25 protein-coding genes and 1 pseudogene (3 of these 26 only partly in view) are annotated in these 57,671 nt (G+C 72.3%); 16 read left to right on the forward strand and 10 right to left on the reverse strand.

Translation table 11 applies throughout. From position 1 onward, the window contains the following. A protein-coding gene (locus ACFYYB_RS36360; RefSeq protein WP_389441689.1) for a ferredoxin family protein crosses the window boundary here: on the reverse strand, position 1 shows a 1-nt sliver of it. Its footprint begins 314 nt before the window's first position; only 1 of the gene's 315 nt is visible here; only part of the start codon is in view: it crosses the left edge, with 1 base visible at position 1; its stop codon lies beyond the left edge, outside the window. After that, a protein-coding gene (locus tag ACFYYB_RS36365) for an FAD-dependent oxidoreductase (RefSeq protein WP_389441691.1) crosses the window boundary here: on the reverse strand, positions 1-1,308 show its 5' portion. It extends 3 nt beyond the left edge of the window; only the first 1,308 of its 1,311 coding nucleotides appear in the window; its start codon is at positions 1,306-1,308; its stop codon lies off the left edge, out of view. The genes ACFYYB_RS36360 and ACFYYB_RS36365 overlap by 4 nt, the downstream gene beginning before the upstream one ends. Next, the gene (locus ACFYYB_RS36370) at positions 1,301-2,230 is read right to left on the reverse strand and encodes a mycofactocin-associated electron transfer flavoprotein alpha subunit (protein ID WP_389441694.1); all 930 of its coding nucleotides are present in this window, start codon (positions 2,228-2,230) and stop codon (positions 1,301-1,303) included. The genes ACFYYB_RS36365 and ACFYYB_RS36370 overlap by 8 nt, the downstream gene beginning before the upstream one ends. Further along, entirely contained in the window at positions 2,227-4,200 is a 1,974-nt protein-coding gene (locus ACFYYB_RS36375) for a mycofactocin system FadH/OYE family oxidoreductase 2 (protein WP_389441696.1), read from the reverse strand. The genes ACFYYB_RS36370 and ACFYYB_RS36375 overlap by 4 nt, the downstream gene beginning before the upstream one ends. Then, positions 4,197-6,206: a mycofactocin system FadH/OYE family oxidoreductase 1 gene (locus tag ACFYYB_RS36380; protein ID WP_389441699.1), complete on the reverse strand. Its 2,010-nt coding sequence runs from the start codon at positions 6,204-6,206 to the stop codon at positions 4,197-4,199. Before ACFYYB_RS36380 ends, ACFYYB_RS36375 begins: the two co-directional genes overlap by 4 nt. Beyond that, on the reverse strand, positions 6,203-7,408 hold the full coding sequence (mftC, locus tag ACFYYB_RS36385) for a mycofactocin radical SAM maturase (protein ID WP_389441701.1): 1,206 nt from the start codon (positions 7,406-7,408) through the stop codon (positions 6,203-6,205). Before mftC ends, ACFYYB_RS36380 begins: the two co-directional genes overlap by 4 nt. Beyond that, complete coding sequence (gene mftB / locus ACFYYB_RS36390) at positions 7,405-7,695, reverse strand: mycofactocin biosynthesis chaperone MftB (protein WP_389441704.1); 291 nt, start codon at positions 7,693-7,695, stop codon at positions 7,405-7,407. The genes mftC and mftB overlap by 4 nt, the downstream gene beginning before the upstream one ends. A 7-nt stretch (positions 7,696-7,702) precedes the next feature. Next, entirely contained in the window at positions 7,703-7,849 is a 147-nt protein-coding gene (mftA, locus tag ACFYYB_RS36395; protein ID WP_389441707.1) for a mycofactocin precursor MftA, read from the reverse strand. Between the two features lie 123 nt (positions 7,850-7,972). Between mftA and ACFYYB_RS36400 the strand changes: the two genes are divergently transcribed. From ACFYYB_RS36400 to ACFYYB_RS36420, 5 genes are all read left to right on the forward strand, one after another. Beyond that, entirely contained in the window at positions 7,973-8,239 is a 267-nt protein-coding gene (locus tag ACFYYB_RS36400; RefSeq protein ID WP_389441710.1) for a PqqD family protein, read from the forward strand. Positions 8,240-8,616: 377 nt separating this feature from the next. Then, entirely contained in the window at positions 8,617-9,465 is an 849-nt protein-coding gene (locus ACFYYB_RS36405; protein ID WP_389441712.1) for a mycofactocin-coupled SDR family oxidoreductase, read from the forward strand. Between the two features lie 6 nt (positions 9,466-9,471). After that, positions 9,472-10,845, forward strand: coding sequence for a KamA family radical SAM protein (locus ACFYYB_RS36410; RefSeq protein ID WP_389441714.1), 1,374 nt, complete (start codon positions 9,472-9,474; stop codon positions 10,843-10,845). A gap of 13 nt (positions 10,846-10,858) precedes the next feature. After that, the gene (locus tag ACFYYB_RS36415; RefSeq protein WP_389441717.1) at positions 10,859-12,115 is read left to right on the forward strand and encodes a pyridoxal phosphate-dependent aminotransferase; all 1,257 of its coding nucleotides are present in this window, start codon (positions 10,859-10,861) and stop codon (positions 12,113-12,115) included. A gap of 14 nt (positions 12,116-12,129) precedes the next feature. Further along, a complete protein-coding gene (locus ACFYYB_RS36420) occupies positions 12,130-13,089 on the forward strand; it encodes an ACP S-malonyltransferase (RefSeq protein ID WP_389441720.1) in 960 nt (319 codons plus the stop codon). 71 nt (positions 13,090-13,160) lie between these two features. On the opposite strand, the gene ACFYYB_RS36425 is transcribed toward ACFYYB_RS36420, so the two are convergent. Further along, positions 13,161-13,403: a phosphopantetheine-binding protein gene (locus ACFYYB_RS36425; RefSeq protein WP_389441835.1), complete on the reverse strand. Its 243-nt coding sequence runs from the start codon at positions 13,401-13,403 to the stop codon at positions 13,161-13,163. 128 nt (positions 13,404-13,531) lie between these two features. On the opposite strand from ACFYYB_RS36425, the gene ACFYYB_RS36430 reads away from it, so the two are divergent. Continuing rightward, entirely contained in the window at positions 13,532-15,067 is a 1,536-nt protein-coding gene (locus ACFYYB_RS36430) for an AMP-binding protein (RefSeq protein ID WP_389441722.1), read from the forward strand. 126 nt (positions 15,068-15,193) lie between these two features. Here the strand turns inward: ACFYYB_RS36430 and ACFYYB_RS36435 are convergent, their stop codons facing one another. Further along, entirely contained in the window at positions 15,194-16,747 is a 1,554-nt protein-coding gene (locus ACFYYB_RS36435; protein WP_389441725.1) for an amino acid adenylation domain-containing protein, read from the reverse strand. Between the two features lie 217 nt (positions 16,748-16,964). Here ACFYYB_RS36435 and ACFYYB_RS36440 point away from each other — a divergent pair. The 10 genes and pseudogenes from ACFYYB_RS36440 to ACFYYB_RS36485 form a co-directional block, all read left to right on the forward strand. Further along, positions 16,965-18,302 (forward strand): annotated as a pseudogene (locus ACFYYB_RS36440) (type I polyketide synthase); the annotation flags it as partial. Between the two features lie 44 nt (positions 18,303-18,346). After that, entirely contained in the window at positions 18,347-18,883 is a 537-nt protein-coding gene (locus tag ACFYYB_RS36445; RefSeq protein WP_389441727.1) for a flavin reductase family protein, read from the forward strand. A gap of 123 nt (positions 18,884-19,006) precedes the next feature. Further along, on the forward strand, positions 19,007-20,278 hold the full coding sequence (locus ACFYYB_RS36450; RefSeq protein ID WP_389441729.1) for an LLM class flavin-dependent oxidoreductase: 1,272 nt from the start codon (positions 19,007-19,009) through the stop codon (positions 20,276-20,278). 228 nt (positions 20,279-20,506) lie between these two features. After that, a complete protein-coding gene (locus ACFYYB_RS36455) occupies positions 20,507-22,084 on the forward strand; it encodes an MFS transporter (RefSeq protein WP_389441732.1) in 1,578 nt (525 codons plus the stop codon). A gap of 269 nt (positions 22,085-22,353) precedes the next feature. Next, entirely contained in the window at positions 22,354-23,550 is a 1,197-nt protein-coding gene (locus ACFYYB_RS36460) for a DUF993 family protein (RefSeq protein WP_389441734.1), read from the forward strand. Further along, entirely contained in the window at positions 23,547-24,986 is a 1,440-nt protein-coding gene (locus ACFYYB_RS36465) for an NAD(P)/FAD-dependent oxidoreductase (protein ID WP_389441737.1), read from the forward strand. Before ACFYYB_RS36460 ends, ACFYYB_RS36465 begins: the two co-directional genes overlap by 4 nt. Positions 24,987-25,124: 138 nt before the next feature. Then, entirely contained in the window at positions 25,125-34,469 is a 9,345-nt protein-coding gene (locus tag ACFYYB_RS36470; RefSeq protein WP_389441739.1) for an SDR family NAD(P)-dependent oxidoreductase, read from the forward strand. Positions 34,470-34,475: 6 nt separating this feature from the next. Then, entirely contained in the window at positions 34,476-39,389 is a 4,914-nt protein-coding gene (locus ACFYYB_RS36475; RefSeq protein ID WP_389441742.1) for a type I polyketide synthase, read from the forward strand. Between the two features lie 57 nt (positions 39,390-39,446). Further along, complete coding sequence (locus ACFYYB_RS36480; RefSeq protein WP_389441745.1) at positions 39,447-55,223, forward strand: SDR family NAD(P)-dependent oxidoreductase; 15,777 nt, start codon at positions 39,447-39,449, stop codon at positions 55,221-55,223. A 7-nt stretch (positions 55,224-55,230) separates the two neighbouring features. After that, positions 55,231-57,671, forward strand: the 5' end (the start) of a protein-coding gene (locus tag ACFYYB_RS36485) for a type I polyketide synthase (RefSeq protein ID WP_389441747.1). Its footprint extends 14,071 nt past the window's final position; the window shows 2,441 of its 16,512 coding nt (coding positions 1-2,441); the start codon lies at positions 55,231-55,233; its stop codon lies beyond the right edge, outside the window.

The following is a 57,671-nucleotide window of genomic DNA, read 5'->3' on the forward strand; positions in this document are numbered from 1 at the left end:
TCCGAAAGTCCTCAATCCGTTGAGCGCGTCGGCCAGCAGGTGGCGCGTGCGGACGCCGCGGCGGCGGGCCGCGGTGCGCAGCAGCCGCAGGACGCCCGGCTTCGGGCGGGGGTTGTCGACGTGGAACAGGCCCTGCACCACGTCGCAGATCAGGGCCGGGTACTGCTGCTGGAACCGTTCGGAGAACAGCAGGCCCGGAGCCCGGCGCAGCTTGCGGTGGTCGGCCAGGACGAACGACTCCTCCAGCATGCGCCGGTAGCCGGACAGGCCCTTGCGCGAGCTGTCGCCGAGGGCCACCGCCGCCGCGGCGGCACGGCCCGCGTACATGCCCGCGCCGAGCGCGAAGTTGACGCCCTCCAGCCAGATGCCCGCGGCCAGGCACATGGCGGCGGCGTCTCCCGCCACCAGGATCCCGTCGCCGACCAGTTCGGGGATGGTGTCGTAGCCGCCCTCGGGGATCAGGTGGGCGGAGTACTCCTTCAGCTCCGCGCCGCGGATCAGCGGGGCGATGGCCGGGTGTGCCTTGAGGCCGGACAGGAGGTCCTCGGGGCGCACCTTCGCGGCAGCGAGACCCTCGAGGCCGACGACCACGCCGATGCTGACCGAGTCGAGGTGCGTGTACAGGAATCCGCCGCCCGGAATGGACCGCGTACAGCCCAGGATCTCCAGGTCCACGCCCTCGCGGCCGGTGACGGCGAAGCGCTCCTCGATGACCTCGCGGGGCAGGGCGAGGGTCTCCTTCACTCCGAGGGTGGTGTGCTTGGCCGTCGGCCCGGACGGGTACAGGCCCGCTTCCTTGGCCAGGAACGAGTTGACGCCGTCGCAGGCGATGACCACGGACGCGGTGAGGTCGCCCTCGGGACGGTCCGTACGGACGCCCGTCACCTTGCCCCGTCCATCGCGCAGCAGCCCCGTCGCGACCGTCGAGGTGACGAGGACGGCACCCGCCTCCACGGCGAGGGAGGCGAGCCAGGAATCGAGGTCGGCCCGGTGGACGGTCGCGCCGTTGTACGGGGGCGCGCCCCAGTCCTGACTGCGGAAGTCCACGGTCAAGGCCTGGTCCGGTGTCATCACCATGGTCGAGCGGCGCGTCACCCAGCGCTCGACGGGCATCTTCTCCCACCAGTTCTCGACGAGTTCGTCGAGGATGCGGCCGTAGACGACCCCGCCGTACACGTTCTTGGAGCCGGGGAAGGGTCCGCGCTCGACCAGGGCCACCGAGCGGCCGGCGCGGGCCGCCTCCAGTGCGGCCGCGCAGCCGGCGGGACCGGCACCGACCACGACGACATCGAACATAGGGTCAGTCATGGGTGACTCCCAGGCGGCGGGCGAGCTCCTCGACGACGGCGGTCGCGTCGGCGACGATGCCCAGGTCGGCGAGTTCGGTCATCGGGCAGGACGGATCGGTGTTCACGCTCACCACGTGGCGCGGCCGGCCGAGGCCGCCGGTGTGCTGCGCGGCGCCGGAGACCCCGAAGGCGATGTACAGCTCGGGGTCGATCACCACGCCGGTCGTGCCGATCTGCCGTTCGTGGCCGAGCCAGCCCACGTCGGTGACCACGCGGGTGGCGCCGACTGAGGCGCCGAGCGCCGCACCGACCGCGGTGAGCAGCACCGCCGAGGCCTCGTCGCCCAGCCCCGCCCCGGCGCCGAACACCCGGGGCGCCTCGGCGAGATCGGCGGTCCCGGGTTCCGGCGCGAGGACCTCCCGTACGTGGACGTCCGCCACCGGCCCGGCGGCCTCGGGCAGGCTGATGACGACGGGCGCACCGGCCGGTGTCGCGGGCAGCGCCCCCCGCACGCCCGGCACGAGGGTCGCCACGAAGGGGCCGTCGACGGTCAGTTCGACCAGGGCCTGGTCCTCCCAGCGCAGCACGTCGGCCCCGCCGGAGGTGACGGTGACCGCCCCGGCCAGCAGCGGCCGGTCCAGTGCCAGGGCGAGGCGCGGGGCCAGATCGCGGCCGTCCGGCGAGGCGGGCAGCACCACGACCGGCACGCCTGCCAGCAGCGGGGCGAGGGCGGCGGCGAGCGCGCCCGGTGTCGTACGGGTGTACTCGGCCAGCCAGACGCGTTCGGCGGAGGTCAGCCCGGCGCAGGCGTGCGCGGTGCCGTCCCCGACGAGCAGGGCCGCACCGCCCGCCTCGGCGACGGCTTCGTCGCTGCCGGCCGGCAGCCGGCCGCCGCGTACGACGACCACCGCGACGGCGCCGGTGTCCACGGGCGCGCTCACAGGCCCACCGCCACGCGGTGTCCCTCGATGACCGCCGCGTGCGCACGCCGCGGGGTGACGCAGTCACCCACGCGGTGCACGGCGAACGGAGCGCCCTTCAGCTCGTGCCACAAGGAGTCCTCCGGTGTCTGGTGCGTGGCGCACACCACCCAGTCGGCGCGCACCTGCTCGGTGGCGCCCGTGGTGTGCGTCAGGACCTGCAGCTCCACGCCGCCCGCCGGCTCGGCAGCCGCGCCCAGCACGACCTGGTCCGTGCGCTGGCGGATGCCCTTGGCGTGCGCGCGGACCTGGAACGTCTCCATGTCGAGGGTGACGCCGAGGTCCTGGCCGACGACCATCGCGGAGGTGGTGACGGTGACACGGCAGCCGCGGTCGGCCAGCAGCTCGGCGACCGAGGTGGCCTGGTGGAAGCCGAGGTCGTCGACGATCACGACCTCGCCGGACGGGGCGGCCCGGCCCTCCAGCACATCGCGGACGTCCACGACGCGCTCCAGCCCGCCGGCCCACCAGGGGAGCGCGGGGCGCGCGCCGGTGGCCAGGACGACGGCGTCGGGCGCCTCGGCGCGCAGCGATGCGGCCGTCGCCTCGGTCCCGGTCCGGATCTTCACACCGCGCCGCCTGCATTCGGCGGCGAGATTGCGTACGACATCCAGGAACTCGGCTCGGGAGGGCACGGTCGCGGCGACCGCGACCTGGCCGCCCGTCGCGCTCCCGCGCTCGAGCAGTGTCACGTCGTGCCCCCGCTCGGCGGCCGTGGCGGCCGCCTGGAGCCCGCCGGGGCCGCCGCCGACGACCAGCACCCGCCGGGGCCGGCGCCCCGGTACGGGCAGGGGAAGCGGCACGGCCTCCCGGCCGGCTCGCGGGTTCTCGATGCAGCCCAGCCAGCGGTTGAGGCCCATCCGCCCGACGCACTCCTGGTTGCAGGACAGGCAGGTGCGGATCGCCGAGGTCTCCCCGGCGCGGGCCTTCGCGAGGAAGTCCGGGTCGGCGATCTGGCCGCGCACGACGCCGACGAGGTCGCAGTGGCCCTCGGCCAGCGCCCGTTCGGCCTGGACGGGGTCCTTGATCCGGCCGACGCCGACCACCGGGAGGTTCACCGCGCGCCGGATGGCGTTGGAGATGAACAGGGCGTACCCGGCCGGGATCGCCATCGAGGCCTCGATCATGTAGAGCGTGGACGTGGCCACGCCGATCGAGGTGTTGATGTAGTCGACCTTGCCGGTCGCCTCGACCATCCGGGCGACCTCGACGGCCTCGTCGATGGTGGTGCCGCCCTCGATCAGCTCGTCGCCGCAGAGCCGGACGCCCAGCGCCCGGTCGGGCCCGATGGCCTCCCGTACCGCGTCGATGATCTCCAGCAGGATCCGGGCGCGGCCGGCCAGGGATCCGCCGTAGCCGTCGCCGCGGTGGTTGGTGGCGGGGGAGAGGAAGCCGCGCACGATGGAGGAGTGGGAGCACTGCAGCTCCACCCCGTCGAACCCGCCCTCGGCGCAGTGCCCGGCGACCGTGCCGTAGCCCGCCACGATCTCGGCGATCTCGTGCGCGTCGACGGCCTTGGGCACCTCGCGGAAGAGGGGGTCGGGCACCGGTGACGGCGCCCACACCGGCAGCCGCGAGTACATGCCCGACGCCTGCCCGCCGTTGTGGTTGAGCTGCGCGATGATCGGGACGCCGTGGGCGTGCACCGCCTCGGTGATGCGCCGGTAGCCGGGGACGGCGGCGCGCCGGAAGCCGTGGATGAGCTTCTCGTACGGCCAGTCCGTCGGGTGGGTCGAGTGCTCCTCGGTGATGATCAGCCCGGCGCCGCCGGCGGCCCGGGCCGCGTAGTACGCGGCGTGCTGCTCGCTCGGCAGCCCGTCCTCGGCGTAGTTCGTCAGATGGGCCGAGAACACCACGCGGTTGGCGACGGTGAGCGGGCCGATCCGCAGCGGGCTCAGCAGATGGCGAAGCCGCCCTGGGTTGCTGCTCATGACACCACCTGGAACGCGCGGACGGGAGCGGGGGGCCCGACGGGCAGCGCGGTCGCCGCGTCGGCGCCCGAAACGGCCAGCGCGGCGCGGCGGCCCTCGAGCACCGCCTCGTACACCGTGCGGGGGGCGACGCGGTCCCCCGCGGGCACCGCACCCGCGGGCGCGGCGGTGCCGGGGTCCGGCAGCCGGTGTCCGCAGTGCACCAGCGCCGCGCACGGTATCTCCGTCCGTACGCCGGTCAGCGCGTCGGTGACCACCACGTGACCGGGGTGCACCTCGCGCAGGACGCTGCGCCGGGCCTGGACCACACCGGCCTGCTGGAGCCGGGAGTTGGCCGGGGCCAGGTCGCCGGTGATGGCCAGCTGGGTGCCGACGACCTGGTCGCGGGTGATGACGGTGACGCTGCGGCCGGCGGCGGCGAGCAGCTCCGTGACGCCGACGGCCACGGCGTCGCCCACCGTGTCGTACACCGCGACCGGGCCCTCGGGCAGGGTGCTCGCCGGGTCGGGCGCGCCGAGCACCTCGGCGACGTCGAGGACGGCGGCGCCGTCGTGCACCGCGTAGTCGTGGGGACCGGGCACCGAGCCGGTGGCCAGGATCAGGCCGCCCGTGGCGGCCGCGGCCTCCAGCTCGGCCGCGGACGGCCGGGTGCCGGTCTCGACGGTGACGCCCAGGCGTTCCACCTCGGCCGTCAGCCAGTGCGCGAGCCGCGCCAACCGCTCCCGCCCGGGGATCCGGGCGGCCAGGTGCAGCGATCCGCCCAGGCGGTCGGCGGCCTCGACGAGCCGCACCGGGTGGCCGCGCAGGGCCAGCACGCGGGCGGCCTCGAGTCCGGCGGGTCCGCCGCCGGCCACCAGCACGGGCCGGCCGCCGCGGGAGGCACCCCCGTCGGCGCCCTCCACCGGCCGGTCCTGGGTCTCGTATCCGCTGCGCGGCTCCGCGATGCACGAGACCACCGGGTTGCGGTTGTCCCGTACCTGGCAGCGTTGGTTGCCCAGGGTGCAGGGGCGGATCCGGTCGGCGTGCCCGGCGGCGAGCTTGCGGACGAGCTCCGGGTCGGCGATCTGCGCCCGGGTCATCTCGACCAGGTCCGCCACACCGTCCGACAGGGCGCGGACGGCCTGTTCCGCGTCGACGACCGAGCCCTGCAGCACCACCGCGCACCGCCCGTCGACGGCACCACGGACGGACCGGCACAGCTCCGTGTTGAAACCGGGGTCGGTGTGCGCGTCGGGGCGGGTCGCCGCCGTGCCCATCGCCGAACCCCGCACCACCACCAGCAGATCCACCTCCGGCGCGATCCGCCGGGCCAGCTCGACACCGGCCTCGGGCGTGATGCCGGCCCAGGGCGCCAGCTCGTCGCAGCTCAGCCGGAGCGAGAGGATCCGCTCGTCGCCGATCCGCTCGCGCACCGCGGCCAGCACCTCGAGCAGCAGGGCGGCCCGGTCGGTGCCGTACGCGTCCTCGCGCTGGTTGGTCAGACCCGACAGGAACTGCCGCAGCAGGGCGTGCTGGCCGGCGTTGACCTCCACACCGTCCAGACCGGAGGCGACCGCCAGTTCCGCGGACGCCGCGAAGGCGCCGACGACGGAGTCGATCTCGCCCTGCTCCATTTCCATCGGCATCTCGCGGCTGACCACGTCCGGCACCCGCGAAGGCGCCCACAGCGGCTCCTGGGAGTATGCGGACGAGCCCTGCGAGCCGCTGTGGCCGAGCCCGGCCAGCACCAGCGCACCGTACGGGCGGCAGGCCGCGGCCGTCGCCGCCCAGCCGGGACCGCACGCCGCTGCCAGTGGCGCGCGCTCGTACGGCCAGTCGGAGGCGAGCACGCTCGCGGTCTCCGTGACGACCATGCCCGCGCCGCCCGCGGCCCGCCGCTCGTAATAGGCGACGTGCCGGTCCGAAAGGGACCGGCCGGCGCCGAGGTTCGTCTCGTGCGGGCCGAACACGACCCGGCTCTGCGCGCTGCGGCCCGCGAGCACGACCGCCCCGGTCAGCTCCCTCACAGCCGGAACCCGGCGAGCGGACTGGTGTCGCAGGGCCGGGCGACCGGGGCCATCGGCTCGGCGGGCGGCCCCCAGCCGATCGCCACCGGCACCGCGGCGGACTTCGTACGACGGGTGCGGTGCGAGTGGTCCTTGTCGGGCCGGGGCCGGGCGCCCGCGCCGACCAGCTCGAGAGCGCGTTCGCCGTGGCCCTGAACGCACTCCGGGTCCGGGCCGTCCAAAGGCAGCCCGGTGAAGAACTTGGCCGCCGGGCAGCCCCCGCGGCAGGAGTCGAAGGCGGAGCACGAGGAGCAGGCCCCGGCCGGCTGAGGGCTGCGCAGCCGCGCGAACAGTTCGGACTCCCGCCACACCGAGGCGAAGCCGCCGGCGTCGCGGACGTTGCCGGCCAGGAAGTTGTCGTGGATGGCGAACGGGCAGGCGTACACGTCGCCGACCGGGTCGATCAGGCAGACCACCCGGCCCGCCCCGCACAGGTTCAGACCCGGCAGCGGCGTGGAGCCCAGCGCGTTCAGGTGGAAGAAGGAGTCGCCGGTCAGCACCTTCTCGCCGTTGGCGAGCAGCCACTGGTAGAGCACCATCTGCTGGTCGGCGGTCGGGTGCAGGTCGTGCCAGACGTCGGCCCCGCGCCCGGAGGGCCGCAGCCGGGTGATCCGCAGCTGCGCACCGTACTCCGCCGCCAGCGCGGCGAACTCGTCGAGCTGCGGGACGTTGTGGCGGGTGACGGCCACGCTGATCTTGAAATCGCGGAAGCCCGCGTCGCGCAGATTACGCATGGCGGTGACCGCCATGTCGTACGAGCCCTCCCCGCGGACCGGGTCGTTGACCTCGGCACTGGCGCCGTCGAGGGATATCTGCACGTCGACGTAGTCGGTGGCCGCCAGCCAGCGGGCTCGTTCCGGGGTGATGCGCAAGCCGTTCGTGGAGAACTTGACGCCCACCTGATGGGCGACGGCGTACTCGACGAGCTCCCAGAAATCCGGGCGCACCGTCGGTTCGCCGCCACCGATGTTGACGTAGAACACCTGCATCCGCTGCAGCTCGTCGATCACGGCCTTGCACTCGTCGGTCGTCAGCTCGCGCGGGTCGCGCCGGCCGGACGAGGACAGGCAGTGGACGCAGGACAGGTTGCAGGCGTAGGTGAGCTCCCAGGTGAGGCAGATGGGAGCGTCCAGCCCCTGCTCGAAGTGGTCGACGAGTTTCATGCGGGTACCTCACTCTCACGGGGTTCGATCGTCCCCGCGGTCAGCAGTCCGGCCAGCGCCCGGCAGTACCGGGCGTGCTGGTCGGCCGGCACCCCGGCGGCGGTGAGCGCGCCCAGTGCGTCGGGCAGTTCCGCCAGCCTGCGTACGGTGCCCACCAGCGCGGGCGTCTTCAGGAACGACAGCCGCCGGGTGCGGAAGTCGTAGGCGAGGGCGCCGAACGGCTCCGGGCGCAGGGACACGCTCGGGCTCAGGCGGTAGGGCAGCCGGGGGTCGAAGGCGGTGGTCACGGCGGGCCTAGTAGACGCCGCACATGCCGTCGATCGAGACGTCCTCGACCAGCAGCTCCGACTCGACCGCGGCATCCTGCGCGTCGTCCTGCGCAGGGGAGCCGGCGGCCGTCGCGAGGGTCCCTTCGGCGGCACTCTGGGCGGCTGGACTCATGAGGTCTCACATCCTTGACGGGAGGTGGCAACAGCACGGAGAGGGTGGCTAGCCCCATGGTCGAGTTCTCCTCGCGCCACGATGCTTGAAGCACTAGAGGCGCACTTGAACGAGGAGGACGGAATGCGGATCCTGGCAGCCGACGGAGTGAGCGGTACCGCCCTGGCGAACGGCCAGATGCGCCTGCGGAAGGCGGGCCGGGACGAATTCCGGTGCAGCCCCGTCGGTGCCGCCATGTGGATCGCGCTCCGGCACAACGACGGGTTCCTCGAACTCGCCGCGGCCTCACTGGCCGAGGCCTGGAAGACCGACGAGGGAAAGGTCCGCAGCGCCATGACCGTCTGGGCGGAGCGGATGGTGGACACCGGGATGCTGAGGGCCGCGCAGTGAATGCCGCCGTACCGACGTGCCACGCCATGCCCCCGCTTTCCCTGATCTTTCCCTGATGTCCGAGCCGCTCGCACCCGTACGAGCCATCGTCTAATGTTTCAGTGCGCACGACGCCCGGAAAACCCTTACCGCCCCCTAAGCCGATACGCCGCAGACGTTTTCTCCGGCGGTTGACGGGAATCCCGTGGCGCAGAAGAAAAAGCGCCAAACCCCTAAGGATTCCCCGTAAAAGAGCCGCTGCCGTGTAGGGGCCCCCTGACGTGGGCCTGCGGTCGCTGGTTAGGGGACAGCGCTTACGGAATTGCCCCGGCCCCGGCGGTAGAACTGCTGAGGGCGATGCATCAAGCATCGCCATCAATAAGCTAGGGAGGGCCTCAATGGGCCGGGTTGAAGGCAAGGTTGTCGTGATAACCGGCGCGGCTCGGGGGCAGGGCCGCAGTCATGCGGTCAGGCTGGCCGAGGACGGCGCCGACATCATCGCGATCGACCTCTGCGAGGAGATCGACGCCGCCACGTACGCGCTGGCCACGCCGGAGGAGCTCGAGGAGACCGTCAAGCTCGTCGAGAAGACCGGCCGCCGCGCCGTCGCCAAGCGGGTCGACGTCCGCGACGCCGTCGCGCTGCGCAAGGCCATCGACGAGGGCGTCGCCGAGCTCGGCGGCCGACTGGACGCGGTGATCCCCAACGCGGGCATCTTGCCGCTGGGCCAGGGCCCGGTGGACGGCTACACCACGACGCTCGACATCAACCTGGTCGGCGTGTTCAACACCGTCCACGCGGCGCTGCCGCACATCGGTGAGGGCGGCTCCGTCGTCCTCGTCGGCTCGGTCATGGCCTTCACGCCGTACGGCCCCGAGGACGCCATCGCCGGCCCGGGCATGGGCGCGTACAAGTTCGCCAAGCACACGATCGTCGACTACGTGACCTCGCTCGCCGGCCAGCTCGGCCCCTCCGGCCGTCGCGTCAACGCCGTGCACCCGACCAACGTCGACACGCCGCTGCTGCTCAACGACACGGTGTACCGGACCTTCCGCCCCGACCTGGAGAACCCGACGAAGGAGGACGCCCTCCCGGTGTTCGCCTCCATCCAGTCGATGCCGGTTCCCTTCGTCAGCGCCGACGACGTCTCCAACGCCGTGGTCTACCTCGTGTCCGACGAGTCCCGCTACGTCACCGGAACGAACATCCGGATCGACGGCGGCGCTCTGGTCAAGCAGGGCCGGTGACTTTCGTTGTCCCCCTTGGCCCAGGCCTCTGACGAAGCGGCGCGCTACCGCGCTTACGGGCCGCGCCACATCGACGAGATCGCGGCCCGCTACGGGCTCGACGACGCATCTCGCGAGACGGTGCGGCTCATCTCGATGGTCCTGCCCTTCAGGGTGAACGAATACGTCCTGGAGCAGCTCATTGACTGGCAGCGGCTTCCCGACGATCCGATGTACCAGCTGGTCTTCCCGCAGAAGGGAATGCTGAACACCGAGGACGAGAAGCGCCTCGCCGTGCTCGCGGACCAGACCGACGCGGCGGCCAAGAGGGAGCTGCGGGAGACGGTGCGCGACATCCGCGCCGGTCTCAACCCGCACCCCTCGGGGCAGATGAGCCTCAACAAGCCCAGTCAGAACGGGGTGGAGCTGCCCGGGCTGCAGCACAAGTACCGCGAGACGGTGCTGTACTTCCCCGGGCAGGGGCAGACCTGCCACGCCTACTGCACGTACTGCTTCCGGTGGGCGCAGTTCGTCGGTGACGCCGACCTGAAGTTCTCCGCACCCGACCCGAGCGGTCTGATCACCTATCTCGGCGACCACCCGGAGATCAACGACGTCCTGGTCACGGGCGGCGACCCGATGATCATGACCACGGACCGGCTGCGCACCCACATCGAGCCGCTGCTCGCCGTGGACACGGTGCAGACGATCCGGATCGGCACCAAGTCGGTCGCCTACTGGCCGCAGCGCTTCACCACCGACCAGGACGCGGACGACGTGCTGCGCCTGTTCGAGCAGGTGGTCGCGTCCGGGAAGAACCTCGCGGTGATGGCGCACTTCAGCCACCCCCGCGAGCTGTCCACCGACATCGCCCGCAGGGCGATCTCCCGGATCAAGTCCACCGGCGCGCTGGTCTACTGCCAGGCTCCGCTCATCGCCCACGTCAACGACGACGCGACGGCATGGCGCGACCTGTGGAAGGCCGAACTCGCCCTCGGTGCGGTGCCCTACTACATGTTCGTCGAGCGTGACACGGGCCCCCACGAGTACTTCAAGGTCCCGCTGGCCAAGGCTGCGGGCATCTTCCAGGAGGCCTACCGGCAGCTGCCGGGACTGGCCCGCACGGTGCGGGGCCCCGTGATGTCGGCAACCCCCGGCAAGGTCGCCGTGGACGGCATCCAGGACACCGCCGAGGGGCGCTACTTCCAGCTGCGCATGCTGCAGGCCCGCAACCCCGCACTGGTGGGACGGCCGTTCCGGGCCCTCTACTCGGACACCGCCGCCTGGGTCGACGAGCTCGAGCTGGACCCCGCCACCGATCTGGACATCGCCGAGGCCTTCCTCGGCTCGGCCGCCGCCCGCCTGAACAACGCCGGCCAGACCGAGAACACGCACAGCTGAAAGGAGCCGAACGATGACCGCCCGCAGAGTGTCGCCCAACCTCCTGCTCAACCAGGCAGTGGCCAGGCGTCAGGCGCAGGGTGAATCGCTCGTCCACCTCGGGTTCGGGGAGGCGCGCCTCCCCGTGTTCGCCCCCCTGGCGGAGCGCCTCGCCGCAGGATCGGCCCACAACGCCTACGGGCCCGTGGACGGCGGCGCCGAGGTCAGGGACGCCGTCGCCGGGTACTTCACCCGGCGCAGGCTTCCCACCACGTCCGACCAGGTGATCGTCGCCCCCGGCAGCAAGCCGCTGCTGATGGCGGTCCAGCTGGTCGTCCCCGGTGACGTGATGATCCCCCGACCGGCCTGGAACACGTACGCCCCCCAGGCGGCCCTGGCCGGCAAGCGGGCGTTCGGCGTCCCGATCCCCGACGACTGCGGCGGCATCCCCGATCCCGCGAAGCTGCGGCAGGAGATCCGGGCCGCCCGGGTCCTCGGCCACGACCCGCGGATCCTGGTGCTGACCCTGCCCGACAACCCGACCGGGACGCTGGCCGGCCCGGAGCGGATCCGCGAACTCTGCGCCATCGCGGAGGAAGAGGACCTGCTGATCGTCTCGGACGAGATCTACCGGGACATCGTCCACGACCCGGCCACCCCGTTCCTGAGTCCCGCCGAAGTCGCCCCCCACCGCACGGTGGTGAGCACGGGACTGAGCAAGACGCTCGCCCTCGGCGGCTGGCGCATCGGCGCCATGCGCTTCCCCGACGGGGAGTGGGGCCGCCGGATCCACGACGGCGTGGTCTCGGCCGCCAGCGAGGTGTGGTCCACGCTGGCCGCACCGATGCAGGAAGTCGCGACCTACGTCTTCAACGAGCCACCGGAGATCACGGCCAGGCTCGCCGCCAGCGCCCGGCTGCACGGCGTGGTCGCCCGCGCGGTGCACGCAATCATGACCGGGGTCGGCGCCGACTGCCGCCCGCCCACCGGGGCGTTCTACGTCTACCCGGACTTCGAACCGCTGCGCGAGCCTCTCGCGGCGAAGGGCATCACCGACTCGCCTTCGCTCTTCGAGCACCTCTTCGACGAGCACGGCATCGTGGTCCTCGCGGGGCACCAGCTCGGCGACGACGAGCGGGCGCTGCGCTTCAAGGCGGCGACGAGCCTGCTCTACGGGGCGACCCGGGCCGAGCAGCAGGCGGCGCTCGACGCGGCCGACCCGCTGCGGCTGCCGCACATCAGCGCTGTCCTCACCCGGATCGAGGAAAGCTTCGTGAAACTGACCTCGTAGGAGGCCGAACAACCATGGACACCGACGTCCGCCGCGGTACTGCGGTGGTCTTCCCCGGCATGGCGCCGTCCCCCTACAAGGACGTCGCACGCTTCATGCTGGTCAACCCGTTCGCGAGGAAGCTCCTCGCAGTGGCCGAGGAGGTCCTCGGCTACGACCTGCTGGAGCGCTTCCGGGACGACCCGGACGACTATTCGGAGTACGCGCAGGTCGCGTTCCTCGTGAACAGCGTCGCACTGGCCCAGATGTCCCAGGACGCCGCCGGCGCCCGGCCCGACGTGTGCGTGGGAGCCAGCTTCGGCGGGAAGGCCGCGGCCGTCTACTCGGGCGCGCTCGGCTTCGCCGACGCCGTGCACATGACGGCGCAGATGACGCGCTACGAGACGCAGTACTTCGCCGAACACCACACGGACATCGTCACGCAGTCCTTCGCCCGCACGCCGCGTGAGCAACTCGACCGGATCATGGCCGAGCTGACGGAGCTCGGCGAGTGGCACGACATCTCCTGCCACATCGACGACGACTTCTGGATGCTGTCCCTGCGGGACGGGATGGTCGGCTGGATCGAGGAACGGCTACGCGCCCTGGGCGGGATGCCGATCTACACGATGAACCCGCCCATGCACTCCAGCGCCTTCGGAGGGCTGAGGGACCTCATCGAGGACAAGGTCTTCCCCGACCTCACCTTCCGCGATCCCGACCTGCCGGTCCTCGCCGACCAGGACGGCCGGTCGCTGAAGAACGCCGACGACGTCCGCACCATGCTTCTCGACGGCTACGTGCGCCCTGTCGTGTGGCCGGCCGTCGTCGGCACGCTCAAGGAGCTCGGTGTGGGCACCGTCCGGGTGGCCGGCCCCGACAGCCTGTTCGGCCGGGTGCCGCTCACCACCCGCACCTTCGAGGTGGTCCGGCTCACGCCCGACATGGCCATGAGGCCCGTCGTGGCGAGGCGGCCCCGGCGGGCCGCCGCGTAGCGCACGAGACGCACGACCGCCCTTCGCCCCGCGTCTGCCGGGCGAAGGGCGGTCACGCTCGTCCCGCACGATCAGGCGGAGGTCAGGGAGGCGATGCCGCTCCACAGCACGGCCGGGGTGGCGAAGCTCTCCATCCGCATCATGTCGTCGACAAAGCGAATCTTGTAGCCGTCCTCCAGGTCGGCCATGAGGGACACCGTACCCAGGGAATCGAGACCCAGGTCACGCAAATCATCGCTTTCCTGAATGGCCTGACCCGGCGACAGGTACGGAAGGTGCTTGCGGAGAATCTCCTCGAACTGCGCATCCCACATGAAGTTCACTCCGATTCATTGATGTATCCGCGGTCCAGCGGACGATGGGCCGCACCTCCATGAGTAAGTCGGCGGCCGGAATGGGCGCAACCCTTTCCACCCCCCTATTCCGAGAAACCGGAGGAAAAATGGAAGACACCGTCGGGCAGCCGCTGTACGAGCGCTTTCTCAGCGGCCTGCAGGTCTCGCCCCGTCGGGCCGCGGTCCGGGCAGGAGGCAGGACCGTCAGCTACGAGGAGGCCCACGAGACGGCACTGGGCTGGGCCGGCGACCTCCTCGCCGGCGCCGAACGGCCTCCCCGGGCCGTCGGCGTACTGACCGGCAAGGGCGCCGACTCCTACCTCGCGGTCCTTGCCGGCCTCTACACCGGCGCCACCCTGGTACCCCTGCACGCCGACTTCCCCGCCGCCCGCACCCGCCGGATGCTGGAGGACTCCGGGGTCTCCACCGTCATCGCCGACGCCCAGGGCCTGGCCGCCCTCGGCGAGACCGGACTCGACCTCCCCGTCCTCGTCGCCGGAGACGACCAGGGCGGACCGACCGCCCTGCGTCGCCTCGCCCGTGGCACCCGCCCGCTGGACGCGCCCCGGCCCGTCACCCCGGGCGACCCGGCGTACGTGCTGTTCACCTCGGGATCGACGGGCCGCCCCAAGGGCGTGCCCATCACCCACGAGAGCGCGCGCCACTACTTCGAACTCATGGACAAGCGCTACGACTTCACCGAGGAAGACGTCTTCTCGCAGACCTTCGACCTCAACTTCGACTGCGCCATGTTCGACCTGTTCTGTGCCTGGGGAGCCGGCGGAACCGTCGACTCCGTACCGGTCCAGGGCTTCCGGGACCTGCCGGAGTACGTGGCCCGCAGCGGTATGACCGTGTGGTTCTCGACGCCGAGCGCCATCACCCTGATCCGCCGCCTCGGCGGACTGCGCCCCGGCTCCCTGCCCGGACTGCGCTGGAGCCTGTTCGCCGGGGAAGCACTGCGCCAGGACGACGCCGCCGACTGGCAGGCCGCCGCGGCCCACTCCACCCTGGAGAACATCTACGGCCCCACCGAGCTCACCATCACCATCACCGGACACCGCTGGGAACCCGAGACCTCGCCCGGCCTGTGCGTCAACGGCCTGGTGCCCATCGGCGCCGTCCACGAGGGCCACGACCACCTGCTGCTCGACCCGGAGGGCCGGCCCGCCGAGACCGAGGGCGAACTGCTCATCACAGGGCCCCAGCTCACTGCCGGGTACATCAACCCGAGCGACGACGAGGGCCGGTTCCTGGAGCACGAGGGGTCCCGCTACTACCGTACGGGCGACCGGGTCCGCAGGCTTCCCAACGGCGAGCTGATCTACCTCGGCCGCCTCGACTCGCAGGTGCAGGTGCAGGGCTGGCGCGTCGAACTCGCCGAGGTGGAGCACGCGGCCCGGGCCTGCGAGGGCGTCCAGGACGCGGTCGCGGTCACCCGGACCACCGAGGCGGGAGGGGAGCTGGTGGTCTTCTACACCGGCGCGCCCACACCTGCCGCGGCCCTCGCCCGCGAGCTGCGCACGGTGCTCCCCAAGGGCATGCTGCCCCGGCACTTCCGGCACCTGGAGGAGTTCCCGCTCAACTCCAACCGCAAGACGGACCGCAAGGCACTGGCCGAGCAGGCGGCGGCGCTGCCGTAGCCGGCCGGTGCCGTGGCCGGCAGGCCGCCGGCGCCGGAGGACCGGCGCACGCGACAGGGCCCGGGGCCCCGCCCGTACTCACCGAGTACGGCCGGGGCCCCGGGCCCTGTCGTGCGGACCCCGCGGTCAGGAACCGGCCGGCGCGTACTGCGCGGCCAGCGCCTTGCGGTCCGTCTTGCCGTTGGAGGTGACCGGCAGCTGATCCACGGGGATCAGCCGCGCCGGCACCATGTAGTGCTGCAGGGTCTTCTTGCAGAACACGGCCAGCGCCGCCTCCGAGAACCCGGTGTCCCCGAGAGCCGGGACCACGAAGGCGTGCAGCGCGAGTTCGCCGTCCGCGAGCGGGAGCGCGAGCACGGCGGCCGCCGTGACCTGCGGGAACTCCAGGATCACCCGCTCGACCTCGCCGATCTCCACACGGTTGCCCCGGATCTGCACCTGCGAGTCGCGGCGGCCCACGAAGTACAGCTCGCCGTTCTCACCCGCGTACGCGAGGTCGCCGGTGCGCAGCACGATCCGCCCGGACTCCGGATCGAGCGGGTCGGGCACCAGCGCCCGGGCGGTGGCCTCCGGGTCGTCCCAGTAGCCGGTGAAGAGCGACGGGCTGTAGAGGTATATCTCGCCGACGGTGCCCGGCTCGTCGACCGGCCGCCCCGCCTCGTCGAACACCAGCATGTCCGCGCCCTGGTGGGCGTGGCCGATGGACAGCTTCTCGGTGCCCTCGGGGATGGGGTTCGGGACGTCGGTGAACGAGGCCGCCATCGACTCCGTCGCGCCGTAGCAGTTGACGATCCGCGTCTTGGGCAGCAGCTCCTGCAGCTGCCGCAGCTCCGGAAGCGGGAAGTTCTCGCCGCAGAACAGGATGCCGGCGAGCCGGGTGAGTCCGGCCAGCTGCTCGGGCTCGTGGCGCAGCACCGGCCGCCAGATCGAGGGGACCCCGTCGACGTGCGTGACCTCGGCCTCCTCCAGGAGGCCGAGGAAGCGCCGCGGGAAGTACAGGACGGAGCGGGGTACGGGCACCACGGCGGCCCCGCTGCCCAGCGCCAGACCGATGTCCAGCAGCGAGAAGTCGAACTGCAGCGGCGAGGTGGTGGCCACCCGGTCGTCCGCGGTGACGATCCTCTCGGCGATCATGCCCTGGTAGAAGGCGGTGACGCCGCGGTGGCTCATCACGACGCCCTTGGGGCGCCCCGTGGTGCCCGAGGTGAAGATCATGTACGCGGTGTCGGTCTCGACGGGCTCACGGCGACGCCGTGTCCGCGGCCGCGGGGCGCGCTCCAGCACGATCCCGTCGGCGCCGAAGCGGCCGGTGCCGATCGACGGCGCCAGCCCCTCGCGCTTGCCCTCGGTGCTCTGCAGGTGAAGGGCCGGCGAGGTGGCGTCGGTGATCGACCGCAGGCGCTGCTCGGGCGTCTCCGGGCTGACGGGGACGAAGGTGGCACCCACCTTGGAGCAGGCGAGCAGCAGGGAGATGGCCGCGGCCGACGTGTCGGATTCGAGAACGACCTTGTCGCCGACGCCGAGCCCGATTTCCCTCAGGGAATTCGCGTACGCATCGGCCAATTCCTCGAGTCGGCGGTAAGTCGTGGTGACCAGACCACCGGATCCCGAGAGTTCCACGACGGCGGGGCGGTCGGGCGTGCTCCGCCCGGCCGCCAGCATGAATTCATGAAGCAGCATCAGAACAGCTAAGCAGCGCGGCCCTGCCCTGGAACAGGCCGGCGGAAGACCCTAGGGGGTGCCCGGGGAGCCTCGGCGGAAGGTCAGCGGTCGGGCATGGGGTGGATAGGGGTGGGTCGGCCTCCTGCCCGTCGGTACGTTCGAACCTGGCCGCGCCCGCCGTAATCGTGAATTCCTCGCCGCATCGAACAGGTAATCCGGGGGTTGAGACAGAACGATGGATGTCGACAAAGTCGTCGCAGCGCTGCGCCAGTCCTTGATGGACAACGAGCGCCTGCGCAAGCAGAACGACCAGCTGGCCGGCGCGGCCACCGAGCCCGTCGCCGTCATCGGCATGGCATGCCACTATCCGGGCGGTGCCGATTCGCCGGAGGAGCTGTGGCGTCTGGTCGAGGAGGGCCGTGACGCGATCTCGCAGTTCCCGGCCGACCGTGGCTGGGACACGGACTCGCTCTACGACCCGGAGCCCGGGGCGCCCGGCAAGAGCATCACGCGGGAGGGCGGATTCCTCCACGAAGCGGGGGACTTCGACGCCGAGCTGTTCGGTATCTCCCCGCGCGAGGCCAAGGAACTCGACCCCCAGCAGCGGCTGCTGATGCGAACGGCCTGGGAGGCCTTGGAGAACGCGCGCATCGACCCGCTGTCCCTCAAGGGCAGCCGCACCGGGGTCTTCGCCGGGCTGATGTACCACGACTACGAGGGCGCGGACGGCAGCGGAAGCCTCGTCAGCGGCCGCGTCTCCTTCACCCTGGGTCTCGAAGGCCCTGCCCTGAACGTCGACACCGCCTGTTCCTCCTCGCTGGTCACCGTGCACTCCGCGGCCCAGTCGCTGCGGACCGGCGAGTGCTCGCTGGCGCTCGCCGGCGGCGTCACCGTGATGTCCACGCCGCAGACCTTCACCTACTTCAGCGCCCAGCGCGGCCTGTCCGCCGACGGCCGGTGCAAGGCCTTCGCCGCGGCGGCCGACGGCACCGGCTGGGGCGAGGGCGTGGGCATGCTGGTTCTCGAACGGCTCTCCGACGCGATCCGCAACAAGCGCCGGATCCTGTCGGTGATCCGCAGCTCGGTGACCAACCAGGACGGGGTCTCCAGCGGCATCACGGTCCCCAACGGCCCCTCCCAGCAGCGGCTGATCCGTCGCGCGCTGGAACAGGCGGGGCTGGGGACGGACGATGTCGACGTCGTGGAGGCACACGGCACCGGCACCCGGCTCGGCGACCCGATCGAGGCACAGGCGCTGCTGGCCACCTACGGGCAGGGCCGCCCGGCCGAACGCCCCCTGTGGCTCGGGTCCGTCAAATCGAACATCGGTCACACCCAGGCAGCCGCGGGCGTCGCCGGAATCATCAAGATGACGATGGCGATACGCAACGGGGTGCTGCCCGCCACCCTCCACGTCGACGCGCCCTCGCACCAGGTGGACTGGGAGGCCGGGCACGTACGGCTGCTGACGGAGAACCGGGAGTGGCCCGAGACCGGGCGGCCGCGCCGCGCGGGAGTCTCCTCCTTCGGCATCAGCGGGACCAACGCCCACGTGATCGTCGAGCAGGCGCCGGACACCGGTGCGCAATCGGCGGCGCTCAACAAGGAGGTGGCCTGATGGCGCAGGCTCTGCGGTCCGCGGTCTTCGTCAACCCGGCCGACACCGAAGGCTTCCGGCACGTGCTGGGACGGTTCTGCAGCGGGGTCACGGTCATCACCGCGATCGACCCGGTGACGGGAGCGCCGGTGGGGTTCACCTGCCAGTCGTTCACCTCGCTCTCCCTCGATCCGCCGCTGGTCGCCTTCACCGTCTCGGACCGGTCCTCCACCTGGCCGCACATCGAGCCGTCGGGCGCCTTCTGCGTCAATGTCCTGGCGACGGACCAGCAGACGCTGTGCCGGTCCTTCGCCCGCAGCGGCACCGACAAGTTCGCCGGCGTCCAGTGGAGCCCGGGACCGGGCACCGGGTCGCCGCGGCTGGCCGGATCGCTCGCCTGGATCGACTGCCGGATCGAGGCCGTCCATCCGGGCGGTGACCACAGCATCGTCGTCGGCCGGGTCCAGGCGCTCGACGCCGCGGAACCCGGTCGCGCCACCGAGCCGCTCCTCTACTACGGGTCCGGTTTCCGCTCCCTGGCCACCCCCACCCCCTAACCCCCCGAGCCCTACCCCAACAACCCCCTGATGCCTTGCGGCACCCCCCCTGTCCTCGCTCAGAAGGCGGCAGGGCCGCCGGTGCTGCCCCTACCGTCTTGTTTGCCAAGGAGAGGAAACGACATGCGATTCGGGCTCAGCTACCACCACCAGCTGCCCAGGCCCTGGGCCGCCGACAGTGAAGAGCGGATGTTCAACGAGGCCCTCGAGCAGATCGAGCTGGCCGACCGCATCGGTCTGGACTACGCCTGGGCCACGGAGCACCACTTCCTCGAGGAGTACTCGCACTCCGGCGCGCCCGAGGTCATCCTCGCCGCCGCGTCCCAGCGGACCAAGAACATCCGCCTCGGCCACGGCATCGTCCAGCTGCCCGGCGCGGTCAACCCGCCGGCCCGCGTCGCCGAGCGCATCTCCACGCTCGACCTGATCTCCGGCGGCCGGGTCGAGTTCGGCACCGGCCAGGGCAGCTCTCAGCTGGAGCTGGGCGCGTTCAACGTCGAGCGCACCACCAAGCGCGAGCACTGGCGCGAGGCCCTCGACATAGTCGTCCGCATGATGACCGAGGAGCCCTTCACCGGTCACAAGGGCGAGTTCTTCGACATTCCGCCGCGCAACGTGGTGCCCAAGCCGAAGCAGAAGGACCACCCGCCGCTGTGGCTCGCCTGCAGCGCCCGCGACACCATCGAGAACGCGGCCCGCCTCGGCCTCGGTGCGCTCTCCTTCTCCTTCTCCTCGCCCGACCAGGCCAAGGAGCACGTCGACACGTACTACTCCCTCATCAGCTCGGAGGAGTGCCGTCCGGCGGGCCGCACGGTCAACCCGAACTTCGCCGTCGTCGTGCCGTTCATGTGTCACGAGGACCAGGAGACCGCGCTCGACCGCGGCCTGGAAGGCGCGCACTTCTTCGCGTACTCGCTGATGCACTACTTCGTCTTCGGCCAGCACAAGCCCGGCCAGACGGACGTGTGGCAGCAGTTCCAGGCGACCAAGGAGATGCTCGGCTTCACGCGCGAGATCGCGGCGCCGGACGACACCCCGAAGGCGCCCGGTGCCGAGCAGATGCTGGAGCAGATCACGTCGCTGCGCCGCGGCATCGGTACGCCGGAGCAGATCATCGACCTGCTGCGCCAGTACGAGGCGGCCGGCGTGGACCAGGTGATCTTCTCGGTCCAGATCGGCAAGAACAAGCACGAGCACATCATGGAGTCGCTCGAGCTGTTCGCCCGTGAGGTCCTTCCGCACTTCACCGAGGGCCGCGACGAGCGCGAGGCCGAGAAGGCCGCCCGCCTCGAGGTCCCGATCAAGGAGGCGCTCGGCCGCGTCGAGGTGACGACGAACGACGCCTCGGACTTCGTGATCGACAACGAGCTCGCGATCATCTCGCAGGGCTCCTGACCCGACCCTGCCCGACCCGGCGGGCTCGGCCCCACCAGCCGACCCGCCGGGTCGACCTGCTGAACCAGCGTCAACCGCGGGCGCGCCGTACCGACGGTGCTCAGGGACCGGCCTCCGCAAGGGGCCGTCCCCCGCACTCGTGACGGCAATACGTTCGTACTGGCCCTGTCCTATACGGACGACCGGATTGGCTATACGTATGGATAGGACGTGGAAATGAACCCCCCCATGACTCAAGTGCAGCCGAAGGCGGGGCGCAAGGAATGGATTGCGCTCTTCGTTCTGCTTCTGCCCCTGCTTCTCGTTTCCATGGACGTTTCGGTGCTGTACTTCGCGGTGCCGTACATCAGCGAGGAGATCTCGCCGAGCAGCACTGAACAGCTGTGGATGTTCGACATCTACGGATTCGTTCTGGCCGGCACGCTGCTGACGATGGGTTGGCTCGGCGACCGGATCGGCCGCCGCAAGCTGCTGCTGATCGGCACCGTCGGATTCGCCCTGGCATCGGTGGCCGCGGCCTACGCCTCCACCCCGCTGATGCTGATCATCGCCCGCGGTGTGCTCGGCATCGCCGGTGCGGTGCTGACGCCCACGACGGCCGGTCTGATCCGGAACATGTTCCACGACGAGAAGCAGCGCCAGACCGCGGTGGCGATCTGGACCGGCGGCCTCGCCGGCGGCATCGGTCTCGGCCCGGTCATGAGCGGTCTGCTGCTCGAGCACTTCTGGTGGGGCTCGGTCTTCCTGATCAACCTGCCCTTCATGGCGATGCTGCTGATCCTCACCCCGCTCCTGGTGCCCGAGTCCCGTGACCCGAACGCCGGCCGCTTCGACTGGATCAGCTCCTTCCTCTCCCTCGCCGCGATCCTCCCGATCATCTACGGGATCAAGGAGTGGGCGGCCAACGGCGCCAACGGCACGCGGATCGGCGCGATCGCCGTCGGTGTGGTCATCGGCCTGCTGTTCGTGCTCCGCCAGCGCCGCCCGGACCCCATGATCGACCTGAAGCTCCTCAGGCGCCGCGAGATCAACGGCCCTGTCTTCAGCAAGATGATCGCCATGTTCTGCCTGGTCGGCATGTCGGCCTTCACCGCCCAGTACCTCCAGTCCGTGTACGGCCTGACCCCACTCGTCGCCGGTCTGTGGAGCCTGCTGCCCTCCGCGGGCGTCAGCATCACCACTCCGATCGTCACCATCCTGCTCAAGAAGGGCGTACACCGCTCGATCCTGGTCAGCGCGGGCTACATCATCGGCATCGCCGCCTTCGCGGTGCTGACCCTGGCCACTCCCGACTCCGGGATCTGGGTCATCCTGCTCTCGGCGGGCATGCTCGCCGGCGGTCTGGTCATCGTGATGACCCTCGCCACGGAACTGCTCGTCGGCTCCGCCCCGCCGGAGCGCGCCAGCATCGCCGCCGCCACCCTGGAGACCGGCGCCCAGCTCGGCGGTGCCCTCGGCCTCGCGGTCATGGGCTCGGTCGCCGGCGCGGTCTACCGCGACGAGGTCGTCGGCGCCCTGCCGAACGGACTGCCGGAGTCGGCCACCGCAGCCATCGAGCAGACCCTGGGCGGGGCCGTCGCGGTCTCCGGCCAGCTGCCCGAGCAGATCGGCGACGCCGTTCTCGCGGCGGCCCGGGAGGCCTTCGCCAACGGCGTCCAGACCACGGCCTACATGTGCATGGTGCTGCTCGCCGCGGGCACGGTCTTCGCCGCGACCTACCTACGCAAGGTCAACGTCCGTCCGGACGCTGTCAACCCCGACCTGATCGTGGACGCGCCGACGCTGCAGGAAGCCCAGGTGCGCTGATCCAGCGAAACCACCGGTCGTCCCTTCAACCCCCGTGACCGGGTGGCCGGACGCATAAGCGAGGACTCCCGCCGGATTTCCGGCGGGAGTCCTCGCTTTTCCCCGGAAAACAGGCACCCCGAATCTCGGACCAGGCCGGACCTAGGGGTGCATTCGCATTCTTCAGGGGGTCTTCGCTCTGGCCCGGCCGGACCCTGCGTCAGTTGAATAAAAGATGCACTGGCGGGAAGTCCCGCGCTGGTCCGATTGAGACTTGGAGAGCCAAAAAAGTGATCAAACTCCCTGAGGTCGACGGGACGCTGACCGAATATCACCCCAATCAGTCCCCGCGAGCGGTCACTCCCGACAGCAGCCCCTTCCGCACCCGTTCCCCCCTGGCCACCGCGCACGTCCTCGGTGACCCGCTGGCCGGCAACGAGCCCTTCGGCCCGCCCATGGGCCCGCCGGCCCCGGCGGCGATCGACTGGGACGCCACCCTCGAGGTCCGCCGCAACCTCTGGAAGCACGGTTTCACCCTCGCCGAGGCGCTGGACACCGCGCACCGCGGCATGGGCCTCGACTGGCCGGCGTCCATCGAGCTGATCAACCGCTCGGCAGCCGAGGCCAAGGCCGTCGGCGGCAAGCTCGCCGTCGCCGTCACCACCGACCAGCTCAACCCGTTCGCCCCGGCCTCCCTCGAGGACGTCACCAAGGCGTACGAGCAGCAGCTCGAGGTCGTCGAGGGCGCCGACGCGTCCGCCATCATCATGTGCAGCCCCCAGCTGGCCCCGCTCGGCCAGGGCCCCGACGGCTACGCGGAGCTCTACGGCTCGCTGCTGCGCCAGGTCTCCAAGCCGGCCGTCCTGCACTGGGTCGCCTCCGACTGGAACCCGGGCCACACCGGCTACTGGGGCCACCAGGACCTCGACGCGGCGCTCGACACCCTCATCGACATCGCGAAGAACAACGCCGACAAGGTCGACGGCATCAAGATCGCCGCGCTGTTCCTGACCCCCGAGCGCCAGGTCGAGATCCGCCGCCGCCTGCCGGAGGGCATCCGCTTCTACACCAGCGACACCGAGAACTACTCCGAGCTGCTGATCGGCGACGACCAGGGCTTCAGCGACGGCCTCACCCCGGTCTTCGGCGCGTTCGCCCCGATCGCCGCCGAGGCGCTGCGCGCCGCGGAAGCCGGCGACAGCGCACAGGCCCGGGCGCTCCTGGACCCCACCCAGGAGCTGTCGCGCCACCTGTTCTCCGGCTTCGGCCGCAGCATCATCTTCTTCAAGACCGGCCTGGCCTTCCTCGGCTGGCTCCGGGGCGAGACCAGCCACTACCAGATGGTCTGGGGCGAGTCCTCGGCCCGCTCCCTGCCGCACCTGGCCACCCTGTACCGGATCGCCGACAGCCTCGGCACGCTGCCGGACCCGGCGCTCGCCGAGCGCCGCTTCCGGGCCTTCCTCGGCACGTACGGAATAGAGCAGTGACCGCCGCGGTCGTACTGGGCGGCGGCATGGCCGGCCTGCTGGCCGCCACCGTGCTCGCCGACCACGTCGACGAGGTCTTCGTCATCGAGGGCGACCAGTACCCCGACGCCCCCGGCCCGCGCCGCGGCCTGCCCCAGGGACAGCACAACCACCTGTTCATGAAGGGCGGCGCCGACGCCCTCGACGAACTGCTCCCCGGCACCACCGACCTGCTGCGCGCCGCGGGCGCCAAGCAGCGCGGCCTGCCGCAGGACATCCTCACGCGCGGTCCGCGCGACTGGTTCGAGCGCAGCCACACCGACACGTGGCTGCTGCTCATGAGCCGGGCCGCACTCGACGACGTCGTGCGCGGCCAGGCCCTGAAGAACGAGAAGCTGAAGGTCCTGCAGAACACCAAGGTCATCGGTCTCGTCGGGGATGCCCGGCGGGTCACCGGGGTGCGCATCGAGAAGGGCGGCCGCGAGGCCGGCCAGTCGGTGACGGAGGAGACGCTCACCGCCGACTTCGTCGTCGACGCCACGGGCCGCCGCGCCCGTACCCCGCAGTGGCTGGAGGAACTGGGCGTCCCCGCGGTGCCGGAGGACCTCGTCGACGCCGGCTTCGCGTACGCCAGCCGCTGGTACGAGGCCCCCGAGGGCACCCCGGAGGACTTCCCCGGCGTGATGATCCAGGTCCAGCCGGGCACCGGCCGGCCCGGCCGCGGCGTGGCCCTGCTGCCCAACGAGGGCAACAAGTGGATCGTGACCCTCTTCGGCTCCAAGGGCGGCGAGCCGCCCACGGACGAGGAGGGCTTCGCGAACTACACGGGCGACTGGGACCACCCCGTCGTCCCCAAGCTCCTCGCGGGCGCCACCCCGCTCACCGAGATCCGCTCCTACCGCGGAATGCAGAACCGCTGGCGGCACTACGAGAAGGCGACGATGCCCGAGGGCTATCTCGTCATCGGCGATGCCAACGCGGCGCTGAACCCCACGTACGGAACCGGCATGACCGTGTCGGCCAAGAGCGCGCTGGAACTGCGCACCGAACTCCGCGCGGGCGGCGGTCTCACGCCGGGCCTGGCCAAGCGGGTACAGGGCCGGATCGCCAAGATCGTGGCGTTCGCATGGCAGACCTCGGCCGGGAACGACGTGTTCTTCCCGGGCGTGCAGACCTCGGTCCCGGTCAAGGGCGAGAAGTTCCAGATCTGGCTGGCGTCCCGCATCTCACAGGTGGCGGCCCGCAACCAGACCGTCTGCAACATCGCCTTCACCGTCGGCACGTTCGTCGCCCCGGTGAGCCGGATGTTCTCCTTCGCCTATCTGTGGCCCGTTCTGCGCGGACCCCGGAAGGCGGCCCTCACGGCCGATCAGGCCATCGCGCAGTTCCCCGGATTCGGGAATCTGCTCGACGACACCCGCACCGAACAGCGGGTACCCGTGTCCCACCCCCAGTAGCACCCCGATAGGGGGCCCGCCCGTCCACATAAGGGTTGGCTCCCTACGGTGCGCTGAATAGCGTCATTTCGACGGCACCCGCAGGGTGCCGTCACGTCTTTCAAAGAGCTCTGGAACATCTCGAGGAGGGTGCCCCGCATGAGCGGCGACCAGGAATTCTCCGTTTCCGACCGGAATTCGGGGGAACACGGCGCTCCCGGCGGGGCAGCTCCGACTCCCGTGGTGATCCCCTGGGTGCTCCACGGCACCGGAGAGGCGGCAGTCCGCGCCCAAGCGCACAAGCTGAGCGCCTTCCTCTCCGGGCGCGGCCCGGAACAGGAGACACCCGACCCGCACGACATCGGCCTCTCGCTGGTGACCACGCGCGCCGCCCTCGCGCACCGCGGCGTGGTCCTCGGCACCGACCGCGAAGGTCTCCTCGCCGGTCTCGACGCCCTGGCCACCGGCGGTCTCGGCGGCACCGCGGTCACCGGTTCCGTGACGGGCGGCAGCTCCACCCCCGCCGTCTTCGTCTTCCCCGGCCAGGGTTCCCAGTGGCAGGGCATGGCCGTCGAACTCCTCGACACCGAACCGGCGTTCGCGGCCTCCCTGGCCCAGTGCTCCACCGCACTGGCCGCCTTCACCGACTGGGACCTGGAAGCGGTGCTCCGCGGCGAGGCGGATGCGCCGACCTTCGACCGGGTCGACGTGGTCCAGCCCGTGCTGTGGGCCGTCATGGTCTCGCTGGCCGCCCTGTGGCGTTCGTACGGCGTCGAGCCGGCGGCCGTCGTCGGCCATTCCCAGGGCGAGATCGCCGCCGCCTGCGTGGCCGGTGCGCTCACCCTCGAGGACGGCGCCCGGGTCGTCGCCCTCCGCAGCCAGCTCATCGCCGAGGAACTGGCCGGCCAGGGCGGCATGATGTCCGTACCGCTGCCCGCCGCCGAGCTGGAGACCCGGCTCGGACCGTGGGAGGGCCGCGTCCAGCTCGCCGCCGTCAACGGCCCCGGATCCACCATCGTCGCCGGCGAGAACGCCGCGCTCGACGAGGTCCACGAGAACCTCACCGCGCAGGGCGTCCAGGCCCGCAAGATCCGTGTGGACTACGCCTCCCACTCGCACTACGTCGAGGCGCTCAAGGACAAGCTGCACGTCCTCCTGGCCCCCGTTCGCCCCCGCCGCTCCGAGATCGCCTTCTACTCGACGGTGACCGGAGCCCTCATCGACACCACCCGACTCGACGGCACCTACTGGTTCACCAACCTGCGCCAGACCGTCCGCTTCGAAGAGGCGACCCGGGCCCTGCTCGCCGACGGCTACGGCTTGTTCGTCGAGGCCAGCCCGCACCCCGTGCTCCGCAACGGTCTCGGCGAGACCTTCGAGTCGGCCGGAGCCCAGGCCACCGCCGTGGGCTCGCTGCGGCGCAACGACGGCGGGCCCCTGCGGTTCGCCACCTCCCTGGCCGAAGCCTCGCTCGGCGGCGCCCCCGTCCGCTGGACGGACTTCTTCGCTCCCGACGCCCGCGTCACCGACCTCCCCACGTACGCCTTCCAGAACCACCGCTACTGGATCGACTCGACCACCGCGGGCACCGACGTCACCGCCGCCGGACTCGACTCCGCCGCGCACCCGCTGCTCGGCGCCGTCCTCACCTCCTCCGCCTCCGGTGAGACCGTCTTCACCGGCCGTGTCGGACTCTCCTCCCACCCGTGGCTCGCCGACCACGAGGCCCTGGGCACCGTCCTCGTCCCCGGCACCGCCTTCGTCGACCTGGCCCTGATGGCGGGACAGCACACCGGCAGCGAGACCGTCCGCGAACTCACCCTCCAGGCACCGCTGGTCCTGCCCACGGACGGCCGGCTCCAGTTGCAGGTCACCGTCGGCGCACCCGACGAGAGCGGCGGCCGCCCCGTCTCGGTCCAGTCCCGCGGGGAGAGCGGCGACACGACGTGGACCCGGCACGCGACCGGCATCCTCGACACCGACGCGCCCGCCCCCGCGGCGCCCGGCGCCGACCTGGCCTCCTGGCCGCCGCCCGGCGCCGAGCCCGTACCGCTGGACGGGGCCTACGAACGGCTCCTGGACCGCGGCTACGCCTACGGACCCGTCTTCCAGGGCCTCAAGGGGCTGTGGCGGCGCGCCGGAGAACTGTTCGCCGAGGTCGAGCTGGACGAGCAGGCGCACACCGACGCGGCCCGCTTCGGCCTGCACCCGGCGCTCCTCGACTCCGCCCTGCACGCCGAACTCCTCGCCGGGGAGGACGAGTCCGGCGAGACCGTCCTGCCCTTCGCCTGGACCGGCGTCAGCCTGCACGCCGTCGGCGCCACCTCGCTGCGCGTCCACCTCGCCAAGGCCGGCCCCGACGCCACGCGGATCACCGCCGCCGACGCCACCGGAGCGCCCGTCCTCACCGTCGACTCCCTCGTCGCCCGCGCGGTCTCCCCGGAGCAGCTCGCCGCCGCGGGCGCGGGCAGCGGCCCGGTGCCGTACGCCGTGCGCTGGGTCCCCGTCGCGACGGCCGCGGGCGCCACACCGCCCGCCACCGGCAGCTGGGGGGTGGCCGGAACCGGCGCCGCCGCCGACGCACTCGCCACCGTCCTGGGCGTCCCCGCCCACGCGGACCCGGCGGCCCTCGCGGACGCCTCGTCCGACGCCCCGCCCCAGGTGGTCGTCGCCCTGCTGACCGGATCCGCCGAGGAGAGCGACGTACCGGACGCCGTGCGCCGGACCACCCTCCGGACCCTGGAACTCGTCCAGTCCTGGCTCGCCGACGACCGGTTCGCCGACTCCACCCTCCTGCTCGTCACCTCCGGCGCCGTCGCCGCGGCCGAGGCGGGCGCGCCGGACCTGGCGCAGGCCCCGCAGTGGTCCCTGCTGCGCTCCGCCCAGGCCGAGAACCCCGGCCGGTTCGTCCTCGTCGACACCGACGCCGACCTCGCCGCCGGCGCCGTGCCCGCCGCGGGCGCCCTCGCCGCGGCCCTCGCCAGCGGGGAGCCCGAGACCGCGCTCCGCAACGGAGACGTCCTCGCCCCCCGGCTCGCCGCGGCCGACCCCGCGCCCCGCGCGGAACTCGACCCCGAGGGAACCGTCCTGGTCACGGGCGGCACCGGCGGCCTGGGCGCACTCGTCGCCCGCCACCTCGTCACCGAGCACGGCGCCCGCCGCCTGCTGCTCACCAGCCGCCGCGGCCCGGCGGCGCCCGGCGCCGCCGAACTGCGCGCCGAGCTGGCCGAACTGGGCGCCGACGCCGAGATCGTCGCCTGCGACGCCGCCGACCGCGGGGCCCTCGCCGACCTGCTGGCCGGCATCGACCCCGCCCACCGGCTCACCGCCGTGGTGCACGCCGCGGGCGTACTCGACGACGGCCTGGTCGGCTCGCTCACCGCGGAGCGCCTCGACAGCGTCCTGCGGGCCAAGGCGGACTCGGCCTGGCACCTGCACGAGCTCACCCGCGAACTGGACCTCGCCGCCTTCGTCCTCTTCTCCTCCATCGCCGGCACGCTCGGCTCGGCTGGCCAGGCCAACTACGCGGCCTCCAACGCCTTCCTCGACGCCCTCGCCGCCCACCGCCGGGCGGCCGGACTGCCCGCCGTGTCCATGGCCTGGGGCCTGTGGGCCGACGGCACCGGCATGACCGGCCACCTCGACGAGGCCACCGTGGCCCGCATGCGGCGCGGCGGCTTCCCGCCGATCGGCGCCGCCGAGGGCCTCGCCCTCTTCGACAGCGCCTTCACCGGCACCGCCGACGGAGGGGCGCTGCGCGTCCTGCTCAAGCTGGACACCGCCGCGCTGCGCGTCGCCGCCGGCTCCGGCTCCGTACCGGCCCCGCTGCGCTCCCTGGTCCGCACCCCGCCGCGGCAGGCGGCCAAGGCCGCCGACGGTGGCGAAGGCTCCTTCGGAGACCGGCTCACCGCCCTGTCCGGCGCCGAACGCACCAAGGCCCTCCTGGAGCTCGTACGCCGCCAGGTCGCCGAGGTCCTCGGCCACGGAAGCACCGACGCCGTCGACCCCGACCGGGCCTTCAAGGAGCTCGGCTTCGACTCGCTCACCGCCGTCGAACTGCGCAACCGGGTCAACGCGGCCACCGGCCTGCGACTGCCCCCCACCCTCGTCTTCGACTACCCCAGCGCGCGCGTCCTCGCCAAGCACCTGGAGGGTCAGTTCGGCGGCGCCACCGCCGGGCAGTCCGCTCCGGCCGCCGTCGCCGTCGACCAGGACGAGCCGCTCGCGATCGTCGCGATGGCCTGCCGCTTCCCCGGCGGCGTCGAGTCCCCCGAGGACCTGTGGAAGCTCGTGGCGGAAGGCACCGACGCCGTGTCCGCCTTCCCCGAGGACCGCGGCTGGAACATCGACGAGCTCTACCACCCCGAGCCGGGCGAGCCCGGCCGTACGTACACCAGGTCCGGCGGGTTCCTCTACGACGCCGCCGACTTCGACTCCGGCTTCTTCGGGATCAGCCCCAACGAGGCGCTGGCCATGGACCCGCAGCAGCGCCTGCTGCTGGAGACCTCCTGGCAGCTGTTCGAGCGGGCGGGCATCGACCCGGCCACCCTGCGCGGCAGCTCCACCGGCGTCTTCGCCGGAATGATGTACCACGACTACGCGGACAGCAGCGCGGCCGGCTCGATCGTCTCGGGGCGCCTGTCGTACCACTACGGCCTCGAGGGCCCCGCCGTCACCGTCGACACGGCCTGCTCCTCCTCCCTCGTCGCCGTCCATCTGGCCGGGCAGGCACTGCGCTCCGGCGAGTGCTCGATGGCCCTCGTCGGCGGTGTCACCGTCATGGCCACCCCCGGTGTCCTCATCGAGTTCGGGCAGCAGCGCGGCCTCGCCGCGGACGGCCGGTGCAAGCCGTTCGCCGACGCCGCCGACGGCACCGGCTTCGCCGAGGGCGTCGGCCTGCTGCTCCTGGAGCGGCTTTCCGACGCACGGCGCAACGGCCACCAGGTCCTCGCCGTCGTCAAGGGCACCGCCGTCAACCAGGACGGCGCCAGCAACGGCCTGACCGCGCCCAACGGCCCCTCGCAGCAGCGCGTCATCCGCCAGGCCCTCGCCTCGGCCGGGCTGGCCGCCGCCGACATCGACGCGGTCGAGGCGCACGGCACCGGCACGGTGCTCGGCGACCCCATCGAGGCCCAGGCCCTGCTCGCCACCTACGGCCAGGACCGGCCCGCGGACCGGCCGCTGTGGCTCGGCTCGGTCAAGTCGAACCTCGGCCACACCCAGGCCGCGGCCGGTGTCGCCGGCGTCATCAAGATGGTCGAGGCCATGCGCCACGGCGTGCTGCCCCGGACCCTGCACGTGGACCGGCCCTCGCAGAAGGTGGACTGGGACGCCGGCGCCGTCCGGCTGCTCACCGAGGCCCGCGACTGGGCCGGAGAAGGACCCCGCCGCGCGGGCATCTCCTCCTTCGGCATCAGCGGCACCAACGCCCACGTGATCGTCGAGCACGTACCCGACGAGCAGCCCGAGCCCGCCACGGCCCCCGAGGCCACGGCCCCCGAGGCCGAGCCCGCCGAGGACACCGGACCCGTCGCCTGGTTGCTGTCCGCGGCCGGTGGCGAAGCACTCGCCGACCAGGCCCGCCGTCTGGCCGACCACGTCACCCGGCAGCCCGCTCTGCGCCCGGTCGACGTCGCGTACTCCCTCGGCAGCGGCCGCCCGCTGCTCAGCCACCGCGCCGTCGTCGTCGGGGAGGACCGCGAGGAACTCCTCGGCCGGCTCGCCGCGCTCGCCGCCCAGCCGTCCGCCGCCACGGCCGCCTCCGGCCCCGCCGGGGCCACCGCCTTCCTCTTCACCGGCCAGGGCGCGCAGCGCCCGGGCATGGGCCGCGAACTGTACGAGGCCCACCCCGTGTTCGCCCGCGCCGTCGACGCCGCAGCCGAGGCCTTCGACCCGCACCTGGACCGGCCGCTGCTGGAGGTCATGTGGGGGACGGACGCCGAGCTGCTCAACCGCACCGAGTACGCCCAGCCCGCCCTGTTCACCATGGAGATCGCCCTGTTCCGGCTCGCCGAGTCCTGGGGCATCCGGCCGGACTACCTCGCCGGACACTCCATCGGCGAACTCGCCGCGATCCGCGCGGCCGGCGTCCTGAGCCTCGAAGACGTCGCCGCGCTCGTCGCCGCCCGCGGCCGCCTGATCCAGAACCTGCCGGCCGGCGGCGCCATGGTCGCCATCCGGGCCACTGAGGCCGAGGTCCTGCCGCTCCTGACGGACGCCGTGTCCCTCGCCGCCGTCAACGGCCCCAGCTCCGTGGTGGTGTCCGGCGCCGAGGCCGAGGTCCTCGCCCTCGCGGCCCGCTTCGAGGCGGACGGCCGCAAGACCAGCAGGCTCCGGGTCAGCCACGCCTTCCACTCGCCGCTCATGGAACCCATGCTCGACGACTTCCGCACGGTCGCCCGGAAGATGACCTACCGCAAGCCGGTCATCCCCGTGGTCTCCACGCTGACCGGCCGGCTCGCCACCGCCGAGGAGCTCGGCGACCCCGAGTACTGGGTCCGGCACGTACGCGGCACCGTCCGCTTCGAGGACGCCGTGCACACCCTCGAGGCCGAAGAGGTCACCACGTACCTCGAACTCGGCCCCGACGCCGTCCTCTCCTCCCTCGGCGCGGACTGCCTCACCGGCGAACGCGACGTCGCGTTCCTGCCCGCCCTGCGCCGCGACCGGCCCGAGCCGCGCGAACTGGTGACCGCCGCCGGCCAGGCCGCGTCCCGAGGCGTCGCCGTCGACTGGAGCGCCGTCCACACCTCGAGCCACCCGCGCCGCGTCGAACTGCCCGGCTACGCCTTCCAGCGCCGCCGCTACTGGCTCGACTCCGTGGCCGGCAGCGGCGACGTCACCGCCGTCGGCCAGCAGAGCGCCGGACACCCGCTGCTCGGCGCCGTCGTGGAACTGCCCGACACCGACGGCCTCGTCCTGACCGGGCGGCTCTCCGCCACCGGACAGTCCTGGCTCACCGACCACGACCTGCTGGGATCCGTGGTGCTCGGCGGCGCCGGACTCGTCGAGCTCGCCCTGCACGCCGCTGCCCGCACCGGCTGCACCGCCCTGCGGGAACTCGCCGTCGAGAGCCCGCTCGTGCTCCCCGAGCGCGACACCGTCGACCTGCGCGTCACCATCGGCGCCCCGGACCCCTCCGGTGCCCGACCGGTCGCCGTCCACTCCCGGACCTCCACCGACCAGGAATCCGCCTGGTCCCGGCACGCCACCGGCACCGCCGTCCCCGGTCACACCCCCGGGCAGCCCCCGGCCGCCGACGCCGCCTGGCCACCGGCCGGCGCGACGCCCGTCGCCACCAACCACGCGTACGAGGCGCTCCTCGCCCGCGGGTACGGCTACGGGCCCGCGTTCCAGGGCCTGCGCGCCGCCTGGCGGCGCGGCGAGGAGCTCTTCGCCGAGATCGAACTCCCCGAGGGTCCCGACCGGGACGCCGGGCGCTTCACCCTCCATCCGGCCCTGCTGGACGCCGCCCTGCACGTGCAGCGGCTCACCACGGACGCACCCGCGCAGCTCGACGCCGACTGGCAGGGCGTCGCCCTGCACGCCACCGGCAGCGCCTCCCTGCGCGTCCGCCTCGCCCCGGCGCGGGACGGGGGCCACACCGTGACGGCGACCGACGCCGACGGGCAGCCCGTGCTCACCGTCGACCGCGTCGTCCCCCGCCCGATCACCGCCGCCGAGCTGACAGCAGGCCAGGGCATCGCCCAGGAAGCGCTGTTCCGCCTCGACTGGCGGACCGCACCCGCGGCCGCGTCCCGTACCCGTCCGCAGGGTCTCGCGGTGCTCGGCACCGACCGGCTCGGCCTCGGCGAGGACGTACCCGCCCACGAAAACCTCGACGCGCTGCTGGCGGCCGTCGCGACCGGCCCGGCCCCCGAGCTGGTGGTCCACCTCGCCGACGGCCCCGACGCGGCCCCCGAGACCCTCGCCCTGCTGCACCACTGGACGGCCGACGAGCGGCTCGGCGCCGTACCGCTGACCATCGTCACCCGCGAACAGAGCGCGGCCACCGGCATGGTGCGGGCCCTGCTCCGATCGGCGCGCGCCGAGAGCGGCTGCCCGCTGACCCTGATCGCCCTGGACGGCTCGGACGCGTCGCTGCACGCCCTGCCCGCCGCCCTGGCGGCTGGCGAGCCCGAGACCGAGCTGCGCGCCGGCACCCTGCTCGTCCCGCGACTCGTCCCGGCCCCGGCCCCGGCTCCCGCGACGGCGCCGGCCTGGGACCCGGAGGGAACGGTGCTGGTCACCGGCGCCCCGGGCACGGCCACCGCGCTGGCCCGTCACCTGGTCACCGAGCGCGGTGTGCGACACCTCGTACTCGCCCCCGAGCAGGGCCTTCCGGCGAACCACGACGGACCGAACCCGCTGGAGGGGCTGGACGCGGAGATCTCCGTGCTCACCACCGACCTCACGGACCCCGCCGCCGTGGCCGGGCTCGTGGGCTCGATCGCCGCGGAGCACCCGCTGACCGCCGTCGTCCACACGGCCCACGAAGCCCCGGACGGCACCTCGTTCGCCGGATTCACCGCCGACCGCCTCGCCGCCTCCGACCGGAGCGACCGGGCCGCCTGGAACCTCCACAGGGCGACCCGCGACAGCGCCCCGGCCGCCTTCGTCCTGATCTCCTCGGCCGAGGCACTGCTGCAGGGCGACGGCCAGGCCGGTACGGGCTTCGCCCAGATCGGCTTCGAAGCCCTCGCCGGATACCGGCAGGGCAAGGGGCTGCCGGTGACCTCCCTCGCCTACGGCCCCTGGCAGACGCCGGGAACGGCCGCCGCGTCCCGGGACCGGGCGGGCCTGCCCGCGCTCACCGGCGAGGAGGGGCTCGCCCTGTTCGACGCCGCCCTCGCCCGGGAGGCGACGGGCACGCTGGCGGCGGTCCGCCTCGACCGGGCCGTCCTGCGGACCCGGCCGGAGGAACTCCCGTACGTCCTGCGCTCCCTGGTCCGTACCCCGGGCCGGTCCGCGGCGCCCGCCGACGGCACCTCCCTCGCGCAGCGGCTGGCGGGGCTGGCCCCGGACGAGCGCGAGCGGACCCTGCTCACCCTGGTCCGCGAGCAGGTCGCCGCGGTACTCGGCCACCCCGACCCCGATGCGGTCGACCCCGAGCGGGCGTTCCAGGAACTCGGCTTCGACTCCATGGCCGCCGTCGACCTGCGCAAGCGGCTCGGCGCGGTCACCGGGCTCCGGCTGCCCGCCACCCTCGTCTTCGACCACCCGACCTGCCGCGCCGCGGCCGGCTACCTGGACGGCGTACTCGCCCCGGCGGACTCCGACGGCGCCCGCCCGGTGCTCGACGAGACCGACCGGCTGGAGACCGCCCTCGCGGCCGCCGACCCCACCCCGGCCGAAGCGGCCCGGATCACCGCCCGCCTGGAGGCACTGCTGCGCAAGTGGCGTGACGTGCAGGACGGTTCCGCAGCACCAGAGACAGACGACAAATTCGCCTCGGCCACGGACGACGAGCTGTTCCAGGCCCTGGACGACCTTGAGATGGGTTGATGTTTCATGTCGACGAACGAGGACAAGCTCCGCGACTATCTCAAGCGCGCCACGTCCGACCTACAGCAGAGCAGGCGCCGGCTGAGGGAAGTCGAGTCCAAGGAGCACGAGCCGATCGCCATCGTGGCGATGGGATGCCGCTTCCCCGGCGGGATCAACACGCCGGACGACCTGTGGGACATGGTCCGCGAAGGCGGCGACGGCATCTCGTACCTGCCGGAGAACCGCGGCTGGGACACCGCGGGCCTCTACGACCCCACCCCGGGCACGCCGGGCAAGTCCTACGCCCGTGAAGGCGGCTTCCTGCTCGACGCGGGCGAGTTCGACGCGGACTTCTTCAAGATGAGCCCGCGCGAGGCCCGGGAGACGGACCCCCAGCAGCGGCTCCTGCTGGAGACCGCGTGGGAGGTCCTGGAGCGGGCCGGCATCGCCCCCGACTCGCTGAAGAGCACGGCCACCGGCGTCTACACCGGGATCGTCTACCACGACTACGGCGACGGCGGCACCGGCAGCATGGCCAGCGTCGCGTCCGGCCGGATCTCGTACTGCCTCGGCCTCGAGGGCCCCGCGATCACCGTCGACACCGCCTGCTCCTCCTCCCTGGTCGCCCTGCACCTGGCGGCCCGCGCCCTGCGCGCCGGCGAGTGCACGCTCGCCCTCGCGGGCGGCGCCACCGTCATGTCCTCCCCGTCGTCGTTCGTCGGCTTCAGCCAGGACCGCGGACTCGCCCCCGACGGGCGCTGCAAGTCCTTCTCCTCGGACGCGGACGGCACCGGCTGGGGCGAGGGCGTCGGCCTGCTCCTGCTCGAGCGCCTCTCCGACGCGCGCCGCAACGGGCACCCCGTCCTCGCCGTGCTCCGCGGCTCCGCCGTCAACCAGGACGGCGCCAGCAACGGGCTCTCCGCTCCCAACGGACCCTCGCAGCAGCGCGTCATCCAGGCCGCGCTCTCCGCCGCCCAGCTCTCCGCCCACGAAATCGACACGGTCGAGGCCCACGGCACCGGCACGGTGCTAGGCGACCCCATCGAGGCACAGGCCCTGCTCGCCACCTACGGCCAGGACCGCCCCGAGGGCCGCCCGCTCTGGCTCGGCTCCTTCAAGTCGAACATCGGCCACGCCCAGGCCGCGGCCGGCGTCGGCGGGATCATCAAGATGGTCCAGGCGATGCGCCACGACCTGCTGCCCAAGTCCCTCAACATCGCCGGGCCGAGCTCGGAGGTCGACTGGACGACGGGCGACATCGAGCTGCTCACCGAGGCCCGCCCGTGGCCCCGGGGCGAGCACCCGCGCCGGGCCGGCGTGTCCTCCTTCGGCATGAGCGGCACCAACGCCCACGTCATCATCGAGGAGGCGCCCGAACCCGCGTCGTCCACCGGCCCCGCCGACGACCCGGGCGACGCCGATGACGCCGGAGCCACGGCCCCCGCGACGGCGACCTCGCTCGTCCCGGTCGTGCTCTCCGGCCAGAGCCCGGACGCCCTCACCGACCAGGCCCGCAGGCTCCTGACCCACCTCGACGCCCGTACCGGCGACGAACCCTCCGCACTCGACCTCGGCTTCTCACTGGCCACCACCCGCACCGCGCTGCGCCACCGCGCGGCCGTCGTCGCCGCCGACCGCACCGAACTCCGCCAGGCCCTCGAGGCCCTCGCCGCCGGGGAGCCCTACCCCGGACTGGCCACCGCCGCGACCACCGAAGGCCGTACCGCGTTCCTCTTCACCGGCCAGGGAGCCCAGCGCACCGGCATGGGCCGCGAGCTGTACGAGGCCTTCCCCGCGTTCGCCACCGCCCTGGACGCCGTCACCGCCGAACTCGACCGGCATCTGGCGCGCCCGCTGCGCGAGGTGATGTGGGGCGAGGACGAAGCCGCCCTGAACCGCACCGAGTTCGCCCAGCCCGCCCTGTTCGCCGTGGAAGTGGCCCTGTACCGCCTCGTCGCGTCATGGGGGGTGCGACCCGACTTCCTCGCCGGCCACTCGGTGGGCGAGCTCGCCGCGGCGCACGTGTCCGGGATCCTCACCCTCGCGGACGCGGCCCGACTGGTCGCCGCCCGCGGCCGCCTCATGCAGGCGCTGCCCGCGGGCGGTGCCATGGCCGCGCTCCAGGCCACCGAACAGGAGGTCCTCGCGCGGCTCACCGGCAGCGTCTCGGTCGCGGCCGTCAACGGGCCGCGGTCCGTCGTGGTCTCCGGCGACGAGGAAACGATCCTCTCGATCACCGCGCACTTCGACTCCCTCGGCCGCAAGACCAAGCGCCTCAGCGTCAGCCACGCCTTCCACTCCCCGCTGATGGACCCGATGCTGGACGAGTTCCGCACGGTCGCCGAAAGCATCGAATACGGCACGCCGGCCATCCCGATCGTCTCGAACGTCACGGGCACCCTCGCCACCGACGAACCCTCCACCCCCGAGTACTGGGTGCGCCACGTCCGCGAGGCCGTCCGGTTCGCCGACGGCATCGGGTTCCTCGACGACAAGGGCGTCACCACCTACGTCGAACTCGGCCCGGACGCCGCCTTGTCCGCCACCGGACCCGACTGCACCGCGCCGGACACCGACTCCGTGTTCGTCCCGCTGCTGCGCCGCGGCCGCCGCGAGGAACGGGAACTGCTCGCCGGCCTCGGCCACCTCCACGTCCGCGGCCTCCCCGTCGACTGGACCGCCTTCTACACCGGCCGCGGTGCCCGCCGCGCCGACCTTCCCACGTACGCCTTCCAGCGCCGCTGGTACTGGCAGGACACCGAACCGGCCGCGCGGCAGAGCACCGCGGACCCTGCCGACACCACCTTCTGGGACGTCCTCGAAGGCGCGGACCTGCCCCTCCTCGCCGCTCGCCTCGGCGTCGACCCCGCCTCGCTCGGCGAGGTCGTGCCCGCCATGACGGCATGGCGCCACGCGGTGCGCGAAGCCCACACCGTCGATTCCTGGCGCTACCGCGTCGCCTGGCAGCCCGTACCCGAAGAGACCTCGGCACGGCTCGACGGAACCTGGCTGCTCGCCGTACCCGAGGGCCTCGCCGACGACGAGCGGGTCCGGACCGTCGCCGCCGCCCTCGAAGCGGGCGGGGCCACGGCCACCGTACGCATCGAGGCCGGAGACGACGACCGCACCGCACTCGCCGCGCGGCTCCGGGCAACGGCCGGCGCCGACCGGGCCGTCGGAGTCCTCTCCCTGCTCGCCCTCGACGACCGCCTCCACCCCACCCACCCCTCGCTGACCCGCGGCACCGCCACCACCCTCGGGCTCGCCCAGGCCCTCGGCGACACGGGCAGCCGTGCCCGGCTGTGGAGCATCACCACCGGAGCGGCCACCGTCGACCCCACCGACTCCGCCGACCCGTACCAGGCCCTGCTGTGGGGCACCGGCATCGGCCTCTCCCTCGACCAGCCCGACACCTTCGGCGGTCTCGTCGACCTGCCCGCTTCCATCGACGCCGCGGCAGCCCGCCGCCTGGTGTCCGCGCTCGCCGGAACGGCGGGCGAGGACCAGCTCGCGGTCCGCGCCCACGGCCTCTTCGCCCGGCGCATGGTGCACGCCCCCCTCGGCGCGGCGCCCGCCGCCCGCGACTGGAAGCCCCGGGGCACCGTCCTCATCACCGGCGGTACCGGCGGCCTGGGCGCACACGTCGCCCGCCTCCTCGCCGGCCTCGGCGCCGAACACCTCGTCCTCACCAGCCGCCGCGGCCGCGCCGCCGCGGGAGCCGCCGAACTCGAGGCCGAACTCACCGCACTCGGCTGCCGCGTCACCATCGCCGCCTGCGACGCGGCCGACCGCGACGACCTGGCCGCCCTCCTCGCCGCCGTCCCCGAGGACACCCCGCTCACCGCGGTCGTCCACGCCGCCGGCGTACTGCAGCGCCTCGCACCCGCCGCCGAACTGACCCTGGAGGAATTCGCCGAGGTCGGTCGCGCCAAGGTGCTCGGCGCCGCACTCCTCGACGAACTCCTCGGCGACCGGCCTCTCGACGCCTTCCTGCTGTTCTCGTCCGGCGCGGCCGTATGGGGCAGCGCCGGCCAGGCCGCCTACTCCGCCGCCAACGCCTACCTCGACGCGCTCGCCCACCGGCGCCGCGCCCAGGGCCGCGCCGCCACCTCGATCGCCTGGGGCTCCTGGGCGAGCGGCATGGTCGACGACGAGATCACCGCCGTCATGCAGCGCATCGGCGCCCCGCCGATGGAACCGCAGCTCGCCCTGCGCGCCCTGCGGGCCGCCCTCGACCACGAGGAGAGCCACCTGGTGGTGGCCGACATCGACTGGTCCCGGTTCGCCCCCGTCTACACCTCCGCCCGCCCGCGGCCCCTGCTCGACGGCCTGCCCGCGGCCCGCGAGGCACTCACCGCCCAGGCCGGCGGCGACGGGGCCTCCGGCGAAAGCGCGGGCTCCGGGCTGGCGGAGCGGCTCGCCGCGATGCCGCCCGCGCAACAGTCCCGGACGCTCCTGGACCTCGTACGCACCCACGTGGCCGCCCTGCTCGGCTACGGGACCGCCGCCGAGCTGGAGCCCGCCCGGGCCTTCACCGACCTCGGCTTCGACTCCGTCGCCGCCACCGACCTGCGCAACCGGCTGGGCACCGCGACCGGCATCGCCCTGCCCGCCACCCTCGTCTTCGACCACACCTCCCCGGCCGCGGTCGCCGAGCACCTGCACCAGCAGCTCTGCAAGGACCAGGCAGGAGAGGTGCTGGGCCTGCTCTCCGAACTCGACCGGCTCGAACTCGCCATGGTCTCCCTCACCCCGCAGGAGGCCGAGGACCACGGCATCGCAGCGCGACTCCAGGACCTCGCGACCAGGCTGAGGAACCGTGGGGGGTCCGCCACCCCCGGTGCCGACGGCGACTTCGGCAGCGACATCGGCGGGCTCGACGACGCTTCCGCCGAGGACGTCCTCGCGTTCATCGACCAAGAACTCGGCCTGTCCTGAAAAACGATCAGTTGTGTTGGAGTCCCACCCGGGACTGAAAGGTGTTGTGAGGCTGGGATGGCTGACGACGGCAAGCTCCTCGAGTACCTGAAGCGTGTGACCGCCGACCTGGCACAGACGCGCCGTCGGCTCCAAGAGGTCGAGTCCGCGGACAACGACCCCATCGTCATCGTGTCGATGGCATGCCGGTACCCGGGTGGTGTCGAGTCGCCCGAGGAGCTGTGGCAACTCGTCGCCGACGGCGCCGACGCGGTCGCACCCTTCCCCACCGACCGGGGCTGGGACCTCGACGCCATCCTGGGCGACGGCGACTCCGCGAGCTCCGGCACCAGCTACGTCGGGGAAGGCGGCTTCCTCTACGGCGCCGGCGAGTTCGACGCCCCGTTCTTCGGGATCTCGCCGCGCGAGGCCCTCGCCATGGACCCGCAGCAGCGGCTCATGCTCGAGGTCTCCTGGGAGGCCGTCGAACGCGTCGGCGTCGCCCCCGACAGCCTGCACGGCGGCCGGGTCGGCGTGTTCGTGGGCTCCGGCTTCCAGGACTACGGGGACCTCCTCTCCGCGGCCCCCGAGGCGGCCGAGGCCTACCTGGGCACCGCCGCCGTGGCCGCCGTGATCTCGGGACGCATCTCGTATGCCCTCGGCCTCGAAGGCCCCTCCCTCACCATCGACACCGCTTGCTCGTCCTCGCTGGTGGCCGTGCACCTCGCCGCCCAGGCCCTGCGCAAGCGCGAATGCAGCCTCGCCCTCGCCGGCGGCGTCATGGTCATGTCCACACCCGGCCCGTTCATCGCCTTCAGCAAGCAGAAGGGACTGGCCGCCAACGGCCGCTGCAAGGCGTACTCCGACAGCGCGGACGGCACCGGCTGGGCCGAAGGCGCCGGCATGCTCGTCCTGGAACGCCTCTCCGACGCCCGCCGCAACGGCCACCCGATCCTCGCCGTGGTCCGCGGCTCCGCCGTCAACCAGGACGGCGCGAGCAACGGCCTCACCGCCCCCAACGGCCTCGCCCAGCAGCGGGTCATCCGCCAGGCCCTCGCCTCCGCGGGCATCCCCGCCGCCCAGGTCGACGCCGTCGAAGGCCACGGCACCGGCACCACCCTCGGCGACCCGATCGAGGCGCAGGCCCTGCTGGCCACCTACGGCCAGGGCCGCCCCGAGGGCCGCCCGCTCTGGCTCGGCTCGCTGAAGTCGAACATCGGCCACGCCCAGGCCGCTGCCGGCGTCGGCGGCATCATCAAGATGGTCCAGGCGATGCGCCACGGCGTCCTGCCCAAGACCCTCCACGTCACCGAGCCGTCCAGCCACGTGGACTGGGCGGCCGGAGACGTCAAGCTGCTCGCCGCCCCCGTCGACTGGCCCGAGACCGAGCACCCGCGCCGCGCCGGCATCTCCGCGTTCGGCGTCAGCGGCACCAACGCCCACGTCATCGTGGAGGAGGCCCCGGCGGCCGAGGTCCCCGCCGATGACCCGCAGGAGACCGCGCCCCCCGCCGCCTGGCCGGCCGGGGTCCCGCTGCCCTGGCTGGTGTCGGCCCGCAGCGCCACCGCGCTGGCGGGCCAGGCCGAACGCCTCGCCCCCGCCCTCGCCGGGGCGGAGCCGCTCGACCTCGCCCACTCCCTCGCCACCGGGCGTTCCGCGCTGGAGCACAGGGCGGTCGTCCTGGCCGAAGAGGCAGCCGACGCCCTCGAGGCGTTCACCGCACTGGCCGCGGGCGAACCGCACGCAGCTCTGCAGACCGGCCTCGTCTCCGAGGGACTCACCGCGTTCTTGTTCACGGGTCAGGGTGCGCAGCGGATCGGTATGGGGCGTGAGCTGTATGCCGCGTTCCCGGTGTTCGCCGAGGCGTTCGACGCGGTCACCGCTGAGCTTGACGGGCACCTGTCGCGTCCGTTGCGTGAGGTGGTCTGGGGTGAGGACGCGGATGCCCTGAACCAGACGGAGTTCTCGCAGCCGGCCTTGTTCGCCGTTGAGGTCGCTTTGTTCCGGCTGCTCGAGGGCTGGGGTGTGCGTCCGGACTTCCTGGCTGGTCACTCGGTGGGTGAGCTGGCGGCGGCCCACGTATCGGGGGTCCTGACGCTGGGGGATGCGGCCCGTCTGGTGGTGGCGCGTGGTCGTCTGATGCAGGCGCTTCCTTCGGGTGGTGCGATGGTCGCGATCCAGGCGACGGAGGAGGAAGTCCTCCCGCACCTGACCGAGGGCGTGTCTATCGCCGCGGTCAATGGGCCGTCGTCCGTGGTGGTTTCCGGAGATGAGGCCGCGGCGCTGGCGATCGGTGAGCACTTTGCCTCCGAAGGTCGTAAGACCAGCCGTCTGAAGGTGTCGCACGCGTTCCACTCGCCGTTGATGGAGCCGATGCTCGAGGAGTTCCGCACGGTCGCGGAGAGCCTGACCTACGGTCAGCCGACCGTCCCGGTGGTCTCGAACGTGACGGGCACGCTCGCCGGTGAAGAGCTGTCCACTCCGGACTACTGGGTCCGCCATGTTCGTGAGGCGGTCCGCTTTTCGGACGGTGTCCGCTTCCTGGAAGCCGAAGGAGTCTCCCGCTTCCTCGAGCTTGGTCCTGACGGTGTCCTGTCCGCGATGGCGCAGCAGTCCCTGAACGGTGAAAGCGTCCTGACGGTTCCGGCGGTCCGCAAGGACCGGCCGGAGGCCCCGGCGCTGCTGACGGCCCTGGGCCAGCTGCACGTGCGCGGCACGACCGTCGACTGGGCCGTCCTCTTCGCCGGTACGGGCGCCCGCCGCATCGACCTCCCCACCTACGCCTTCCAGCACGAGCGGTACTGGATCGTTCCCGAGGGCGGTATCGGCGACGTGGCCTCCGCCGGTCTCGACTCCGCCGATCACCCGCTGCTCGGCGCCGCCGTCATCCTCGCCGACTCCGAGGGCGTCGTACTGACCGGGCGCTTGTCCGTCACCACGCACCCCTGGCTCGCCGACCACGTGGTGGGCGGATCCGTCTTCTTCCCCGGCACCGGTTTCGTCGAACTGGCCATCCGAGCCGGCGACCAGGTCGGCTGCGGAGAGGTCGACGAGCTCACGCTGGAGGCTCCGCTCGTCCTGCCCGAGCGCGGCGGCATCCAGCTCCAGGTGGCCGTCGGCGCACCCGCGCAGGGCTCGCAGGGCCGCCCGTTCAGCATCCACTCCCGCCCCCAGCACGCTGAAGCGGACCTTCCGTGGACCCGGCACGCCACCGGCCTGCTCCTTCCCCAGAGCTCCGGCACGGCCACCGGCACCACCCTCGACCCGTGGCCGCCGCTGAACGCGGAGGCCATCGATCTCGACGGCCACTACACGACCCTGTCCGCAGCCGGACTCTCGTACGGCCCCGTCTTCCAGGGCCTCAAGGCTGCCTGGCGGGCCGGCGACACCGTCTACGCCGAGGTCGTCCTCCCCGCCCAGGCACACGCCGACGCGCAGCGACTCGGCCTGCACCCGGCCGCGCTGGACGCCGCCCTGCACGCGATCGTCTTCACCGGTGCCTCCACCGAGCAGGCTGCCATCCCCTTCGCGTGGAGCCAGGTCGTTCTGCACGCCTCCGGCGCCGCCAACCTGCGCGTCAAGCTCACCCGTACCGGCACCGACAGCGTCACGCTCGCCGTCGCCGACGGCGCGGGCCAGCCCGTGGCGTCCGTCGGCTCGCTCGTCGTACGGCCCATATCCGCTGAGCAGATCGCCTCCGCGAGCTCCCCGCAGCACGACTCCCTCTACCGGCTGGACTGGACTCCCGTACCCGCCACTGGTGGCGAGGACACCGCGGAAAGCCGCACCGCCGTCCTGCACAGCACGCCCGGCACCGACGCCCAGGCGCTGCACCAGGCCGTCAAGGAGGCGCTCGACTTCCTGCAGACCGGCCTCGCCGCCGACGACGAGCCACAGCTGGTCGTGGTCACGCAGGGTGCCGTCGCAGTCGACGGCGAGGACGTCACCGACCTGGCAGGCGCAGCCGTATGGGGCCTGGCCCGCTCCGCGCAGTCCGAGAACCCGGGACGCATCGTCCTCGTCGACATCGGCCGAGGCCACGGCGACGAGCCGCAGACTGGCGGCGCCCGGGACCTCGCGACCGCGCTCGCCACCGGAGAACCGCAGATCGCCGTACGTTCCGGCGTTCCGTACGCCGCCCGCCTCGCCCGGGTCCCCGCGCCCGCCGAGGACTCCGCACCCGCCTTCGGCCCCGACAGCACCGTCCTGGTCACCGGAGCCACCGGCACCCTCGGTTCCCTGCTGGCCCGCCACCTGGTCACCCACCACGGTGTGCGGCGTCTGCTCCTCACCAGCCGCCGAGGCCCGGACGCTCCCGGGGCCACCGAGCTGAGCGCCGACCTCACCGCGCTGGGAGCCGAAGTCACCCTGGAGGCCTGCGACGCCGCCGACCGCGACGCCCTGGCCCGGCTGCTCTCCCGGACCACGCCGACCGCCGTCGTCCACCTCGCAGGCGTCCTCGACGACGGCATCCTGACCTCCCTCACCCACGAGCGCGTCGACTCCGTCCTCGCACCCAAGGCCGACGCCGCGCTCAACCTGCACGAGCTCACCGCGGGCACCGACCTGACCGCCTTCGTCCTCTTCTCCTCGGGCGCCGGCACCCTCGGGACTCCGGGGCAGGGCAACTACGCCGCGGCCAACGCCTTCCTCGACGGTCTCGCCGCTCACCGCCGCGCCTCCGGCCTGCCCGCACACGCGCTGGCCTGGGGCCCGTGGACCGGAGGCATGGCCGAGACCCTCGCCGACACCCACCACGCGCGGATGTCACAGGGCGGCATCTTCCCGCTGGCACCGGCGGAAGGCCTCGAACTCTTCGACGCGGCCGTCGCCACCGGCGAGCACACGGTCGTCCCCGTCAAGTTCGACCTCCCGGCGATCCGCAACGCGGGCGACACCTTCCCCGCGCTGTTCCGCGGCCTCGTCCCCGCCGCCCGCCGGCGCACCGCCCGGGACACCGCCGCCGGTTCCGGCTCCCTGCGCCGCCAACTGGCCGGACTGCCGGAAGCCGAGTGGGAATCCACGCTGCTCGACCTCGTGCTCAACCGCGCCGCCCTCGTCCTCGGCTTCGGCTCCGGCCAGGCCATCGAGGCGGAGCGTGCCTTCCGTGACCTCGGCTTCGACTCCCTCGCCGCCGTCGAACTGCGCAACGGCCTCAACAGCGATACGGGGCTGCGCCTCCCGGCCACCCTCGTCTTCGACTACCCGACCCCGACCGCCCTGGCCCGCCACCTCCTGGAGGAGCTGTCCGGTCTGGAAGAGGCCGCGGAGACTCCCCGTACCCCCGGGCAGGCCCCCGTCGACGACGACCCGATCGCCATCGTGTCGATGGCCTGCCGCTACCCCGGCGGCGTCGCGTCGCCGGAAGCACTGTGGCAGATGGTTGCGGGCGGCATCGACGGGATCTCCGGGTTCCCGACCGACCGCGGCTGGGACACCGACGCACTCTTCGACCCGAGCGGCGAGCGCGCCAACACCAGCTACATCCGCGAAGGCGGATTCCTGCACGGCGCCGCGGACTTCGACCCGGCGTTCTTCGGGATCAGCCCGAACGAAGCCCTCTACATGGACCCGCAGCAGCGCCTGCTGCTGGAGGCCTCGTGGGAGGCGTTCGAGCGGGCGGGCATCGACCCGGCCACGCTGCGCGGGAGCTCGACCGGCGTGTTCGCCGGCATGATGTACCACGACTACGCCGCGAACAGCGGCACGGGCGCCATCGCCTCCGGCCGCGTCTCGTACGTCTTCGGTCTGGAAGGCCCGGCCGTCACGGTCGACACCGCCTGCTCCTCGTCACTCGTCGCCCTGCACTGGGCGATCCAGGCCCTGCGCTCGGGCGAGTGCTCCCTTGCCCTGGCCGGTGGCGTGGCCGTCATGGCCACGCCCGAAGCCTTCGTCGAGTTCAGCCGCCAGCGCGGCCTCTCCCAGGACGCGCGGGCCAAGTCCTTCGCGGCCGGTGCCGATGGCACGGTGTGGGGTGAGGGTGTCGGCATGCTGCTCGTGGAGCGGCTGTCGGACGCCCGCCGCAACGGGCATCCGGTGCTGGCGGTCGTACGGGGTTCCGCCGTCAACCAGGATGGTGCGAGTAATGGTCTGACGGCTCCCAACGGACCGGCCCAGCGCCGTGTCATCCGGCAGGCGTTGGCCTCGGCCGGGCTCTCCACGGCGGATGTCGACCTGGTCGAGGCCCACGGAACCGGCACCACCCTCGGCGACCCGATCGAGGCCCAGGCCCTCCTGGAGACCTACGGTCAGGACCGCCCCGAGGGGCAGCCGCTGTGGCTGGGCTCCCTGAAGTCCAACATCGGCCACACCCAGGCCGCCGCGGGCGTCGCCGGCATCATCAAGGTCGTCGAGGCGATGCGCCACGGCGTCCTGCCCAAGACCCTGCACATCGACGAACCCTCCCACCAGATCGACTGGGAGGCGGGCGACGTCGAGCTGTTGTCCGAGGCGCGGGAGTGGCCGGAGCTCGGGCGTCCGCGCCGGGCCGGTGTCTCCTCGTTCGGCATCAGCGGCACCAACGCCCACGTCATCGTCGAGTACGTGGAGAACGACTCGGCGCCGACCGCCGAAGCCACCGACACGACGCTCGCGCCGTGGCTGCTTTCGGCGAAGTCGGCCGAGGCGCTGCCCGCCCAGGCTGCGCGGCTGCTCGCGCACATCGAGGAGAACGACGGGCTGGACCCGCTCGACGTGGCCTTCTCCCTGGTCACGACCCGCCCGGCCATGGAATACCGGGCCGCGGTCGTTGGCGAGACCCGCGAGGAGCTCCTCAGCGCACTGACGTCCGTCGCCGAGGGCGGCGGTCCGGTCGCTCCGAGGAGTTCCAAGGGTCGTGCGGCCTTCTTGTTCACGGGGCAGGGTGCGCAGCGGATCGGCATGGGTCGTGAGCTGCATGCGGCGTTCCCGGTGTTCGCTGAGGCTTTCGATGCGGTCACGGCTGAGCTCGACGGGCACCTGTCGCGTCCGTTGCGTGAGGTGGTGTGGGGTGAGGACGCGGATGCGCTGAACCAGACGGAGTTCTCGCAGCCGGCCTTGTTCGCTATTGAGGTGGCTCTGTTCCGGCTGCTCGAGGGCTGGGGTGTGCGTCCGGACTTCCTGGCCGGTCACTCGGTTGGTGAGCTGGCCGCTGCCCACGTGTCGGGGGTCCTGTCGCTCGAGGATGCGGCCCGTCTGGTGGCGGCTCGCGGTCGTCTGATGCAGGCGCTGCCGTCGGGTGGTGCGATGGTCGCGATCCAGGCGACGGAGGAGGAAGTCCTCCCGCACCTGACCGAGGGCGTCTCGATCGCCGCGGTGAACGGGCCGTCGTCCGTAGTGGTCTCCGGCGACGAGGCCGCGGCGCTGGCCATTGGCGAGCACTTTGCCTCCGAAGGTCGCAAGACCAGCCGTCTGAAGGTCAGCCACGCGTTCCACTCGCCGTTGATGGAGCCGATGCTCGAGGAGTTCCGTACGGTCGCGGAGGGCCTGACGTATGGCACTGCGCGGATTCCGGTGGTCTCGAATGTGACGGGCACGCTCGCTGGTGAGGAGCTGTCCACTCCGGACTATTGGGTCCGTCACGTCCGTGAGGCGGTCCGGTTCTCGGACGGTGTCCGTTTCCTGGAGGCGGAGGGAGTTTCCCACTTCCTCGAGCTGGGTCCTGACGGTGTGCTGTCCGCGATGGCGCAGCAGTCCCTTGATGGCGAGAACATCCTGACGGTTCCGGCGGTCCGTAAGGACCGGCCGGAGGCCCCGGCGCTGCTCACGGCTCTGGGCCAGCTGCACGTACGTGGCACGACCGTCGACTGGTCTGCCCTCTTCGCCGGTACGGGTGCCCGCCGCATCGACCTCCCCACCTACGCCTTCCAACGCCAGCGCTTCTGGGTGGACACCCTTCGCTACTGGGCCGACCCGTGGGCCGGCGCCGGTTCCGGCGGCGGAGCGGCCACCGGTGTCGATGCGCTCGACCACCTGCTGCTCGGCGGAATCGTCGAGTCGCCCGACGCCGACGGCCCGGTCTTCACCGGGCAGCTGTCCCTCTCCACGCACCCGTGGATCGGCGACCACCAGGCCTTCGGCAGCGTCCTGGTTCCCGGTACGGCCTTCGTCGAGCTCGCCCTCCACGCCGGTGAGTACGTCGGCCTCGACGGGCTCGCCGAACTGACCCTGCAGGCCCCCCTCATGCTGCCCGAGCAGGGAGCCGTGGTGCTGCGGGTCGCCGTCGGGGCGCCCCGCGCGGACGGCAGCCGTTCCGTACGCATCCACTCGCGAGCCAAGTCCGGCGACGAAGCCTGGCTGCTGCACGCCGACGGCCTGCTGGCATCCGACGTGGCCGTACCGACGCACGATCTCGCCCAGTGGCCGCCGGCCGACGCCGTTCAGCTGCCCGTCGACGGCCTCTACGAGCGGATGCTCTCCCGGGGCCTGGCCTACGGGCCGGTCTTCCAAGGCCTCAAGGCCGCCTGGCGGGCCGGTGGCACGGTCTACGCCGAGGTCGAACTGCCCGAGCAGGCACACGAGGATGCCGACCGCGTCGGCATCCACCCCGCCCTCCTCGATGCGGCCCTCCACGTCAGCATGATCGGGGATGCCGCCGAGGACGATGCCGAAGGTGCCGACGGCGCGCTCGTGCCTTTCGCATGGAACGCGGTGGCGCTGCGCGCCACCGGGGCCACCGCACTGCGGGTGCGCCTCTCGCCGACCGGCCCGGACAGCCGTGAGCTGACCGTCGCCGACAGCTCCGGCAACACCGTCCTCAGCGTCTCCTCGCTGGTGGCCCGTGAGATCTCGGCCGAGCAGCTCGCTTCCGCCGGGACCGACCGAGGGCCCGTCTCGTACGAGGTGGACTGGGCGCCCGTACCGGTCTCGGCCGGTGCTCTGCCCTCCGGTCCGGGCTGGGCCGTGATCGGCCCGGACGTACTGGATCTCGGAGCCGGCGTCACGCGCCACCCGGACCTCACCGCTCTGCTCGCTTCCGTCGAAGCCGGCGAGGATGTGCCGGAGCAGGTGCTGTTCCCTGTCGTCGGAGCGCTCGATGCCGAGGTTCCGGCCGAGGCGCACCGGGTGACGCACCTGGTACTGGAGGCCGTACAGACCTGGCTGAGCGACGAGCGCTTCGCCGCGGCGAAGCTCGTCGTCCTGACGAGTGGCGCTGCCGGTCCCGATGCGGGCGGCACGGTGGGGGCCCTGGCACCCGCCGCCGTACGCGGTCTGGTGCGGGCCGCTCAGAGCGAGAACCCCGACCGCTTCGTACTCGTGGACACGGACGGCTCGGCCGAGTCGCTCCAGGTGCTGTCGGCCGTGGTGGCCGGCGGTGAGTCCGATGTGGTGCTGCGGGCGGGCACGGTGCTCGTGCCGCGCTTGGTGAAGGCGGACCCCGCCGCCACCGCCGATGTCGTCTTCGGCTCCGAGGGCACGGTGCTGGTCACCGGTGGTACGGGTGGTCTGGGCGCGCTGGTGGCCCGTCACCTCGTCACCGAGCACGGCGTCGGGCACCTGCTGCTCACGAGCCGCCGCGGTCTCGACGCCCCCGGCGCCGCCGAGCTGCAGGCCGAGCTCGCCGAACTGGGCGCCCGGGCCATCATCGCGGCCTGCGACGTCTCCGACCGCGACAGCCTCGCCACCCTGCTGGCCGGCATCGACCCCGACCACCCGCTGACCGGTGTCGTTCACTCGGCCGGTGTTCTGGACGACGGTGTCGTCGGTGCTCTGACGCCGGAGCGTTTCGACGCGGTGCTGGCGCCGAAGGCCGACGCGGCCTGGTACCTGCACGAGCTCACCCGCGACGCCGACCTGTCCGCCTTCGTCGTCTTCTCCTCCGTCGCCGGTACGCTCGGCGCGGCAGGGCAGGCCAACTACGCCGCCGCCAACGTCTTCCTGGACACGCTCGCCGCCCACCGGCGGTCGTTGGGTCTGCCCGCCGTCTCCATGGCCTGGGGCCTGTGGGAGTCGGGCATGGGCGGGCACCTCGACGAGGCGACGGTCCGGCGGCTCCGCCGCCAGGGCTTCCCCCCGCTGTCCGTCGGCGAAGGCCTGGCGCTCTTCGACCGGGCGCTGGGCTCCGAGTCCGCGCTGTCCGTCCTCCTCCGGCTCGACCTGGCCGCCCTGCGCGCCCAGGCCGCGACGGGGAATTCCCTGCCGATGCTGCGCGGCCTCGTCCGTACGCCGACCCGGCAGGCCGCCCGCACCGGCGCGGGCACCGGCGCTGGTTCCGGGCTGGGCGCCCAGCTCGCCGGACTGCCGCCGGAGGCGCGGGAGCGTTTCCTCGTGGACCTGGTCCGTACGCAGGTCGCCGAGGTGCTCGGCCACGCGTCGCTCGATGCGGTCGAGGCCGGACGAGCCTTCAACGAGCTGGGCTTCGACTCCCTCGCGGCCGTCGAACTGCGCAACCGCCTCAACGAGGTCTCCGGCCTGCGTCTGTCGGCCACCCTCGTCTTCGACTACCCGACTTCGGAGTCCGTCGCCGCTCACCTGGCGGCGGAGCTGACCGGGGCCGTCGAGGGGAGCGACGTCGTCGCCACTGCCGCGACGGTGCTGGACGACGACCCGATCGCGATCGTGTCGATGGCCTGCCGCTACCCCGGCGGCGTGGAGACGCCCGAGGACCTGTGGAACCTCGTCGCGAACGGCATCGACGGGATCTCCGAGTTCCCGTCGAACCGCGGCTGGGACCTCGAAGAGGTCTTCGACCCGAGCAAGGAGCGCCCGAACACCAGCTACGTCCATGAGGGCGGGTTCCTGCACACCGCCGACGAGTTCGACCCGGCGTTCTTCGGGATCAGCCCGAACGAGGCCCTCTCCATGGATCCGCAGCAGCGCCTGCTGCTGGAGGCTTCTTGGGAGGTGTTCGAGCGGGCGGGCATCGACCCGGCCACGCTGCGCGGGAGCTCGACCGGCGTGTTCGCCGGCATGATGTACCACGACTACGCGGACAACAACAACACCGGTTCGATCGCCTCGGGCCGTCTCTCCTACGTCTTCGGACTCGAGGGCCCGGCGGTCACCATCGACACGGCGTGCTCGTCCTCGCTGGTGGCCCTGCACTGGGCGATCCAGGCCCTGCGCTCGGGTGAATGCTCGATGGCGCTCGCCGGCGGTGTGGCCGTCATGGCCACCCCCGATGTGTTCGTCGAGTTCAGCCGCCAGCGCGGTCTCGCCCCCGACGGCCGCTGCCGCTCGTTCGCGGCCGGTGCCGATGGCACCGGATGGGGTGAGGGTGTCGGCATTCTGCTCGTGGAGCGGCTGTCGGACGCTCGTCGCAACGGGCATCCGGTGCTGGCGGTCGTCCGTGGATCGGCTGTCAACCAGGACGGTGCGAGCAATGGTCTGACGGCTCCGAACGGTCCTTCGCAGCGTCGGGTGATCCGGCAGGCACTGGCCTCGGCCGGGCTTTCCACGGCGGATGTCGACTTGGTCGAGGCGCACGGTACCGGTACGACGCTCGGTGACCCGATCGAGGCGCAGGCGCTGTTGGCCACCTATGGCCAGGGCCGTCCTGAGGGGCAGCCGTTGTGGCTGGGCTCGCTGAAGTCCAACATCGGTCACACCCAGGCCGCCGCGGGTGTCGCGGGGATCATCAAGGTCGTCGAGGCGATGCGTCACGGCGTCTTGCCGAAGAGCCTGCACCTCGATGGCGATGAGCCCTCGCACCAGGTGGACTGGGAGGCGGGTGACGTCGAGCTGTTGTCGGAGGCGCGGGACTGGCCGGAGCTGGGGCGTCCGCGCCGGGCCGGTGTCTCCTCGTTCGGCATCAGCGGCACCAACGCCCACGTCATCATCGAGCAGGTCGTGGAGGAGGAGCCCGTCGCGGAAGCGGCCGAGGAGGCTCCCGCTCCGGCCGCCGTGCCGTGGCTGCTGTCAGCGGCCTCCGCCGAGGGCCTGGCGGCCCAGGCGGAGCGGCTGCTCGCACACGTCGAGGGGCGCGAGACACTGACACCGCTCGACGTGGCGTTCTCGCTCGTGTCGAGCCGGTCGTTGCTGGATCACCGTGCGGTGGTGGTCGGTGAGGACCGTGCTGAGCTGGTCCGTGGTCTGGCGGCGGTGGCCGCCGGGCGCGGCGCGGTCTCGGCCCGCCGCTCGACGGGCCGTACGGCGTTCTTGTTCACGGGTCAGGGCGCGCAGCGGATCGGCATGGGTCGTGAGCTGCACGCCGCGTTCCCGGTGTTCGCTGAGGCTTTCGATGCGGTCACCGCTGAGCTTGACGGTCACCTGTCGCGTCCGTTGCGTGAGGTGGTGTGGGGTGAGGACGCGGATGCGCTGAACCAGACGGAGTTCTCGCAGCCGGCCCTGTTCGCCATTGAGGTGGCTCTGTTCCGGCTGGTGGAGGGCTGGGGTGTTCGTCCGGACTTCCTGGCCGGTCACTCGGTGGGTGAGCTGGCCGCGGCCCACGTGTCGGGGGTCCTGTCGCTCGAGGATGCGGCCCGTCTGGTGGCGGCTCGCGGTCGTCTCATGCAGGCTCTGCCGTCCGGCGGTGCGATGGTCGCGATCCAGGCGACGGAGGAAGAAATCCTCCCGCACCTGACCGAGGGCGTGTCGATCGCCGCGGTCAACGGGCCGTCGTCCGTGGTGGTCTCCGGCGATGAGGCCGCGGCGCTGGCGATCGGCGAGTACTTCGCCGCAGAGGGTCGTAAGACCAGCCGTCTGAAGGTGTCGCACGCGTTCCACTCGCCGCTGATGGAGCCGATGCTCGAGGAGTTCCGCACAGTCGCGGAGGGTCTGACCTACGGTCAGCCGACCGTTCCGGTGGTCTCGAACGTAACGGGAACGCTTGCCGGTGAGGAGCTGTCCACTCCGGAGTACTGGGTGCGTCATGTTCGTGAGGCGGTCCGGTTCTCGGACGGTGTTCGCTTCCTGGAGGCGGAGGGAGTCTCCCGGTTCCTCGAGCTTGGTCCTGACGGTGTGCTGTCCGCGATGGCGCAGCAGTCCCTTGATGGCGAGAGTGTTCTGACGGTTCCGGCTGTCCGCAAGGACCGGCCGGAGGCCCCGGCGCTGCTGACGGCCTTGGGCCAGTTGCACGTGCGCGGTACGACGGTCGACTGGTCTGTCCTCTTCGCCGGTACGGGTGCCCGCCGCATCGACCTCCCCACCTACGCCTTCCAACGCCGCCGGTTCTGGACCGAGGCGCAGCGTGCGGGAACCGACCTCGGTGCCGCAGGCCTGGACGCCGTCGAGCACCCGCTGCTCAACGCCGTCCTCGAATCGCCCGCCGACGACTCGGTGGTCCTCACCGGCCGGCTGTCCGTCGCCACCCACCCGTGGCTCGCGGACCACGCCGTCGCCGGGACCGTGCTCTTCCCGGGCACCGGTTTCATCGAACTGGCCGTCAGGGCCGGCGACCAGGTCGGCTGCGCTCTGATCGACGAGCTGACCATCGAGGCGCCGCTGCTGATGCCCGAGCGCGGCAGTGTTCAGCTCCAGGTCACCGTCGGTACCCCCGACGAGTCCGACACCCGGCCACTGGCCGTGTACTCCCGTCCGCAGCACGCCGATGCCGACACGCCGTGGATCCGGCACGCCACCGGTCTGCTGTCCCCGGCCGCCGCAGAGGCGGGCTTCGACCTCGGGTCGTGGCCGCCGGCCGGTGCCGAGCCGGTCGTGGTGGACGACCTGTACGAGTCCCTGGCCGCCGGCGGTCTGGAGTACGGCCCCGCCTTCCAGGGCCTGCGTGCCGCCTGGACCGTGGGCGACGAAGTGTTCGCCGAGGTCGCACTCGACGAAGCGCACCTGGGCGAGGCGGCACGGTTCGGCCTGCACCCCGCGGTGCTGGACGCGTGCCTGCACGCCGTTGGCCTGCGTACCGGCGCGAACGACGACCGTTCCGGCGCCCGGCTGCCGTTCGCCTGGACCGGGGTCACCCTCCACGCGGCAGGCGCCGGCCTGGTCCGCGTACGGGTCACCCCTGCCGGGACCGACGGCGTGAGGCTCGCGGTCGCCGATGGGGCCGGCCGGCCGGTGGCGTCCGTGGACACGCTCGTCCTGCGCGAGGTCTCCGCGGAACAACTGTCCGCCGCCGGCGGGTCCGCCCACCACGACGGTCTCTTCCAGCTGGGCTGGGTGCCGCTGTCGAGCCCGTCCCCGGCCGCTGCCGCGGCCGTCTCGTGGGCGGAGTGGGATGCGCTCGCCGCAGCCGACCCCGTGCCCGCAGTCGTCGTACTGCGGCCCGCGCCCGGCAACGACAGCGGCTCCGTGCACACCGCGGTGCAACGGACCCTGTCCGTCCTGCAGAGCTGGCTGGACGACGACCGGTACGAGGACGCGAAGCTGCTCGTGGTCACCACCGGCGCGGTGGCGGTGGACGGTTCCGCCGTCACCGACCTCGCCGGCGCCGCGGTCTGGGGTCTGGTCCGTGCCGCACAGTCGGAGAACCCGGAGCGCTTCCTGCTGGCCGACCTGGCCGACCTGGCCGACACCGCGGTGATCCCCACCGTGGCCGCCCTCGGCGAACCGCAGGTCGCGGTCCGGGGCAACGGGTTCCACGCGGCACGGCTGCTTCGCGTACCCGTCGCCGAAGAGCCGGTACCGTCGAGCACCTTCGATGCACAGGGCACGGTCCTCCTCACCGGAGCCACCGGCACGCTGGGCCGGCTCGTCACCCGCCACCTGGTCACGGAGTACGGAGTCCAGCGCCTGCTGCTGACCAGCCGACGCGGCATCGAGGCACCGGGCGCGGCCGAGTTGGTCGACGAACTCACCGCTCAGGGCGTCCACATCGAGGTGGTCGCATGCGACGCCGCCGACCGGGACGCCCTCGGCAAGGTGCTCGCGTCGGTGCCGGCCGGACACCCGCTCACCGGAGTGGTCCACCTGGCGGGCATGCTCGACGACGGTGTGATCACCGCTCTCACTCCGGAGCGAGTGGACGGGGTCCTGCGGCCCAAGGTCGACGCCGCCCTCAACCTGCACGAACTGACCCAGGAGATCGGAGCGGAGCTCACCGCCTTCGTCCTCTTCTCCTCGGCCGCGGGCACCTTCGGCACCCCCGGCCAGGGCAACTACGCGGCAGCCAACGCCTTCCTGGACGCCCTTGCCGCGCAGCGCAGGACGCAGGGCCTGCCGGGCCAGTCGCTCGCCTGGGGTCTGTGGGCCGACGAAAGCGGTATGGCCGGCGAGCTGGACGACTCGGCGCTGCAGCGGATGAACCGCACCGGCGTCGAGGCGCTCACCGCGGACCGGGGCATGGCCCTGTTCGACACGGCGAGCAGCCTGGAAGCGCCCGTCCTGGTCCCCGTACAGCTGGACCTGTCGACGGAGAACGGTGCGGACGTGCCCGCGCTGCTGCGGGCCCTCGTACGCCGCCCCGCGCGGCGCACGGCCGGCAACGCCAACACCGCCGGGCTCAGCTCGGCTCTGAGGCAGCGGCTCGAGGCCGCCGGAGAGGAGGAGCGCCGGTCGATCCTGCTGGACCTGGTCCGCACGCACGCGGCGGAGGTACTGGGCCACGGGGACGCCGACAGCATCGAACCGGACCGCGCCTTCAAGGAGCTGGGCTTCGACTCGCTGAGCGCCGTCGAGTTCCGCAACCTCGTCAACGCGGCCACCGGACTGCGGCTGCCGCCGACCCTCGTATTCGACTACCCGAACGCCGCCGTGCTCGTGGAGCACCTGGAAACCGAGTTCGCGCCGGCCTCGGAAACCGACCGTGACGAGGAACAGGAGATCCGTCAGGTACTGCAGAACATCCCGCTCAGCCGCCTCAGGGACGCGGGGCTCATCGATGCCCTGCTGGAACTAGGGGGAATCCTCGACCGGCGCTCTGGGAGCGCCGACGACGATGGCCCCGACGGGCAGCCGTCCATCGACGACTTGGACACCGACGCGCTCATCCTCATGGCGCTCGACGGTCAGGGCTTCGACGATACGACAGAGGAAACGGGGTAACTGTAAAATGGCCAGCTCTGACCAGAAGCTTGTCGAGGCTCTTCGGTCGTCGCTGAAGGAGACCGATCGGCTGCGCGCGCAGAACCGCAAACTCACCGCGGCTGCCCGTGAACCGATCGCGATCGTGGCGATGGCGTGCCGCTACCCCGGCGGCGTGGAGACTCCGGAGGACCTCTGGGAGCTGGTCGCCGACGGTGTGGACGGGATCTCCGAGTTCCCGTCCGACCGCGGCTGGGACACCGAGCGGATCTACGACCCGAGCGGCGAGGGCGAGAACACCAGCTACATCCGCGAGGGCGGGTTCCTGCACTCGGTGGCGGACTTCGACCCGGCGTTCTTCGGGATCAGCCCGAACGAGGCGCTGATGATGGATCCCCAGCAGCGGCTGCTGCTGGAGACGTCGTGGGAGGCCCTGGAGCGGGCGGGCATCGATCCCGTCTCGCTGCGGGGCAGCTCGACCGGCGTGTTCGCGGGCATGATGTACCACGACTATCCGGCCAACGCGAGCACCGGATCGATCGCCTCGGGCCGCATCTCGTACGCCCTCGGTCTCGAGGGCCCCTCCGTCACCGTGGACACCGCCTGCTCGTCCTCGCTGGTCGCCCTGCACTCCGCCATCCAGTCCCTGCGATCGGGGGAGTGCTCGCTGGCACTGGTCGGCGGTGTGGCCGTCATGGCGAGCCCCGAGACCTTCATCGAGTTCAGCCGGCAGCGCGGCCTCTCCCACGCGGCCCGCTGCAAGTCCTTCGCGGCCGGTGCCGACGGCACGGTGTGGGGTGAGGGTGCCGGCATGCTGCTCGTGGAGCGGCTGTCGGACGCCCGCCGCAACGGGCATCCGGTGCTGGCGGTCGTACGGGGTTCCGCTGTCAACCAGGACGGTGCGAGCAACGGCCTGACGGCTCCCAACGGACCGGCCCAGCGCCGAGTCATCAAGGCCGCGCTCGCGTCCGCGAGTCTGTCGACGGCGGATGTCGACCTGGTCGAGGCGCACGGTACCGGTACCACGCTCGGTGACCCGATCGAGGCGCAGGCGCTGCTGGCCACCTACGGTCAGGGCCGTCCCGAGGGTCAGCCGCTGTGGCTGGGCTCGCTGAAGTCCAACATCGGTCACACCCAGGCTGCCGCGGGTGTTGCGGGGATCATCAAGGTCGTCGAGGCGATGCGTCACGGCGTCTTGCCGAAGAGCCTGCACCTCGATGGCGATGAGCCCTCGCACCAGGTGGACTGGGAGGCGGGTGACATCGAGCTGTTGTCGGAGGCGCGGGAGTGGCCGGAGTTGGGGCGTCCGCGCCGGGCCGGTGTCTCTTCGTTCGGCATCAGTGGTACCAACGCCCACGTCATCATCGAGCAGGTCGTGGAGGAGGAGCCCGTCGCGGAAGCGGCCGAGGAGGCTCCCGCTCCGGCCGCCGTGCCGTGGTTGCTGTCAGCGGCCTCCGCCGAGGGCCTGGCGGCCCAGGCGGAGCGGCTGCTCGCACACGTCGAGGGGCGCGAGACACTGACACCGCTCGACGTCTCCTACTCGCTGACGACCGGGCGCACCCTGCACGACCACCGTGCGGTGGTGGTCGGCCAGAACCGTGAGGAACTCCTGCACGGCCTTGCGGCGGTCGCCGAAGGCCGCGGTCCGGTCGCTGCGAGGACGTCCAAGGGTCGTGCGGCCTTCTTGTTCACGGGGCAGGGTGCGCAGCGGATCGGCATGGGTCGTGAGCTGCATGCGGCGTTCCCGGTGTTCGCTGAGGCTTTCGATGCGGTTGTCGCTGAGCTTGACGGTCACCTGTCGCGTCCGTTGCGTGAGGTGGTGTGGGGTGAGGACGCGGATGCGCTGAACCAGACGGAGTTCTCGCAGCCGGCCTTGTTCGCTATTGAGGTGGCTCTGTTCCGGCTGCTCGAGGGCTGGGGTGTGCGTCCGGACTTCCTGGCCGGTCACTCGGTGGGTGAGCTGGCCGCTGCCCACGTGGCGGGGGTGTTCTCTCTGGAGGATGCGGCCCGTCTGGTGGCGGCTCGCGGTCGTCTCATGCAGGCTCTGCCGTCCGGCGGTGCGATGGTCGCGATCCAGGCGACGGAGGAGGAAGTCCTCCCGCACCTGACCGAGGGCGTGTCTATCGCCGCGGTCAACGGGCCGTCGTCCGTGGTGGTCTCCGGCGATGAGGCCGCGGCGCTGGCTATCGGTGAGCACTTCGCCTCGGAAGGTCGCAAGACCAGCCGTCTGAAGGTGTCGCACGCGTTCCACTCGCCGTTGATGGAGCCGATGCTCGAGGAGTTCCGTACGGTCGCGGAGAGCCTGACCTACGGTCAGCCGACCGTCCCGGTGGTCTCGAATGTGACGGGAACGCTCGCGGGTGAGGAGCTGTCCACTGCGGAGTACTGGGTGAGTCATGTTCGTGAGGCGGTCCGCTTCTCGGACGGTATTCGCTTCCTGGAGAGCGAGGGAGTCTCCCGTTTCCTCGA

Source organism: Streptomyces sp. NPDC002886 (genome assembly GCF_042888445.1).
Taxonomy (GTDB): domain Bacteria; phylum Actinomycetota; class Actinomycetes; order Streptomycetales; family Streptomycetaceae; genus Streptomyces.

Coding starts and splice junctions, on each gene's coding strand:
- ACFYYB_RS36470 (WP_389441739.1), top strand. CDS start 25,125: ATGAGCGGCGACCAGGAATTCTCCGTTTCCGACCGGAATTCGGGGGAA.
- ACFYYB_RS36415 (WP_389441717.1), top strand. CDS start 10,859: ATGACCGCCCGCAGAGTGTCGCCCAACCTCCTGCTCAACCAGGCAGTG.
- ACFYYB_RS36455 (WP_389441732.1), top strand. CDS start 20,507: ATGACTCAAGTGCAGCCGAAGGCGGGGCGCAAGGAATGGATTGCGCTC.
- ACFYYB_RS36400 (WP_389441710.1), top strand. CDS start 7,973: ATGCGGATCCTGGCAGCCGACGGAGTGAGCGGTACCGCCCTGGCGAAC.
- ACFYYB_RS36420 (WP_389441720.1), top strand. CDS start 12,130: ATGGACACCGACGTCCGCCGCGGTACTGCGGTGGTCTTCCCCGGCATG.
- ACFYYB_RS36480 (WP_389441745.1), top strand. CDS start 39,447: ATGGCTGACGACGGCAAGCTCCTCGAGTACCTGAAGCGTGTGACCGCC.
- mftA (WP_389441707.1), bottom strand. CDS start 7,849: ATGAGTCCAGCCGCCCAGAGTGCCGCCGAAGGGACCCTCGCGACGGCC.
- ACFYYB_RS36430 (WP_389441722.1), top strand. CDS start 13,532: ATGGAAGACACCGTCGGGCAGCCGCTGTACGAGCGCTTTCTCAGCGGC.
- mftC (WP_389441701.1), bottom strand. CDS start 7,408: ATGAAACTCGTCGACCACTTCGAGCAGGGGCTGGACGCTCCCATCTGC.
- ACFYYB_RS36375 (WP_389441696.1), bottom strand. CDS start 4,200: ATGAGCAGCAACCCAGGGCGGCTTCGCCATCTGCTGAGCCCGCTGCGG.
- ACFYYB_RS36425 (WP_389441835.1), bottom strand. CDS start 13,403: ATGTGGGATGCGCAGTTCGAGGAGATTCTCCGCAAGCACCTTCCGTAC.
- ACFYYB_RS36450 (WP_389441729.1), top strand. CDS start 19,007: ATGCGATTCGGGCTCAGCTACCACCACCAGCTGCCCAGGCCCTGGGCC.
- ACFYYB_RS36445 (WP_389441727.1), top strand. CDS start 18,347: ATGGCGCAGGCTCTGCGGTCCGCGGTCTTCGTCAACCCGGCCGACACC.
- ACFYYB_RS36435 (WP_389441725.1), bottom strand. CDS start 16,747: ATGCTGCTTCATGAATTCATGCTGGCGGCCGGGCGGAGCACGCCCGAC.
- ACFYYB_RS36405 (WP_389441712.1), top strand. CDS start 8,617: ATGGGCCGGGTTGAAGGCAAGGTTGTCGTGATAACCGGCGCGGCTCGG.
- ACFYYB_RS36475 (WP_389441742.1), top strand. CDS start 34,476: ATGTCGACGAACGAGGACAAGCTCCGCGACTATCTCAAGCGCGCCACG.